40 protein-coding genes, 1 tRNA gene and 2 pseudogenes are annotated in these 49,939 nt (G+C 71.7%); 36 read left to right on the forward strand and 7 right to left on the reverse strand.

Annotated elements, in window-relative coordinates; translation table 11 throughout:
- Positions 1-799 precede the first annotated feature (799 nt).
- Positions 800-2,149, reverse strand: coding sequence for a hydrolytic protein (locus ACH4ZX_RS31845; protein WP_398280357.1), 1,350 nt, complete (start codon positions 2,147-2,149; stop codon positions 800-802).
- A gap of 232 nt (positions 2,150-2,381) precedes the next feature.
- On the opposite strand from ACH4ZX_RS31845, the gene ACH4ZX_RS31850 reads away from it, so the two are divergent.
- The 4 genes from ACH4ZX_RS31850 (at position 2,382) to ACH4ZX_RS31865 (ending at position 9,372) form a co-directional block, all read left to right on the forward strand.
- Positions 2,382-3,074: a LuxR C-terminal-related transcriptional regulator gene (locus ACH4ZX_RS31850; RefSeq protein WP_398280360.1), complete on the forward strand. Its 693-nt coding sequence runs from the start codon at positions 2,382-2,384 to the stop codon at positions 3,072-3,074.
- Positions 3,075-3,278: 204 nt separating this feature from the next.
- Positions 3,279-6,398, forward strand: a complete 3,120-nt coding sequence (locus ACH4ZX_RS31855) for a hypothetical protein (RefSeq protein ID WP_398280363.1) — start codon at positions 3,279-3,281, stop codon at positions 6,396-6,398.
- Positions 6,395-7,099: a DUF4255 domain-containing protein gene (locus tag ACH4ZX_RS31860; protein ID WP_398280366.1), complete on the forward strand. Its 705-nt coding sequence runs from the start codon at positions 6,395-6,397 to the stop codon at positions 7,097-7,099. The genes ACH4ZX_RS31855 and ACH4ZX_RS31860 overlap by 4 nt, the downstream gene beginning before the upstream one ends.
- Entirely contained in the window at positions 7,096-9,372 is a 2,277-nt protein-coding gene (locus ACH4ZX_RS31865) for an AAA family ATPase (protein WP_398280369.1), read from the forward strand. The genes ACH4ZX_RS31860 and ACH4ZX_RS31865 overlap by 4 nt, the downstream gene beginning before the upstream one ends.
- Positions 9,373-9,407: 35 nt before the next feature.
- Here the strand turns inward: ACH4ZX_RS31865 and ACH4ZX_RS31870 are convergent, their stop codons facing one another.
- The gene (locus ACH4ZX_RS31870) at positions 9,408-10,772 is read right to left on the reverse strand and encodes a DUF4157 domain-containing protein (RefSeq protein WP_398280372.1); all 1,365 of its coding nucleotides are present in this window, start codon (positions 10,770-10,772) and stop codon (positions 9,408-9,410) included.
- A gap of 245 nt (positions 10,773-11,017) precedes the next feature.
- On the opposite strand from ACH4ZX_RS31870, the gene ACH4ZX_RS31875 reads away from it, so the two are divergent.
- The 16 genes and pseudogenes from ACH4ZX_RS31875 to ACH4ZX_RS31950 all read left to right on the forward strand — a co-directional run bounded on the left by ACH4ZX_RS31875 (position 11,018) and on the right by ACH4ZX_RS31950 (position 26,875).
- A complete protein-coding gene (locus tag ACH4ZX_RS31875; RefSeq protein ID WP_398280375.1) occupies positions 11,018-12,574 on the forward strand; it encodes a phage tail sheath family protein in 1,557 nt (518 codons plus the stop codon).
- A gap of 35 nt (positions 12,575-12,609) precedes the next feature.
- Positions 12,610-13,050 carry a phage tail protein gene (locus ACH4ZX_RS31880; RefSeq protein WP_360755528.1) on the forward strand — a complete coding sequence of 147 codons (441 nt, stop codon included), beginning with the start codon at positions 12,610-12,612 and terminating at the stop codon, positions 13,048-13,050.
- On the forward strand, positions 13,047-13,541 hold the full coding sequence (locus ACH4ZX_RS31885) for a hypothetical protein (RefSeq protein WP_398280377.1): 495 nt from the start codon (positions 13,047-13,049) through the stop codon (positions 13,539-13,541). Before ACH4ZX_RS31880 ends, ACH4ZX_RS31885 begins: the two co-directional genes overlap by 4 nt.
- Complete coding sequence (locus ACH4ZX_RS31890) at positions 13,538-13,696, forward strand: DUF6760 family protein (RefSeq protein ID WP_324786165.1); 159 nt, start codon at positions 13,538-13,540, stop codon at positions 13,694-13,696. Before ACH4ZX_RS31885 ends, ACH4ZX_RS31890 begins: the two co-directional genes overlap by 4 nt.
- A gap of 2,230 nt (positions 13,697-15,926) precedes the next feature.
- Complete coding sequence (locus ACH4ZX_RS31895) at positions 15,927-16,784, forward strand: hypothetical protein (RefSeq protein WP_398280379.1); 858 nt, start codon at positions 15,927-15,929, stop codon at positions 16,782-16,784.
- A 101-nt stretch (positions 16,785-16,885) separates the two neighbouring features.
- Positions 16,886-17,311, forward strand: coding sequence for a phage tail protein (locus ACH4ZX_RS31900; protein ID WP_398280382.1), 426 nt, complete (start codon positions 16,886-16,888; stop codon positions 17,309-17,311).
- Positions 17,312-17,373: 62 nt separating this feature from the next.
- The gene (locus ACH4ZX_RS31905; RefSeq protein WP_398280385.1) at positions 17,374-18,093 is read left to right on the forward strand and encodes a LysM peptidoglycan-binding domain-containing protein; all 720 of its coding nucleotides are present in this window, start codon (positions 17,374-17,376) and stop codon (positions 18,091-18,093) included.
- The gene (locus tag ACH4ZX_RS31910; protein WP_398280388.1) at positions 18,090-19,916 is read left to right on the forward strand and encodes a VgrG-related protein; all 1,827 of its coding nucleotides are present in this window, start codon (positions 18,090-18,092) and stop codon (positions 19,914-19,916) included. The genes ACH4ZX_RS31905 and ACH4ZX_RS31910 overlap by 4 nt, the downstream gene beginning before the upstream one ends.
- A 59-nt stretch (positions 19,917-19,975) precedes the next feature.
- The gene (locus tag ACH4ZX_RS31915) at positions 19,976-20,293 is read left to right on the forward strand and encodes a PAAR domain-containing protein (RefSeq protein WP_351894632.1); all 318 of its coding nucleotides are present in this window, start codon (positions 19,976-19,978) and stop codon (positions 20,291-20,293) included.
- Positions 20,293-20,715 (forward strand): GPW/gp25 family protein, encoded by a 423-nt coding sequence (locus ACH4ZX_RS31920; protein ID WP_398280391.1) that lies wholly within the window; start codon positions 20,293-20,295, stop codon positions 20,713-20,715. Before ACH4ZX_RS31915 ends, ACH4ZX_RS31920 begins: the two co-directional genes overlap by 1 nt.
- Positions 20,715-22,676: a putative baseplate assembly protein gene (locus tag ACH4ZX_RS31925; protein ID WP_398280393.1), complete on the forward strand. Its 1,962-nt coding sequence runs from the start codon at positions 20,715-20,717 to the stop codon at positions 22,674-22,676. Before ACH4ZX_RS31920 ends, ACH4ZX_RS31925 begins: the two co-directional genes overlap by 1 nt.
- Positions 22,673-23,254 (forward strand): phage tail protein, encoded by a 582-nt coding sequence (locus ACH4ZX_RS31930; protein WP_398280396.1) that lies wholly within the window; start codon positions 22,673-22,675, stop codon positions 23,252-23,254. The genes ACH4ZX_RS31925 and ACH4ZX_RS31930 overlap by 4 nt, the downstream gene beginning before the upstream one ends.
- A 4-nt stretch (positions 23,255-23,258) precedes the next feature.
- Positions 23,259-23,969: pseudogene (locus ACH4ZX_RS31935) on the forward strand (zinc ribbon domain-containing protein); the annotation flags it as partial.
- Positions 23,970-24,074: 105 nt separating this feature from the next.
- The gene (locus ACH4ZX_RS31940) at positions 24,075-24,596 is read left to right on the forward strand and encodes an NADase-type glycan-binding domain-containing protein (RefSeq protein ID WP_398280522.1); all 522 of its coding nucleotides are present in this window, start codon (positions 24,075-24,077) and stop codon (positions 24,594-24,596) included.
- Between the two features lie 114 nt (positions 24,597-24,710).
- Positions 24,711-25,070 (forward strand): hypothetical protein, encoded by a 360-nt coding sequence (locus tag ACH4ZX_RS31945; RefSeq protein WP_398280399.1) that lies wholly within the window; start codon positions 24,711-24,713, stop codon positions 25,068-25,070.
- Between the two features lie 128 nt (positions 25,071-25,198).
- Positions 25,199-26,875 (forward strand): SWIM zinc finger domain-containing protein, encoded by a 1,677-nt coding sequence (locus tag ACH4ZX_RS31950; RefSeq protein WP_398280402.1) that lies wholly within the window; start codon positions 25,199-25,201, stop codon positions 26,873-26,875.
- Positions 26,876-27,220: 345 nt separating this feature from the next.
- On the opposite strand, the gene ACH4ZX_RS31955 is transcribed toward ACH4ZX_RS31950, so the two are convergent.
- The 3 genes from ACH4ZX_RS31955 to ACH4ZX_RS31965 form a co-directional block, all read right to left on the reverse strand.
- Entirely contained in the window at positions 27,221-27,982 is a 762-nt protein-coding gene (locus ACH4ZX_RS31955) for a DUF3592 domain-containing protein (protein ID WP_398280405.1), read from the reverse strand.
- 131 nt (positions 27,983-28,113) lie between these two features.
- Complete coding sequence (locus tag ACH4ZX_RS31960; RefSeq protein WP_398280408.1) at positions 28,114-28,302, reverse strand: DUF397 domain-containing protein; 189 nt, start codon at positions 28,300-28,302, stop codon at positions 28,114-28,116.
- A complete protein-coding gene (locus ACH4ZX_RS31965) occupies positions 28,299-29,177 on the reverse strand; it encodes a helix-turn-helix domain-containing protein (protein WP_398280411.1) in 879 nt (292 codons plus the stop codon). The genes ACH4ZX_RS31960 and ACH4ZX_RS31965 overlap by 4 nt, the downstream gene beginning before the upstream one ends.
- Before the next feature lie 442 nt (positions 29,178-29,619).
- Between ACH4ZX_RS31965 and ACH4ZX_RS31970 the strand changes: the two genes are divergently transcribed.
- Both ACH4ZX_RS31970 and ACH4ZX_RS31975 read left to right on the forward strand, forming a co-directional pair.
- Complete coding sequence (locus ACH4ZX_RS31970) at positions 29,620-29,811, forward strand: AlpA family transcriptional regulator (protein WP_101400676.1); 192 nt, start codon at positions 29,620-29,622, stop codon at positions 29,809-29,811.
- Positions 29,808-31,249, forward strand: a pseudogene (locus ACH4ZX_RS31975) (tyrosine-type recombinase/integrase). The gene ACH4ZX_RS31970 and the pseudogene ACH4ZX_RS31975 overlap by 4 nt, the downstream one beginning before the upstream one ends.
- Positions 31,250-31,293: 44 nt before the next feature.
- On the opposite strand, the gene ACH4ZX_RS31980 reads toward ACH4ZX_RS31975, so the two are convergent.
- Positions 31,294-31,698 carry a pentapeptide repeat-containing protein gene (locus tag ACH4ZX_RS31980; RefSeq protein ID WP_398280414.1) on the reverse strand — a complete coding sequence of 135 codons (405 nt, stop codon included), beginning with the start codon at positions 31,696-31,698 and terminating at the stop codon, positions 31,294-31,296.
- 890 nt (positions 31,699-32,588) lie between these two features.
- A tRNA-Arg gene (locus ACH4ZX_RS31985) sits at positions 32,589-32,660 on the reverse strand.
- Positions 32,661-32,777: 117 nt separating this feature from the next.
- Here ACH4ZX_RS31985 and ACH4ZX_RS31990 point away from each other — a divergent pair.
- The 14 genes from ACH4ZX_RS31990 (at position 32,778) to ACH4ZX_RS32055 (ending at position 49,380) form a co-directional block, all read left to right on the forward strand.
- A complete protein-coding gene (locus ACH4ZX_RS31990) occupies positions 32,778-33,302 on the forward strand; it encodes a response regulator (protein ID WP_398280524.1) in 525 nt (174 codons plus the stop codon).
- A 146-nt stretch (positions 33,303-33,448) separates the two neighbouring features.
- A complete protein-coding gene (nrtL, locus tag ACH4ZX_RS31995) occupies positions 33,449-34,423 on the forward strand; it encodes an ArgS-related anticodon-binding protein NrtL (RefSeq protein WP_398280417.1) in 975 nt (324 codons plus the stop codon).
- A gap of 18 nt (positions 34,424-34,441) precedes the next feature.
- Positions 34,442-35,833, forward strand: a complete 1,392-nt coding sequence (gene lysA, locus ACH4ZX_RS32000) for a diaminopimelate decarboxylase (protein WP_398280420.1) — start codon at positions 34,442-34,444, stop codon at positions 35,831-35,833.
- 242 nt (positions 35,834-36,075) lie between these two features.
- Complete coding sequence (locus tag ACH4ZX_RS32005; RefSeq protein ID WP_398280423.1) at positions 36,076-37,368, forward strand: homoserine dehydrogenase; 1,293 nt, start codon at positions 36,076-36,078, stop codon at positions 37,366-37,368.
- Between the two features lie 6 nt (positions 37,369-37,374).
- Positions 37,375-38,433 carry a threonine synthase gene (gene thrC, locus ACH4ZX_RS32010; protein ID WP_398280426.1) on the forward strand — a complete coding sequence of 353 codons (1,059 nt, stop codon included), beginning with the start codon at positions 37,375-37,377 and terminating at the stop codon, positions 38,431-38,433.
- Between the two features lie 287 nt (positions 38,434-38,720).
- Positions 38,721-39,638, forward strand: a complete 918-nt coding sequence (thrB, locus tag ACH4ZX_RS32015) for a homoserine kinase (RefSeq protein WP_398280429.1) — start codon at positions 38,721-38,723, stop codon at positions 39,636-39,638.
- Between the two features lie 408 nt (positions 39,639-40,046).
- Positions 40,047-42,071 carry a transcription termination factor Rho gene (rho, locus tag ACH4ZX_RS32020; protein WP_398280432.1) on the forward strand — a complete coding sequence of 675 codons (2,025 nt, stop codon included), beginning with the start codon at positions 40,047-40,049 and terminating at the stop codon, positions 42,069-42,071.
- Positions 42,072-42,236: 165 nt separating this feature from the next.
- Positions 42,237-44,054: a trypsin-like serine protease gene (locus tag ACH4ZX_RS32025; protein WP_398280527.1), complete on the forward strand. Its 1,818-nt coding sequence runs from the start codon at positions 42,237-42,239 to the stop codon at positions 44,052-44,054.
- Positions 44,055-44,292: 238 nt separating this feature from the next.
- Positions 44,293-45,432, forward strand: coding sequence for an LCP family protein (locus ACH4ZX_RS32030; RefSeq protein ID WP_398280435.1), 1,140 nt, complete (start codon positions 44,293-44,295; stop codon positions 45,430-45,432).
- 177 nt (positions 45,433-45,609) lie between these two features.
- Positions 45,610-45,834, forward strand: coding sequence for a 50S ribosomal protein L31 (rpmE, locus tag ACH4ZX_RS32035; protein ID WP_014675000.1), 225 nt, complete (start codon positions 45,610-45,612; stop codon positions 45,832-45,834).
- Positions 45,835-45,940: 106 nt separating this feature from the next.
- Entirely contained in the window at positions 45,941-47,008 is a 1,068-nt protein-coding gene (gene prfA / locus ACH4ZX_RS32040; RefSeq protein WP_324786200.1) for a peptide chain release factor 1, read from the forward strand.
- 140 nt (positions 47,009-47,148) lie between these two features.
- On the forward strand, positions 47,149-47,994 hold the full coding sequence (gene prmC, locus ACH4ZX_RS32045) for a peptide chain release factor N(5)-glutamine methyltransferase (protein ID WP_324786201.1): 846 nt from the start codon (positions 47,149-47,151) through the stop codon (positions 47,992-47,994).
- 61 nt (positions 47,995-48,055) lie between these two features.
- A complete protein-coding gene (locus tag ACH4ZX_RS32050) occupies positions 48,056-48,703 on the forward strand; it encodes an L-threonylcarbamoyladenylate synthase (RefSeq protein WP_360753480.1) in 648 nt (215 codons plus the stop codon).
- The gene (locus ACH4ZX_RS32055) at positions 48,700-49,380 is read left to right on the forward strand and encodes a protein-tyrosine-phosphatase (protein ID WP_398280440.1); all 681 of its coding nucleotides are present in this window, start codon (positions 48,700-48,702) and stop codon (positions 49,378-49,380) included. The genes ACH4ZX_RS32050 and ACH4ZX_RS32055 overlap by 4 nt, the downstream gene beginning before the upstream one ends.
- Positions 49,381-49,939 lie beyond the last annotated feature (559 nt).

Here is a 49,939-nt window from a genome sequence, read left to right on the forward strand (position 1 = left end):
TTGGTCGACAACCCATCTACCAGGAGCTTCACCTCTTCCGGAACATCACCCCCACGCCAACTGGTCAGCCGCTCAGCCAAGTTGGAAACGGCTCAATTGCTCCTGTTCGGAGAACTGCGGACAGGTCGAGCGGAGTCGAGGCGGAGGCCGCGGCGGGGGAGGCGCTGATCGGCCGGTTTCGGACGTTGCCGCGGCCGGACGTAATCGTTGAGGGAATCGGGCCGCTTCGACGGCGACACGGAATCCACGAGGAGAGCGGGACTTCCATGAACGAAGTGCACGTACGCATCGGCATCCATCGAGACTCGTATCACACCGACACCAGTTGCCCTGCGCTGAACGGGAAACCGGAGACGTTCGGGGGAATCGAGCAGATGTCCCGAGAGGACGCGGAAGCGCGGGGGCTTACGCATTGCCGGCGGTGCAAGGCGTAGCAGCCGCGGAGGGGCGGAGGGTGTCACCGCTCGGGACGGGGCCGCGTCGGCGCCGGCCACGTCAGGGCCGTGGCCACCCGTTGCCGTGGGCTCTCGATCGGTGCGGGTGACACCCGCACCCCGGCGATGCGGCCGTCACCGGCGGTCGCTGCGCGGGCTCGGGGCGGTGGCGTGTCGTACGGCCGGCGGGAGTGGGGGCGTGGTGCCGGAGCGTGTGATTGCCGGTGGAGGGACGGGAAAGGCCGTCATCGGTGCGGGTGCCGGTTTTCAGACCTGGGTTATCGATTTCCAGACGGAACCACTTGGCGCTCTTTACAGATGTACTCGGCATTGATCAAGAATGATCGGGAAGTCTGAGGGCGGATTCACTGCTTGGTGCTGCTGAGCACACCGCTCACGTTCAGCACCTCGTGACATCCCTGTGCCCGGCGACCGGTGGCCGGAGTGCCCGGCTTGGCGCAGGTCACCTCGATGGTCACGGTGTCGTTCGCGGGGATCTTGATGGGGGTGACCCAGTGGTAGTCCTGATTGCGGAAGGTCTCCAGGGCGATTGTGGTGATCTTGCGGTCGCCGAAGGTGATCGTCAATACCCCTTCGTCACCCTGGAAGTTGGCGACAACGATGTCCGTTACGCCGAATACGCTCTCTTCCGGAACCTTGTAGGTACCGGTCCTGGTCTCCCCGCCGGCCGTCTTCAGATCGATGGTCGCCGAACTCTGCTGACCGCCGCCGACCGTGGTGCCGTCGCCGGTCGCGGTGCCGTCGCCGCCCGATCCGGACCCCGGACCCTGGCCCGATCCCTGGGCGCCGGGCGATGCGGTCGCACCGCCGCCGGAACCGACGCCGGGCTGCTGCCCGTTGCCGCCCTGCTCCCCGGCGGGCGTGGGGCGCGGCTGCACCGCCTCGTTGGCCGCCTCCTTCGCGGCGCTGCGCACCGCCGGACGGACCAGCGCGAACCAGGCGAGCAGCAGCGCGAGCAGCGCCGCCAGCAGGGCGAGCAGCCACTTGGGGAAGATGGGTATCTGGACGAACTCCGCGTCCAGCGGCGGCCGGTGGACCGTCTCGTCCGGCCGGTCCCCCTCCCGGTCCCCGGTCTCGGCGGTGTCCACCGTGAACGGCCACACCGCCGGGGCGCCGAACCACACCGGCTTGCCCGTACGGACCCGCAGCCCGACCTCGGCCGACTCGCCGGGCTCCAGCTTCGGCTCGGCCGGGCTGAAGGCGAACGCCAGCTCCTCGCCCGCCTGGCCGGGCGTGAAGCCCACCTGGACCGGGGTGTTGCCCCCGTTGCGCACCGCCAGCCGGTAGCGGCCGCGCAGCCAGCCGCGCCGGCGGCGCGGGAGCAGCTCGGTGCGCAGCTCGTGGAACTCCGCCACGTGCACCGTGGTCTCGGGGACCCGTACCGCCTCGGGGTGCTCCGTCGGCAGGACCCGTACCGCGAGGGGCATCTCGCCGGCCCGGATCTCCGGGGAGCGCGGCGGTTCCAGCCGGATCGTCACCGTCTCGGAAGTGCCGGGGTAGAGGGAGACCCGTGCGGGTTCCACGGTGGTCCAGGAGGCGCAGTCCCCGACGACCTCCAGGCTGTAGGCCTCGACGATGTCGCTGTCGTTGCGGACAGTCAGACTGGTCGTGGCGGTGCCGCCCGGGACCACCGTCACGACCGGGATGTCGAGTCCGGGCGCACCGGGACCGGAAGAGGCTGCAGAAGGCGTCACGGCACCACCGTAGGAACACCGGCGGGTGTACGCCGAGGGGCGCGAGGGCAACGTCCGGGCAGTCGTGGTGCCTGCACAGCCACCGTCAACTAATCCTCAGTACCGACCTGTTGAAGTCGTGCGAGGGGCTCCCGTGCGCCGCCTTCCGGCGCTTGGCGGGCCCAGCGATCCTGTCCCACGAACTCCGGACAGGTACCCCCCCGAACCTTGCACAGAGGAGAACAGCCGCGCCATGTCCGCCCCCACGTCATACGAGTCCGCAACCACCGGCTTAGCGCACTGGGCCTCTCGCACCGGCCGGCCGGAGCGGGTGACCGTGGCCCTCTACGCCGCCGATCCCGTCCTGCGCGTCGGCGTCGTGCAGCAGTTGCGCCAGCGCCCCGAGGTCGACCTGCTCACCGAAGCCGCCGCCGAGGAGGCCCAGGTGTCGCTGGTGGTCGTGGACAACGTCGACGACGACGTGGCCGAGCTGCTGAACCGGCTGCGGCTCAACTCCTCCACCCGCGTGGGCCTCGTGGTGAGCACCCTCGGCTCCGACGCCCTGCAACGCGTCATCGAGTGCGGCGTCGCGGCGGTACTGCGACGCGGCGAGGCCGACCAGGACCGGCTGGCCCACCTGGTGCTGGCGACCGCCAACGGCGAGGGCGTGCTCCCCGGCGACCTGCTGGGCAAGCTGCTCAGCCACGTCGGCGCCGCTCAGCGCTCGCCGCTCGATCCGCGGGGCCTGTCCCTGTCCACGCTGACCACACGGGAGGCGGACATGCTGCGCCTGGTGTCGGAGGGCCTGGACACCGCGGAGATAGCCCGCAAGACCGCGTACTCCGAACGGACCGTCAAGAACGTCCTGCACGAGATCATCACCCGCCTCCAACTCCGCAACCGGGCGCACGCGGTGGGCTACGCGCTGCGGAACGGGCTCATCTGAGACGTCGGGGACGAGAGCCAGGTGCGCCTGCGCTGCCCGAAAACACACCGCTCGTTTCCCCCGGCACGGCCCCGCCGCCCTGCCGCGTCGCGCGCGGCCGTCGCAGGGTGGCGGGGGCACATCCACGTGCCGCAGCAGACCGCGAGGGGGATCTCGATGGGAACCGGTGGCCCCGGCGGGCGGTACCGCCCGGGGAGACTCGGCATGGCGTTGCTGCTGCTCGTCCCGCTGCTGGCGGTGGCGGGGGCATCCGGGCAGGGCAGCGCCGAGTCCGCACCGCGGGCCGCGGCGGCAGGCAGCGCGGAAACCCGGATCGCCTACGCCGGCACCCGGCACCGCAGCCTCGGCCGGGTGACCGGCAGCACCACCAGCACCCCGCTGTTCGGCGCGGGCCCGGCCCACCAGGACGTCCAGCCGTCCGCCCTCGGCGACCAGACGGTCTTCGCGAGCCTCCGCGACGAACGGACCCCGCAGATCTATCTGCGGTCCGCCGACGGTTCCGTACGGCGTCTGACCGGCGGCATGGACGCCGCGCACCCCCGCCTGACCCCGGACGGCAAGTCCGTGGTCTTCGACGCGGCCGAGCCGGGCGGCCCGGGCGGCGGGACCCAGCGCGACCTGTGGCTGGTGCGCACCGACGGCACCGGCCTGACGCGGCTCACCGACACCCCCGCGAACGAGGAGTGCCCGACGGTCTCCCCGGACGGGCGGCGGCTGGCGTACGCGAGCGACACCGATGCCCTGGCCGGTGAGCAGATCTACGTACGGCCGCTGGCCGGCGGCACCGTCATCCGGGTCACCGACCCCGCGAACGGCACGGCCGCCGACCCGGTGTGGAACCCGGTGAACGACGCCACCCACAAGGACCTGATCGCGTACACGGCCGCCGCGCCCGGGCAGTCCGGCCCCAGGCTGCGGGTGACCGACGGGACCACCGACGGGCCGCTGCTGGCGGGTGAGCAGGCGGGCTGGCGTACGCACGGGGCAGCCTGGTTGCCCGACGGGGACGGTGTGCTGTTCCTCAGCCCCGACCGCACGTGTTCCTGCGAGGGCGACTGGGACCATGTGTTCCGGGTGCCCGCGCATTCCGCCGACACCCCCTCGGTGGTGCTCAGCGAGGACCGGGAGGTCTCCTCGGTCACCTGGCTCGGTCCGCTCGACGGCGGCAGCGCGGTGGTCGAGCGCGTCTCGGCGTCCGGCCCGCACGTGGTGACGCTGCAGGACGCCCGGTCGGACGGCTCCGACCCGCGCGATCTGGGGCTGACGATCCTCGAGGAGGACCCGGCGGCCGACACCCACACCGATCCCGCCCAGGACCCGCTGTTCCAGCCCGCGTCCGGGTACGACCCGTGGACCGAGCGGCAGAGCTACACGCCCGACGGCCGCCGGATCGTGGTGACCCGCTTCGAGGACGGCCCGGAAGGCCGTATCGAGCGGATCTGGACGGCGGACGCCGACGGCTCCGGCGCGGCGCCGCTGCCGCTCGCCGGACGTGGAGCGACGGACTGGGACACCGACCCGGCGTTCTCCCCGGACGGCAAGTACCTCGCCTTCACCCGGACCTCGCCGGGTGGCGTCGGCGGGCCCAGCCGCATCCTCGTCGCGGACGTGGCCACCGGCGCGATCACCGGGGAGATCACCCCACCGGCCGGGGAGCAGACGGGCCGCGACGCCCAGCCCACCTGGTCCTCCGACGGCAGGACACTGGCCTTCACCCGCAGCGAGGTGATCAACGGCACCGGCGGCAACAAGCACATCTGGACCGTGCCGGTGGCCCACCTCGACCAGCAGCGCGACCTGAGCGCCGCGATCTGCCCCGGCGCCTGCGAGGTCATCGACGACAGCCCGGCGTTCTCGCCCGACGGGACCGCCGTCGCCTTCAACCGCAAGAGCGGCGGCGGCCGGATCGACGAGCGCGACGGCATCCTCCTGACCTCCCTCACGGGCGACGACTGCCAGGTGCTGACCCCGGCCGCCGCCCGCGGCCTGCCCGGCGCCTGCGGCCGGCAACTGCCGGACACCTCGGCGACCGGCCCGTTCCAGCCGCGTGACGCCGCCTGGACGGCCGACGGCAAGAGCCTGGTGATCAGCTCGCGGGCCGCCGTAGCCGTCAACAGCCCGGAAAAACTGAGCCTGTTGGACGTCGAATCCGGCGAGCTCACTCCGCTCACCGGCAACCTGCCGGGCCGGCAGAAGGAGCCCAGCGTCCAGCAGTCCGTGGACCTCGCCGTGCACGCGCCCGGCAGCACCCCCCAGGTCACGGTCGGCAAGTCCGTCACGGTCGGTGTGGACCTGGTGAACAAGGGCCCCGCCGCCTCCCCGGGCACCACCCTGACCATCGTCCCGCCGGCCGGCGTGCAGGTCGCCGGGGTGACCTGGCCCGGCGGCACCTGCGACGCCGCCGCCTACCAGTGCGACGTCGGCGTGGTGCGGCCCGGAAGCACCGTCACGGTGAACGTCACCCTCACCGGCCTCACCGCCGGCGACCAGCCCGTCGACTGGTCGGTCACCGGCACGGTCCTGGACCCCGAGCCCAGCGACAACGCCGGCCGAACCGTGATCCCGGTGCGCGAGGCGACACCCCCGCCGACCCCGACCCCTACCCCGACGATCCCGATCCCGGTCCCGACCCCGACGGTTCCGCCCCCGACGGTGCCCGCCGAGCCGCCCGCGCCCGACGCCGGACCCGGGGTGAAGGTCACCGCGCAGCCGAATCCGGGCTACGTCGGCGGGCGCGTCGTGGTCACCTACACGGTCCGCAACGGCCGCAACGCGCTGGCCACCGGGCTGCGGCTGCGCATCGGCCTGCCCGCGGGCATCCCCGACAACGGCCCGCCGGAGGGCTGCGACCGGTCCTGGGTGTGCGCACTGCCGGACCTGAAGCCGGGCGCGAGCACCGTCGTCCGGGTCGTCCTGAGCCCCGACAAGGCGCTCACCGGCCGCGTCACCGGCGTGCTCACCACCACCGGCACGGACGCCGACAAGAGCGACAACACCGCCCGGCAGCGACTGCGCATCCTCCAGCCGCGCATCGTCGCGGTGCCGGAGGTCGGCAAGCCCGGCTTCGTCACCTCCGTGCGCGGCAAGGACTTCCCGCCGGGAGCGCCGGTGCGGTTCACCTGGAAGCCGGGGATCACCGCGGCGGCGGCGCCGACGGTCCCCGGTCCCGACGGCACGTTCATCGGCCAGCTGCTCATCCTCGCCAAGGACCAGACCGGGCCGCGCGTCATCACCGCCAAGGGCCCCGGCTTCTCGCCCGTGAAGACCGACTTCCTGGTGGTCAGCGGAAGCATCCAGCCGCCCGACGAGGTGACCCGCCGATGATCCACGAGGTGGACGAGGGGCTGCGCCGGCTGCTCGGCGAGTCCGGGCTGGAGGCGTCGGGCGTCGAGGTGGTCTTCGACGCCCCCACCCGGGACTGGGCGGCCCGCCGCAGCGCCCCCACCGTCTGCGTCTTCCTCTACGACATCCGGGAGGACGCCACCCGGCGCGGCAGCGGCACCGGAGAGGTGTACGACGATGACGGCCACCTGGTGGCACGGCGCTCCCCGCCGCGCTGGTTCGAGCTGACGTACCTGGTCACCGCGTGGGCGAACCGCCCGCAGGACGAACACCGGCTGCTCTCGCAGGTGCTGGCGACCCTGGTGGCCACCGGCACGCTGCCCGCCCGGCTGCTCACCGGCACACTCGCCGAACTCGGCCTGACGGTGGCCCTGGACACCGTCGGGGCCGGGGCTGACGCGCCGTCCGCCGCCGACGTGTGGTCGGCGCTCGGCGGGGAGATGAAGGCATCCCTCCAGGTACGGGCACGGGCGCCGCTCGCCGGGGTGACCAGCGCGACCGCACCGCCGGTCACCGAAGGCCTCGTCGTACGCTCCGCCGCCCGGAGCGAGGGCGGGGAGGCGACGCCGGGCCGCCGACTGCGCTACCGGGAGGCGACCGACCCGGGCCCGGACGGCTTCGCCGGCCCGCGCGGGCGGGGCCCCGCCCCCGCCCGCCGCCGCCGGGGGGACCGCCAGTCATGACGCACACCGTCGAACCCGTGATCACTGGCGCCGTATCCGCATCCACCGATGTGGAACATGTGGAACACCTCTGGTCGCGGCTGAGGCTGGTAGAGGAACGGGTACGCCACGCCGTCGCCGTCCGTCGAGCCGCCGACCCCGACCCCGACGACCCGTACCGCGGCCAGTACCTCACCCCCGACGCGGCCGCCCGCATCCTGGACGAGCCGGGCGGCCTCGCCGTACCCGGGCACGAGCCGTGGCAGCCGCCCGCCGGCTGCCTACTCGACGGCCTCGCCCGGCGGTTCGGGCTGTCCCCGCTGGACCTGGACCTGCTCCTGGTCGCGCTGGCGCCCGACCTCGACGCGCGCTTCGAGCGGCTCTACGGCTACCTCAACGACGACCTGACACGCCGTAGGCCCACGGTCGGGCTGGCCCTGGAACTGTGCGGGCTCGCCGGGGCGGCGCCCGCCCGGTTCCGGCTCGCCCCCGGGGCGCCGCTGACCGAGGGGGGCCTGGTGGTCGTCACCGAGCCCGAACTTCCGCCACTGTCAAGGGTGTTGGTGGTGCCCGACCGGGTCACCGGGCACCTCCTGGGCAGTGCCCGGCCCGACGCCCGGCTCGCGGGGGTGCTCGGCGAGGCCCGCGAGGACCCGACCGCCGAGGCGGCGGAAGTCCACCGCACGGCGGCCGCGGTCGGCACCGGCGTCGGCCTCGTCCATCTGCGCAGCCGGGGCGGCGACGCGGCGGGGCTGGCCACCGCCGCCCTGCGCGCGGCCGGGCTGCGTCCGCTCGTCCTGGACGCGGTGGCGCTCGCCCGGCGCCCCGGCGACGTACCGGAACTCGCCCGGGTCGCCGCCCGCGAAGCCCGCCTCACCGGCGCCGGAGTCGTCCTCGGCCCCCTGGAGGCGCTGCCCGCGGAACCCGCCGAACGGGCCCGCACACTCGGGGCGCTGTGCGCGGCGCTGCGGGGGATTCCCCTGCTCACGCACGGCACCGTCGGCTGGGCCCCGGAGTGGGCGGCCGACACCCCCGTCGTCCTGAACGTGCCGGCGCCGTCCCCCGAGCGGCAGGCCGCACGCTGGCGGTACGCCCTTGAACGGGCGGCCGGCAGCGACACCTTCGGTGACACCTCCAGCGACAGCTCCGGTGACAGCCACGGTGACGGCTCTCGTGACAGCCACGGTGACGGCTCCGGTGACGGCTCCGGTGACAGCCACGCTGACGGCTCCGGTGACAGCCACGGTCACGGCTCCCGTGACAGTCGCGGTCACGGCTCCCGCGACGGTCTCGCGACCGGTGACGTCGAGGCGCTCGCCGAGGCGGTCGCCGCGCACCGCCTGGACTCGGGGCAGCTGCACCGGGCCGCCGACGTGGCGGTGCGCACGGCTGCCCTCGCGGGCCGCCCGGTCCGCCCCGACGACCTGCGCAGCGCCGTACGCGCCCAGAACGGCGCGGGGCTCGACCGGCTCGCCCGCCGGGTGGAGCCGGGCGTCGGCTGGGACGACCTGGTGCTGCCGCCGTCCACCCACCGTCGGCTGCGCGAACTCGCGCTCCGCGCCCGCCACCGCGAGCAGGTGCTCGGGCAGTGGGGGATGCGTCCCGGCGGCGGCCGGGGACGCGGCGTGATCGCGCTGTTCGCCGGCGAGTCGGGCACCGGCAAGACCATGTCCGCCGAGGTCGTCGCCGCCGAACTGGGCATGGATCTGTACGTGGTGGACCTGTCCACGGTCGTCGACAAGTACATAGGGGAGACCGAGAAGAACCTGGAGCGCATCTTCACCGAGGCCTCGGCGGTCAACGCGGTGCTGCTCTTCGACGAGGCCGACGCGATCTTCGGGAAGCGCTCGGAGGTGAAGGACGCGCACGACCGGCACGCCAACATCGAGTCGGCCTACCTGCTCCAGCGCATGGAGTCGTTCGACGGCATCGCGGTGCTGACCACCAACCTGCGGGCCAACCTGGACGAGGCGTTCACCCGGCGGCTGGACGTGGTGGCCGACTTCCCGGTGCCCGACTCCGGCCGGCGCCTCGACCTGTGGGAGCGCTGCCTGGGCGACCGCCTGCCCCGGGCCGGCGACCTGGACCTCGCGTTCTGCGCCGACCGCTTCGAACTCGCCGGCGGATCCATCCGGGCCTGCGCGGTGACCGCGGCCTACCTCGCGGCCGAGTCCGGCAGCCCGCTCACCATGCGGCAGCTGGTGACGGCGGTCGCCCAGGAGTACCGCAAGCTCGGACGGCTGGTCCTGGAGAGCGAGTTCGGCCCCTACCTGGCGGTGGCCACCGGCGCCTGATCACGGCCTCTCGGAGCGTCGGCCTGATCACGGCCTCACGGAACGTTGGGGTTGGCCGGCTGCTCCTGGCCCGCCGGCACGCGCGGCCCCCTTCCGCGCTTGACGATGACCACCGTCTTCATGGTGACACCGGGATAATTCGGGCCGTAGTAGGCGCCCGTCCAGTAATCGTGGAACGAGTTCACCGTGCCGATCGTGTAGGTCATGGGATCCGGGGTCGTCTGCCCGCTGCCCGCGAAAGCCTCCATGGTCACCGTGTCCGTTCCGTCCAGTCCCACGACCGCGGCCGCGTGGTACTGCGACATGACCAGGTCTCCCGGATCCATCGCGATCATCAGGTAGGACTGTCCGACCTCCGGACTGGCGTGGCGATCCGTCGCCCCGTCGAAAGCCCCCGCCCGCTCACGGTTCAGCTCGTCCGACGTACCGAAGGGCTTGAGCCCGGCACCCGTGCGCACGCTGCTGTTCAGGGAACCGTCCTTCAGCTCTCCCGCGGCGTTGTGCATGATCTCTTCCGCTGTGTGGAGGCAGTCGTCCAGGATCTGCCGGGCGAGCTGGTGCTCCTGGTAGTTCCCGGTGCCGAAGAGGTCCTGCGGCGGTGTGCTGGTCGCGCGCAACGCCGGGGAGACGGCGTCCTGCGGGGTTCCGACCCGTACCCAGACCGAGGTGGCGCCGGCGCTCGCGACCGCGAACAGGCCGCCCGCCGAAACCTTCATGGCCACCTGGTTCTGGGTGGCCTGCTCCGTCCAGCGCTGCACCGTCCGCCGCTGGACCCGCTCGGCCGACGGTGCGGACCGCTCCGCATCCCGGGTCGTCGGGGCGGCGCCGCTCATGACGCGGCGCGCGTTGCTCTCCGCCTCCCGCTCGAAGCGGTCGGAAGGGTCGGAGATCCTCAGCCCCGCACCGTTGTCCGTGCCGGCCACGGGCCCCTGGCGCTGCTGGACGACGTGCGTGAGTTCATGGGCGAGGGTGTGCCGGTCACCTCCTCCGTCGCCGATCACGACATGGCTGCCGGAGGTGTAGGCGCGGGCCCCGATGGTGCGGGCCGAGCGGGCGGCGGCGGCACCGGTGTGCAGGCGTACGTCGGAGAAGTCGGTCCCGAACCGCGACTCCATCTCCTGGCGCACCGGCGCGGCAAGCGGTTGGCCGGCCGAGCGCAGGACCTCGTCCACCCCGCCGGCGTCCGGCTGCTCCGGGGCGGGCGTGGTGCGTGCGCGGCGGGCGATCATGCCGGTGGCCGCGGTGTTGCCCGCGCCGCGCTGTGCCGCGCGGAGCGCGGCGGCGGTGAGCGGGGGCGGCACGGCGGCGTCGGCCGAGGGCGTCTCCCGCCGGGCGGAGGCCGGGCCACGCGCCGGCTGCCGGGGCTCGGCCTGCTCGCTCTGCGCCCTGGACGTCCGCATCCGCTGCCTCCTCGTCGGCGCACCCCTGCTGCGGCCCCCAGTGGACCGTGCGGGGCGGCGGACTTTCCAGGTCCGCGCGGGCACCGGGAGGGCAAGGACGGGTGACGCCCGGACGGCCCGCCGGGGTGCGGAAGGCAGCGGTCCTGCCCCCGTCCAGGTCCGCGGGTCCCTGTCGGCCCGGCCGACCCCCGCGCAGACTCGGCCTGGACACAGGTGACCGACCCGCAGGACGCGAAGGAGCGAGCATGCCGACGTACCTCACCCCGGGCGTGTACGTGGAGGAGGTGCAGTCCGGTGCCCGACCGATCGAAGGGGTCGGCACCGCCGTCGCCGCGTTCGTCGGGTTCGCCGAGAGCGGCCCGTTCCACACGCCGACGCTGGTCAGCAGCTGGGACCAGTACACCCAACTCTTCGGCGGCTTCACCGAGGGCGCCTACCTGCCCCTCTCCGTCTACGGCTACTTCACCAACGGCGGCGGCGCCGCGTACATCGTGCGGATCGGCGGCCGGGCCGACGACACCTCCGCCCCGGCGGCGGACGGCGGACGGCGCGCGGACCGGGCGGCCGAGCCGGTGGCCCTCGGCGGCTTCCTGGTCGCCGCCCGGCCGGGCGTCACCGGGGTGACGGTCGAGGTCGCCGACCCGGACGGCGAGAACCCGCCGGAGGACCGCTTCAAGCTCCTGGTCCGCCAGGGCGACCAGGTGGTGGAGATGTACGAGGCCTCCACCCGCAAGAACGTCAAGGGCTACCTGGTCACCCAGGCCCGCGCCTCCAAGCTGATCCAGGTCACCGAGCAGCAGGGCGCCGCGCAGAGCAGGCCCGCCGCCCAGACCCTGGCGGTGCCCGACGCTCCGGCCGCGCCCGCCGCGAACGGCTCCGGCGAGGTCGCCCGCCTCGACGCGGCCGAGTACGTCGGCGACGCCGCCGCCCGCACCGGGTTCGGCGGCCTGGAGACCATCGACGAGATCACCATGGTCGCGGTGCCCGACCTGATGAGCGCCTACCAGCGCGGCGACATCGACGCCGAGGGCGTGCGCACCGTGCAGCTCGCGGTGATCTCGCACTGCGAGCAGATGGGCGACCGCGTCGCCGTCCTGGACACCCCGCCCGGCCTGGGCGCCCAGCAGGTGCGCGCCTGGCGCAACGACGAGGCGGGCTACGACTCCCGGTACGCCACCCTCTACTACCCCTGGGTGCGCGTCTTCGACCCGGCCGCCGGACGCAACACCACCGTCCCGCCGAGCGGTCACATCGCCGGCGTCTGGGCGCGCAGCGACGCCGAGCGCGGTGTGCACAAGGCGCCCGCCAACGAGGTGATCCGCGGCGCTGTGGACCTCGAAGTCCGGCTCAGCAAGGGCGAACAGGACCTGCTGAACCCGATCGGCGTCAACTGCGTACGGGCCTTCCCCGGCCGCGGCATCCGCGTCTGGGGCGCCCGCACCCTCTCCTCCGACCCGGCCTGGCGCTACCTCAACGTGCGCCGCCTCTTCAACTACCTCGAAGAGTCGATCCTGTTGGGCACCCAGTGGGTGGTCTTCGAACCGAACGACGACCGGCTGTGGTCCAGCATCCGGCGCAACGTCACCGCGTTCCTCACCGAGGAGTGGCGCCGGGGCGCGCTGTTCGGCCGTACGGCCGAGGAGGCGTTCTACGTGAAGTGCGACCGCGACAACAACCCGCAGGAGTCCATCGACCAGGGCCGCGTCGTCTGCGAGATCGGCGTCTCACCGGTCAAGCCCGCGGAGTTCGTGGTGTTCCGCCTGGCCCAGTTCTCCGACAGCACCAGCCTCATCGACGAGTGACCCGCGGGTTCGGCAAGGGAAGGTGACAGACAGTCATGGCAGAGGGCGATGCTCTTTCCACCCACGTCTTCGGCGTGCAACTGGGCGGCTACCGGGTCGAGTCGATCCAGGAGATCAGCGGACTGACCGTCGAGGAGGACGTCGTAGAGGTCAAGCAGGTCAGCGACCGGGGCATGCAGATCATCCGCAAGCAGCCCGGCGCCCGGCAGGCCGGCGAGGTGACGATCACCCGGGGACTCGACAAGAGCAGCGAGTTCACCAAGTGGATCAAGGAGACCCTGAACAAGGGCGCCGTGTCCTCCGCACGGCAGAACCTCACCATCGAGATCATGGACTCCGAGCTCAACACGGTCCGGCGCATCCAGCTCATGCAGGGCTGGGTGTCCCGGTGGGAGGGCCCGTCGCTGAAGGCGGGGGAGTCGTCTCCGGCCACCGAGTCCGTGACGATCGTGTTCGAGGAGATCACCGTCGAATGAGGCGTCGTACGGTCACGGCGGGCAACCTGGACGAGATCCTCGCGATGACGGCGCCCGCCCAGGCCGCGGAGCAGGCGGCGGAGGTCCCCGCCGCCGCCCCGCCGCCACGGGAGGACCACGGGCTGCGCACCGAGTTCGAGTTCGAACTGCCGCGCGGCTACGTGGACGAGGCGGGCACGGTGCACCGGCACGGCGCGATGCGCCTGGCCACCGCCCGTGACGAGCTGCGTCCGCAGATCGACCTGCGGGTCAAGGAGAACCCGGCGTACCTGAGCGTGGTGCTGCTGGGCCAGGTGATCACCCGGCTCGGCACGATCACCGACGTCCACGCCGGGATCGTGGAGCGGATGTACGCCACCGACGTCGCCTTCCTCCAGGACTTCTACCGCCGGATCAACAGCGAGGGCCACACCCGTGCCGCGGTGACCTGCCCGCACTGCGAGGGCGGCTTCGAGGTCGACCTCTCGGGTGGGCGCCTGGGGGAATCGTGACGTACGCCCTTCCCCGGCTCCGGGAGGAGGTCGCGTACATCGCCTATCACTTCCACTGGCCGCGTGAGGAGATCCTCGACCTGACCCACGACGAGCGGCGGCAGTGGGTGGCCGAGATCGCCCGTATCAACACCCGCGTGAACGAAGGCGGTTGAGGACATGGCATGGCGGGACTGGTTACGCCGCCGGGCCGCAGGACACGGCCAGTCCGGCGCGCGTGCGGGTCGCCGGAGCGTGCCGGGTGACGCGGGTGCCTCCGGGCCGGGCGGTTCGGGGGCGTCGGTGGCCGACGGTCTGGGTTCGTCCTTGCTGGGCGGTCCGGGGTCCTCGGTGCCCGGTGGCCTGGGTTCCTCCGCGCCGGGTGATCCGGGTCCCTCCGGGCCCGCCGACGCGGGTCCTTCCGTGCCCGCCGACTGGGACGGGGGATGGCGCCGTACTGCCGCGCCGGAACTCACCGTGTCCCGCGCCCCGCTCGGTGTCAGCGACGGCCTCGCCTTCCGCGCGGGCCTGGCCGCCTGGCAGAACCCGTCCTTCGACAGCGGCCTCGGTCACGCGCTGCTCCCGGCCGCTCCGACCGGCCTGGTGCGCGGTGTCACCCGCCCGGCGGCTCCCCGGCCCACCCACACCGCCGGGGGACCGCTGCTGCTCAGGGCACTGCGGCCGGAGGGGGCGGACGACTCGGGGGACGGGGTCCCTGAATCCGGGACCCTGGACGGGCGGACGGCCGCCCCGACGCCGCCGGTTGCCCGCCGGACGGACTCGGCGGAACGGAAGGCCGGCTCGGCGGAGCTCGGCTCGGCGGAGGTCGGCTCGCGTTCGTCCTCCGTCGTACGGCCCTCCGGTGGCGGTTCCGATGACAACAGCGCTCCGGGTGAGGGGCGTTCGCGCGACAACGCTCCCCGGACCCGTGGTCTCACGCCCTCGGACTCCCCGGCCGTGCTCTCCCCGTCGGTTCCCGTAGCCCGGCGGGCCGCGCAGCCGGGCGCCGGCCCGGTCGTGTTCCCCGCCGACACCGGCAGTCGGCCGGCCGCCTCCACGACTCCACTCCTCCGACGTGTGGCGGTGGTTCCGCCCGCGGTCGCCGACGGGACCGCCGACAGGGCCGCGAGCCGGGCCACCTCGGAGACACCGCCCGGCGCGTCCGGGCCGGACTCCGGTCGTGTCTCCCGGGCGCCGGCCGCTTCCGGGGGCCGTACGCCCGCGGCCCCGGCCGTGCAACGCGCCACCGACGGAGCGACGGCAACCCGGCCCGCCCGCTCCGGCGGCGAGGCGTCCCGTCCCGCCGTCCAGCGTGCCGCGACGGAGGTGACCGGGCCCGAGCCCGCGCGGCAGGCCGGGCGGTCGGATGCGTCCCGTGCCACCGGCCCGACCGAGGGCCGACCGGCAGTCCGGATCGGCCCGTCGGGGCCCCGACTGACCGTCGCCCGGCGCCCGTCCGGACCTGTGCGCCGTGTCGCCGCGGTGCGCCCCTCCGCCGCCGCGGCGCCCGACACCGCCACCACCACTCCTGCTGCCTCCGGTACGGCGGCACCGCCTCGTACCAGCACGGGCTCCACCGCCCTCGTACAGCGCACCGCCACACCCGCGGGCAGCCGCCCGCCCCTGGGCGCCCCACTGAACGAACTGCCCGCCACGGCAATGCCGTTGCCGCAGGACGCCACCTTGACCAGTGCCGCAACCGGTGCCGCAGCCGCGTCAGGCCCGACGTTGCCCGTAGTCCAGCGCCAGGCCGACACCCCGGGGCCGGACGACGACGGTACGAGCGGCGCGAAGGGAACGACACCCGCGCCCCCGGCCGACGCCCCCCGTCGGCCCTCCGCTCCCGGCGACACCGGCGCACGTGCCCGCGGCGGCCTGGGCGCGCCCCTGTCCGCGCTTCCGCCGAGCGCCGAGCTGCCAGCTGCGACCCCGTCCGGTGCCCGCGCCTCCCGTACGGGGTCCGGCCCGGACGTCCAACGTGCTCCGGTACGGCAGGACCAGAACCCCGCGACCGCTCCGCTGGTCCCGCCCGCCGGTTCCGCGCCCCGTCGCGCGCCGGGCGCGGAAGCCCCGCTGCTGGGGGCGGCCGATGTCCAGCGCCGCCTCACGGACGACTCCGCCACGGTGCATACCACCGAGGCAGCTCCCGCGGAGCACGCGCACGGGGCCGCCACGCCGCTGGTGACATCGCCCCCGGGCGCCGCAGCCGACCGCCCGGCACCGGCGGGCGCGCCGGCCACAGCCTCCGCTGGCCCGGGCTCCGGCGGGCAACGGTCCCAGGGCCCCCGCGCCCCGGCCCCAGTGGTCGTGGCCAGGGCCGTGGCCTCGGGCACCAGCGGTGCCCGGCCTGCCGACCCGGCAGGCCCGTACCCGCTCACCGTGACCCGCTCCGCAGCACACTCAGCCATGGCAGAGCCCCGCGCCTTGGCGCTGCTCGCCGCCCGCCCGCTCAACCTGAGCACCCGGACCCCGGAAGGAGCGGCATCGCCCGTGGCCGCCCGTTCCGGCGGCCGTCCCGTGGTGGCGGCGCGCTGGCCTGCCGCACCGGGTGCCTCCCCGGGCGACACCTCGCCGAGCACCTCACCGGCCGCCGGGGACTCCGGGCATCCGGCGCCCCGCCCGTCCGCCCCCGCCCCCGCGCCGACGCGGCCGCACGTCCAGCGGACCACGACCGCGCACGTCGGACCACAGTTGGTCCCCCAGTTCCCACAGGACCCACAGGGCCCGCAGGACAAGGACACGGGCGCACGAACGACCGCCACCCCCGCAGCTCCCGTTCAGCGCGCCCCGGTGGTCCGTCCCGCGCCGCTCAGCCCGGCGACCGCCGTCGTACCGGCGAAGTCCCTGCCGGTGACCGGCCCGCAGGCGCCGCCGCTCCCGGACCGCCCGTCGGCCGCCCCGGCAACGGCGGCGGCCGTCCCCGTGGTCCGGCCACGTACCGTCGCGCCGGGCCCCGGGCCGACCACTGGGCCGGCGGCCTCCGTTCAGCGCGACACCACCGGCACGGGCGGTGCCGACCTGCTCAAGGGCGTTCCGGGCGTACAGGTCAAGGAGGTACCGGCACGCGGCCGGTCGCAGCCGTCGGCCGGGTCCGCCACGGCTTCGGCCGCCCGCCGCCCCGGAACCCCTCAGGACGACCCCGGCCCCGACCTCGACCTCGACGACCTGGCGCGCCGCCTGCTCGACCCCGTGTCGCGGCTGCTGCGCACCGAACTGCGGCGCGGCCGCGAACGCACCGGCCGCCCCTACGACGGACGCCGCTGAGGGCACGCGACAGGCGACGACCCCCTGACCGACAAGTGACCGACTGACCGAACTGACCGCCTGACCGACTGAACGACGACCGACGGACGAGTGACGGACGCATGACCGACAGCATCTTCGCGACGAGCGTGTTCTTCCGGCTCGCGATCGGCGGCAACGACCTGGGCGCCTTCCACACCTGCTCCGGCATGGGCGCCGAGGTCGAGATGGAGACCTACGCCGAAGGCGGCAACAACGGCTTCACCTGGCAGCTCCCCGGCCGCGTGACCTGGACCAACATCACGCTCACCCGGCCCGTCACCGCCGACACGGCGAAGATCGCCCGCTGGCTCGACGAGACGCTGAAGCGGGTGGAGCCCAAGGACGGCGAGATCGCGGCGCTGAGACCGGACCTGACCCGGATCATCAGCTGGCAGGTGCTCGGGATCGTCCCGGTGCGCTGGCAGGGCCCGTCCTTCGACCCCGCCGACTCCCGCGCGGCGGTGGAGACCCTGGAGATCGCCCACCAGGGTCTGCGCCCGTCCTGAACCGCCCCCACTCACCCACCCGTTCACCAGCACGTGTCCGTCACCCGGAAGGAGGTCCCGCCGTGTCCCCAGCCCGCTCCAGCCGAACCAGGGCCCAGCTGACCCTGAAGGAGCCCCCGGCCTCCGTCGGCGCGAAACCCGGCGGGACGATCGCGCGGCTGAACCTGCAGTTCAACCCCTCCACCCTGCAACTGCGCAAGACCACCGAGTGGCGGCGGTCCCCCTCGCGGATGGCGGGGCAGTCGGCGCTGCCCGAGTTCGTCGGGAGCGGCCCGCGCCAACTGAGCCTCGAGGTGTTCCTGGACGCCACCGCCACCCACGACAACTCCGTGGAGCTGGCGGTGGAGAAGCTGATGAAGGCGTGCGTGCCGACCCCGGCGAGCCTGGGCCGCAAGAAGCCGGCCAGCCCATGGGTCCGGTTCGAGTGGGGCACGGCGCGGACGACGTCGTTCGACGGTGTGCTTTCCAGCCTGTCGGTGACGTACACGCTGTTCGACGTGGACGGAAAGCCGCTGCGGGCCACCTGCGCGCTGTCCATCGAGGAGGCGAGCGTCGACGCGCCGGGCCAGAACCCGACGTCCGGCGCGCGCACCGGGCGCAGCACGCACACCCTCGTGGCGGGCGACAGCCTGGCGCTGCTCGCCTGGCGGGAGTACGGCGACGCGACGGCCTGGCGGGTCATCGCGGAGGCGAACGACATCGACGACCCGATGGCTCTCGTGCCCGGCACCGAACTGGTGGTGCCGGGGCTGCGCGACACCGGCGCTGAGGAGGACCAGTGACCACACCCGAGGCGCGCGGCGGCCGGTCGTTCGCGGCGGACCCCGTCGTGGAGGCGCCCGGCGAACTCCCGCAGATCTGGGCCGCCCAGCTGGTGAACTGCGTGGTGGACGAGAACGTCGGCCTGCCGGACGCCGCGGTGCTCACCTTCCGCGACCCCGACCACGAGTTCCTCCAAGCGACCGGCATCACCATCGGCACCCCGCTCAAGGTGTCGGTGGTGACCGTGTCCGGGCAGGTGCGCGAGCGGCTGTTCAACGGCGAGGTGACCGCCCTGGAACTGGACCGGGACCGCACCGGCTCCTTCACGGTCGTCCGCGCCTACTCCAAGGCGCACCGCCTCCAGCGGGGCCGCAAGGTGGTGGCGTACCGCGACATGACGGCGGCGGAGATCGTCCGCAAGGTGGCCGCCGGGGCCGGGCTGGCCTGCGGCAGGGTCGAAGCCGCGCCGGTCACCTACCGGCAGCTGTCGCAGGCGAACGTGTCCGACTGGGACTTCCTGCATTTCCTGGCGGGGGAGAACGGCGCTCAGGTGCGCGTCGACGACCAGGGGCTGCTGCAGTTCACCAGGCCGCAGAAGGCGTCCGGCGCGCCCGCGCCGTCGACCCCGGCCACCCGGAACCCCATGGTGCTGGAGTACGGGCGCAACCTGCTGGCGCTGCGGGCCTCGCTGTCGGCCGCGGACGGCGCGTCCCAGGTGGAGGTGCGCGGCTGGGACGTCACCACCAAGCGGCCGCTGGTGGCCCGGAAGGCGTCGGTGACCAGCGGCACGGTGGTGCCGGGGCTGAGTCCGACGGCGGGCGCCTCCCGGTTCGGCAGGTCGACGAAACTGACCGTCACGGACACCCCGTACCGCACCCAGGCCGAGACGAAGGCGGTCGCGGACGCCGCCGCCGCTCACGTCAGCGCCGGATTCGCCGAACTGGAGGCGGAGGCCGAGGGCAACCCCAGGCTACGGGCGGGCAGGCCCGTGGCGCTCGGCAACGTCGGGCAGGACTTCTCCGGCCGGTACACGGCGACCGCGGTGCGGCACGTCATCGAACCGCACGGCGGCTACCGGACCACGGTGTGGGTCAGCGCCAGCCCGGACCGCTCCCTGACCGGCCTGGTGACCGGGGCGAACGCGCCGAGCCGCGGCCCGCGCATCCCCGGTCTGGCGATCGGCGTGGTGACGGACGTACGGGAACCGGGCGGCGCCCAGAACGGCGCCGTACGACTGAAGTTCCCTTGGCTGGACGACACTTACGTCACCGACTGGGTGCGCACCGTGCAGTGGGGCGGCAAGGGCGGCGGAGGCGTGGTCAGCCCCGAGGTCAACGACGAGGTCCTGGTCGGCTTCGAACAGGGCTTGCTGGACAGCCCGTACGTCATCGGCGGCCTCTACAACGGCGTGGACAAGCCCTCCCCGCACGACGTCCCGCTCATCGACAGGACGACCGGGAAGGTCAACCGCCGTTCCGTGGTGTCGCGTTCGGGACACCGGGTGGAACTGCTGGACGCCGCCGCACCGGGCCCGTCCGGACTGAGACTCGTGACCGGCGACGAGCGCCTGGAAGTACGCCTCGACGACCGGCGCGACCGGATCGAGCTGACGGTGAACGCCGGGCGGGGCAGCCCCCTCACCTCCGTCGTGCTCGACAGCACCGGCATCACCCTGGACGCGCGGCAGGGCAACGTGACCGTCAAGGGCCGGCAGGTGGACCTGGAGGCCACGGCCGCGGTCCGGATCGACGGCGCCTCGGTGAAGGTCACGGGCAGGACGGACGTCACCATCGACGGCGGCCTGCTGGGCGTCCTCAAGGCCAAGCTGCTCCGGATCAACTGAGGCGAGTCCCAATCCGTAACCGATGAACGATGAAAGACGAAAGACGAAAGGAGCACCGCATGCCGGCCGCAGCCCGTTCCGGTGACCCCACCAACCACGGCGGCGTGATCGCCACGCCGCCGCCCGGCGCGGCCGCGGCGGTCGCGAGCGTGCTCATCGGCGGCCGTCCCGCCGCAGTCGTGGGCAGCCTGCACACCTGCGCGCTGCCACCGCACCTGGCCCTGGGACCGGGCAATGTGATCATGCCCGACCCGGCCGCCCTCGCCACGGGCCAGGTCCTCATCGGCGGGCTCCCGGCCGCCCGGATGCGCGACAAGACCACGTGCGGCGCGATGATCTCGGCCGGCGACCCGACCGTGCTGATCGGGGGCGTGTGATGAGCGAACGGTTCATCGGCCGCGGCTGGGGCTTCCCGATGCGGGTCGGGCCGACCGGTGGGATCGGCATGGTCGAGCGGGAGCGGGAGATCGAGGAGGCGATCCGCCTGGTCCTGGGCACCGCGCCCGGCGAACGCCCGATGCGCCCCGAGTTCGGCTGCGGCATCCACGACTACGTCTTCGCGCCCGGCGACGGCGCCACCGCCGGACGTATCGCACTACAGGTGCGCGAGGCCCTGGAGCGGTGGGAGCCGCGCATCGCGGTGGACGACGTGGTGGTCGCCTACGACGCCGTCGAGGACGGCACCCTCTACATCGACGTGCACTACACCCTGCGATCCACCAACGACCGGCGCAACCTGGTCTTTCCCTTCTACACGATCCCCTCCGAGGAGGGGGCCGAGGAACGGGGCGCCGGCTGATGGCACTGCCCTCCCCCAACCTGGACGACCGGCGGTTCCAGCAACTCGTCGACGAGGCGAAGCGGTACGTGCAGCAGCGCGCCCCGGAGTGGACCGACCACAACGTCTCCGACCCGGGCGTCACCCTCATCGAGACGTTCGCCTACCTCGTGGACCAGCTGCTGTACCGGCTGAACCGGGTCCCGGACAAGAACTACACCGCGTTCCTCGACCTGCTCGGCATCCGCCTGTTCCCGCCGGCCGCGGCCGTGGCCGAGGTCGACTTCTGGCTGTCGGCGCCGCAGCCCGACACGGTGACGCTTCCCGCGGGCACCGAGGTGACCACGGCCGGCGGCGAGAGCGACGAGGCCGTGGTGTTCACGACCACCGACGAACTGCGCATCATCCCATCCGAGTTGACACGCCTGGTGACCGCGCCCCGCACCGGCGACCAGACCGACCGGACCGGGGAACTGGCCGAGGGCCGCCACATACCCGTCTTCCAGGCGGCACCCCAGCCCGGCGACGCACTGCTGTTCGGCCTCCCGGCCGCGGTGCCGCGCTGCGTCGTCGCCGTGCGCCTGGACAGCCGCGTCGAAGGCATCGGCGTGGACCCCCGCCAGCCCCCGCTGGTGTGGGAAGCGTGGGACGGCGGCGGCTGGCAGGCATGCGAGACCGGCGAGGACACCACCGGCGGCCTGAACCGGCCCGGCGAGGTCGTCGTGTACGTACCGCCCGGACACACGGCGTCGGTGATCGGCGGGACCCGGGCCGGCTGGCTGCGCTGCCGGGTCACCGAGGCGGAGCCGGGCCAGCCGTTCTACTCGGAGTCCCCGACGGTGCGCGAGGCGTCGGTGTTCACCGTGGGCGGCACCATGTCCGTCGAACAGGCCGAGACCGAGACCGACGTCCCGCTCGGCACCTCCGAGGGGGTCCCGGGCCAGACGTTCCGCCTCGGCCGCCCGCCCGTCCTCCTCGACGGCGAACCCCCGGTGCTGGAGGTGTCCTCGCCCGAAGGCTGGCAGCGCTGGGACGTCGTGGACCACTTCGGCCGCTCCGGCCCCGCCGACCGCCACGTCCAAGTCAACGCCACCACCGGCGAGTTCACCTTCCCACCCGCGCTGCGCGAACCGGACGGCACCCTGCGCCAGTGCGGCGCCGTACCGCCCAAGGGCGCCCGGATACGGGTGGCCCGCTACCGCACCGGAGGAGGCCCCGCCGGCAACGTCGCGCGCGGCGCGATCTCCGTACTGCGCAGCTCCGTCCCGTACGTGGCGCGGGTCGTCAACCGGGAGGCGGCACGCGGCGGCGTCGCCGGCGAGACCGTCTCCAACGCCAAGCTGCGCGCGCCGGACGCCCTGCGCATACAGGAACGCGCGGTCACCGCCGAGGACTACGAGATCATCAGCCGCCAGGCCGCCCCCTCGGTACGCCGGGTCCGCTGCCTGCCCGCCGCCGACGGTCCGGGCGCGGTGCGGGTCCTGGTGGTGCCGGACGCGGTCGCCGACGAGGGCGACGACCGCCTCCGCTTCGAGCAGCTCATCCCCTCCGACCAGGTGCTCCGGGCGATCACCAGGAGCCTCGACGAACGACGCCTGATCGGCACCCGCCTCGTCGTCGAACCGCCGGTCTACCAGGGCGTCACCGTGGTCGCCAGGCTCGCGGCGGCCCCGGCCGACACCGACCGCGTCCGCGACGCGGCACTCGCCGCGCTGTTCCGCCACCTCAACCCCCTGGTCGGCGGCCCCGACGGCACCGGCTGGCCCTTCGGACGACCCGTCCAGTACGGCGACGTCTTCGGCGTCCTCCAACGCGCCACCGGCAACACACTCGTCGAGGAGATCAAGCTCTTCCCCGCCGACCCGATCACCGGGCGACGCGGCGCACCGACGGACCGCATCGACGTGGCGCCGGGCGCGCTGGTCTTCTCGCACCAGCACCAGGTGGTCGTCACGGCCGTGGAACCGGAGGCACGCGGATGAGCCGCGCCGCGATCCCCGGCCTCCCGAGCCGGTACCCGATCGGTGAGCAACTCCCCGCCCTCTACGCCGACGACGACTTCGCGCAACGCTTCACCGCCGGCCTCGACACCGTCCTCGCCCCGGTCTTCGCCACCCTCGACAACCTGCCCGCCTACCTCGATCCCCGGGTGACCCCACCCGACTTCCTCACCTGGCTCGCCGCCTGGGTCGGCGCGGCGCACGACCCCCGCTGGCCGCTGCCACGCCGCCGCGAGGCAGTGCTCCGCGCCGTGGAACTCCACCGCTGGCGCGGCACCAGACGCGGCCTGACCGAAGCCCTCCGACTCACCCTCGGCGTCCACGCCCAGGTCACCGACGACGGCACCGCCGTATGGTCCAACACCCCCGGCACCGACCTCCCCCCGGAGCCCCCCGCCGAGATCCTGGTCCGCGTATGGCCGGACGCCGAGGCGCACCCGGACCCGGACCCGGCCCGCATCCGCGAGGTCGTCACCACCATGTGCCCGATACACACCACCTGCCGCCTGGAATTCCTCCCCGGCCCACCCACCGACGACCCCACCGACGAAGGAAGGTGACGCCATGCGCGCCTGCCCCGCGTGCGGTGCGTCCAACGCCCCCACAGACGACTTCTGCGGCAACTGCGGCACCTACCTGGGCTGGTCGACCAGCACACCGACCCAGGCTACGTCGCCTTCGGACACGACGGCACCGGACCCGTCCCCGGACCCGCCGCCACCGAGCACGCCCGAGGAGCCGTCCACCCCGGGCACGTCCTCGTCACCGTCGGCTCCAGAGCCGCCGCCCTTCGCGCCCGGCCGCGGCTCGTCCCTGCGCACACGGCTGACGGGCCGCGGCCCCGGTGAGGCGCGGAGGGCGACCACGGACCCTGCCGCGATCCCACGCTCTGGTGACAGCGCCAGCGGCAGCAATACCGGGGCCCCTGTGCCCGCCTCCGCCCAGGACGCAACGACGACCCCCGCCCCCCGCACCGCCCCCGACGATGCCGATGCCGAACCCCCCGCTCCCGCTCCCGCCCCCCACCCGCCTGCCGCTGACGACAGCCCCTCCCACACCACCGACGCCCCCCGCACAGACGAAGCCACCCCCACCCCCGAGCCGCCGACCCCCGCCCCCATCCAGCCCATCCAGGCCGTGCGCCCCGCGAAGCCGGTCGCTCCCCGCCCCGTCGTACGCCCCGTGGAAGTGCCCGACGAGGTGGCAGGCGTGCCCTGTCCCTCCTGCGGTACACCCAATCCACCGGACCGCCGCTTCTGCCGGCGTTGTGCGGCCCCGCTGAACCCCGCCGCGAAGCCCGAACCGCTGCCATGGTGGCGGACCGTGTGGCCGTTCCGCCGCAAGACAAGGGCGAGTTCGGGCCGGGCTGTCCGCTTCCTGGTGATCACGGCAGTGGTCGTGGCGCTGTGCGCCGGCGGTCTTCTCCTGCTCCCCGCCGGACGCGCGCTGTTCCAGGACACCCGAGACAAACTGGGCAAGGCCCAGCCCATCACCCCGGTGGACATCGAGGCGAGCGCCGAGTCCCCCCGGCACCCGGCGAAGAACACCACGGACGGGCTGAGCAACAGCTACTGGGGCGCACCCGCGCCGGGCGCCTCGGTGACATACACCTTCCGCAAGCCGTTCCGCCTGGTAGACCTGATCATCACCAACGGCCCGTCCGCCGAGCCGGAGAGATACACCCGCGAGGCGCGCGCTCTCCAGATGGACCTGGAGGTGACGACGCAGGACGGCGAGAAGCAGCACAAGCAACTCACCCTCAGCGACAAACCCGGCCCCCAGACCATCCCCAGCGGCATCAGCGACGTGAAGATGGTACGCCTGACCCTGCGCTCACCCGTGGGCCTGACCTCTGGCCGTCACCTGGCCCTGGCAGAGGTCGAATTCTTCCAACGAAGCTGACCCCTTCCGGTGAGTGCCCGTCCACTGCCTCCCGACGGGGTCACGCCCACACAGAAGGCGAGCTAACGTCTAAGTAAGATTCAATCTACGTAATATCGGAACTGTGTTTACGCCGTGGCCGAGCGGGCGGATTTCACCGGGGCGCTCGCCCAGTCCGCGTTGCCCGACGAGCGATGGCCGGAGACAGAAGCGGTCGGCGGCTGGTGGAACCGGCAGAACAACCCCGAGATCGACCTGGTGGGCACCGACCGTGAACCCGTGGCGGGCGCGGTGCACTTCGTCGGCTCCATCAAATGGCTGGAGTCCCAGCCGTTCGGCCGACGTGAGTACGACACTCTGGCCCGGGACGTCCTCGCGGTGCCCGGTGCCGGGCCGGACACGCCGCTGATCGCGGTGTCCCGCAGCGGAGTGGTCGGCAGCTTGCCGCTCACGGCCCACTGGGGACCTGAAGATCTCGTCCGCGCCTGGCAGTAGCTGGGGTCTCCCGGATGGGCGGTGGATCGGCGGGCGAGGTGCCGAACGTGCCGAACTTGTCGGTCTGCACCTCCTGACAGCCCTAGGCTGGCGGACTGTCAAGTGATCACCCGGAGCAGGCGGAAACCATGGGCAGTCTCACCGAGGCCAACCTCAAGGCGCTGGCCGGTGCTCGTTCCTACGAGCGCGCGCTCGGATACCTGGACGCGGTGTCCGGGGTCGAGGTCGGTGACGGCTGGGTCACCGCGAGCGTCCACGGCACGGAGCGGTACGAGGCCCAGCTGACCCTGGACGGGCCCGGCGGCCTGGCCGGCGAATGCGACTGCCCCTACGGTCTGGAGGGCAACTTCTGCAAGCACCTCGTCGCCCTCGGCCTGACGGTGCTCGCCCAGCGGGAGAGCCTGCCACGGCAGCGGAGGGCGGCCCGGGAGCGTGCCCGGGATCTCGACGGGTGGCTCTCCGCCCTGTCCAAGGACGAGTTGCTCGCTGTGCTGCGGGAACAGATCGACGAGGACCAGCAGGTGCGGCGCCGCCTGGAACTGCGTGCCGCGAGCGCCCGCGGGGACCATGCCACGGTCCGGGCCCGTATCCGCGACCTGCTCGACATCGGCCCGTTCGCGCGGTACGGGTACGTCGAGTACGCCGACGCCCGCGCCTATGCCGACCAGGCCGGGCAGGCGGTGTCGGCGATCAGGGCGCTGACCGGTTCCGGCCGGGCAGCCGACGCGATCACCCTGGCGCGGGAGGCCATGCGGCTGCTGGCCGAGGCAGTTGAGAGCGTCGACGACTCGGACGGCTGGCTCGGGCAGATCGGTGCAGACCTCGCCGGCGCCCACCTCGACGCGTGCCGCGCGGCACGCCCCGACCCCGTGGAACTCGCGCGCTGGCTGGTCGGCCATGCGCTCGCCGACCTCGACGACGGACTGACCGACATCGATCCGCTCGATTACGAGGACGTCCTCGGCGGCGAGGGGATGGCGGTCCTGCGGAAGTCGGCGGTCGAGGCGTGGCGCGGCAACCGTCGCGGCTTGGCGGAGAAGTACCTGATGGAGCGCCTTGCCAAGGCGGGAGGCGACGTCGACACGGTGATCGCCGTGCACGCGGCCGACCTCTCACCGAACGGCCACACGCACCTGGTCATCGCCCGCGAGCTGGACACCGCTCAGCGCTCCGAGGAGGCCCTGGGCTGGGCGGAACGTGGAATCCGGGAAACCCGGGACCTCGCCGCCGTCGACACCGCCCTTGTCGACTACCTCTGCGACCGCTATGCGCGGGCGGACCGGCTGTCGGAGGCCCTCGCCGTTCGCCGCGACCACTTCGGTGCCCGCCGCACCCTGCTTGCGTACCGGCAGCTGAGGGCCGCCGCGCAGGCAGGCGACTGCTGGCGGACCGAGCGCGAGGGAGCGCTGGACCTGCTGCGCGCCGACGCGGAGCGGCGGCAAGAGAGCCCGTACGGCGGCCCGGTCCTGGTTGATGCCCTGCTCGACGACGAGGACATCGACGCCGCCTGGCAGGCAGCCACCCGAACCGGAGCCGATGACAGGCAGTGGCTCGCCCTCGCCGACCAGGCACGGGCCGAGCGTCCCGCCGACGCGCTCGGCGTCTACCTGCGCCTGGCCGAGCCGCTCACCAAGCAGACCGGAAACCCGGTCTACGAACAACTCGTCAGGCTGCTGCTGAGCATCCGGGACTGCCACCGTCGCCTGGGCACGCCGGACGAGTTCACCGCGTACGTCACGGCCCTGCGCACCGCCCAGAAGCGCAAGCGGAACCTGATGCGCCTCATGAACGAACACAGTCTGTGAGGCCGGACGGCATTTCCGGGTGCCCTGGACCTGAACATTGGTGGTGACCGAGTGAAGGCGGGTCGGCATCTGTGTGGTTGCCGCGTAGCGGCCGGTGCGGACTCTCTCGATTATTCCTCTCTCGGTCCAGCGGGCGAGCAGGCGACAGGCGGTGACGAGGGTGACGTCGCCGAGGAGTCCAGCGATCTCTCCTGATCGCCACAGTCGTTCGGGCTCTGCCTGCAGGATCGTCAGGACACGCGCCACGCGGGCGCCGGTCAAGCGGCTGCCCAGGCAGGCCCGGACGGCCGAGGTGCCCGGTCCACCTGCGGCTGGACGGTGTGATCACGATGCGCGTCGGGCCCTTCACGTCCTTGGGTTGTGGGTACCCGGCGTCTTGCCTGATTCCGTTTGCCGCTTGGTACGGAGCACCTCCCTGATGGTGCCCACCAGAAAGCCCGCTGCGAGCAGCCCTATCACGATCGAACCCTGCCGAATTCCGTCGGCCTCACGTCCGTCGAGGTACGCAAGCTGGCGGACCTCAGTGGGGCGCGCCGGGTTGTATGCGACGGGTATCTTCGCCCCCGGCTCCGCATCGTTTGCTGAGTTGGGCACGACATCGACATCCGCGCGTACGGCCCCGGACGGTGTGCCGAAGCGTACGGTCACGGAGAGCGCCCGGCCTTCCTCCGACCGGTCGGTGATCTCGACCACGGTTGCGTCGGTCCTGCGGCCCTGGTCCCGGAGGTTCGCCAGCAGTCGGTATTCCTGACCAGCTTGCCAGCCCATGTATCCGGCAATGGTGGCGAACATCAGAAAACCCGCGGCAACCAATCGGACTCTGGCCCAACGGGGGGCCACCAGCCGCGATTCCGGACCGAGCCGCAGCAGCCCAGCCACGAGGCGGCCCGGCGAAGGAACGGCCCAGCCCTGGCGGCGTACCAGCCTGTAGAGACCGTCCACCGCAGCCAGTGCCACCGCCCAGCCGAGAACATAGAGCCACACGGGCCCAAGCGGTCCGAACGCCACCCACACCACGACGGCCACGACGACCGCCAGTGCCCTCCACCCAAGAGGAGAGCCGTGCTCATCCGGGTCGCTGCTCAACAAGGACTTGCGCTCGTCCACCTGCGCCTCCACTCCTCGTTACGAAGTGAGACTCACCGGCAGCCGCGCTGGTTGCAGTGGTACCTGGCCGGCCCAGGCCAGCGCCCCGCGCCGGAAGGGTCCGGCGCGGGGCGCTGCTGATTGCGTGCGGGTCAGCCCTGAGCGGCGTAGGTGACGAAGTCGCTCCACGCGGTGGGGGAGAGGGTGAGCTCGGGGCTCTGCTGATCCTTGGAGTCCCGGACGTGGATGGCCTGGCTGCCCTTCGCCACCTCGACGCAGTCGTCGCCGTCGGAACCGCTGTAGCTGCTCTTGAACCAAGCCCGTTCGTCGATGCTGCTCATAGCGCTCCTCGAAGTCGCTTCAGCAGGCCCCTGGAGTCCTCGGAGTTGAGAGCCTGTGAGCGCAGTTTCGCATACCGCTGGAGCATGATGCTGACCTCCTTCGGATACGAGACGAGCATGCCGCCACGCTGGCCCTCCGCGTAGCCGAACCACTTGTTGTCCTGCGCTTCGAGGAGTCTCAACGGACCGTCGAACCCAGCATGATCGGGCTGATATCTCGGCATGATCTGCAACTCGACGTTGAACTGCATCGACCGCTCCAGCAGATGGTCGAGCAACTCCCGCATCACGTCGGGGCCACCCGTACCGCGCTCGATGAGCGCCTGTTCGATGATGAAGCTGAACGCGATCGGCGGCCTGCGCTCGAACAGGTGCTGACGCTCCAACCGGGCGGCAACCTGCTCTGCCACCCGCTCCTCGTCCTTCACGGGCGGCACGCTCTCTGTCACCGCTCGCGCATACCGTTCGGTCTGGAGCAGCCCGGGAATCACCCGGCACTCGTAGGTCCACAAGGTCACTGCTTGCGTCTCCAAGCGTGCCCACTGCCGGAACCAACTCGCCAGCCCCGCCTGCCGCGACAGATGTGGCGCGGCCCTCCGCAGCGCCCCCGTGTTGCCCAGAGCCTTTTCCGCGCGCTCCACGAAGTCGCGGTCCGGCATCCGCCGCCCCTGCTCGATCGAGGCGACCGTGTGCTTGGAGAAGTCGACCAGGTCCGCGAACTCCTCGCGGCTCAGGCCCGCGTGTTCCCGTAAGGCATGGAGGAACGCGCCGAAGGTGCGCAGACTGTCCGACGTGCCCGGCTCGGTGCAGACTCCCGCTCCCGCTCCCCGTGTCGTCGTTTCCGCAACTCCGTCGTCCGTGTTGTCGTAGGCCACCGTCGGCCACCTCCCGCGCACCAGCCTCGCCATACCGCTTCTGACTCGGCTCCATCGTCACCCCGCGTGATGAGTACCGTCCACTCAGAGTGTGCGTACGCTGACTCAACGTACGTAGGTCAGCGTTGGTGAACGACCCCGAGGCGCCCTCTTCCTGGGCGAACGGCATCACGGGTGAGCCAGGCGGCCCGTCAAGCAACCGTTACCGTACGTGTGTTCACTCAGTGGTTCGGCTCCACCCCGCGAAATAGCCCGGCGCCTGCCCCACCGGGCCGGCCATCTATTTCTGTGGAACTTTCCGCGATTTCTGTGGCAGCCCCCACCGTGCGGCATCGCCGCAGGTCAGCCCGTCAATCCAGGGTTTCTGTGGTTTTCGTGGTTTCTGTGGCGGCTCTCGGCTGGTCCCACCACCTTCCCTTGCTCTCTCGCCCAAGGAGGAGTCGTGGCCAAGCCCCGCGACGAGATGCTGACCATCCCCGAAGTGATCGAAGAGATTGGCGTACCGCGAGCGACCTTCTACCGCTGGCGCCAGTACAAGAAGGGCCCGAAGTCCATCAAGCTCCCCAACGGCGCCGTGCGCATCCGCCGGTCCGAACTGAGTCGGTGGCTCCAGACACTGGAGGAGAGCGCGTGACGCAGGACAGCGACAACGGGGCCGAGCAGAACAACGGCTGGGCCCCGGAAGGGTTTTCGCTCGACGTCCGCCTGTGGAAGGTGTCCAAGGCGCAGAGCAAGACCCGTCCTTACCAACTCCGTTGGAAAGTTGGAGGAAAGGTCAGTAGCGCCACCTTCGCCACGGTGGCTCTCGCAGAGAGCCGCAGATCTGAACTGTGGCAGGCAATACGCCGCGGCGAGGCATTCCGCATCGCCGACGGTCTGCCTGAATCCGAGGTACGGGTCGAGGCCGCTGCGGAGCAAGCTCGTGAGGAACTTCCCTGGTTCGCGTTCTGCCGCGAGTACATGGCGATGCGCTGGCCAACCGCTGCGGCCAAGACCCGTGAGAGCATCGCCGACGGGATCGCCGCGGTGACGCTGGCGCTGGTGGAGCAGGAACAGAAGATGCCGTCACCGGAAGAGCTGCGCCTCGTCTTCCGGTGGCCGGTCATTCCCAAGAACGCCGAACATGACCCGCCGGAGGAACTTGAAGACGCCTACGGGTGGATCTCCAAGAAATCGCTGCTCGTCTCCTCGCTGGAAGACCCGAAGATTCTCCGCGATGTTCAGTACCGGATCTCCTTGCAACTGGACGGCACCCCCGCGGCGGGGGAGACCTCCCGTCGTCGCCGACGCGCGCTCAACACGGCGGTTGAATACGCCATCGAGCGCAAGCTACTGACGGAGAACCCCCTCGCTGCCATCAAGAAGGTGAAGAGTTCCTCATCGGACCGTGTTGACCCCCGTGTTCTCGTGAACAAGACGCAGGCTGCGCAACTCCTTGCATCGGTCTCATACGTTGGGACATGGGACCGCAAGAAGGGTCGGCGCCTGGTGGGCTTCTATGCGGTCATGTACTTCGCGGGGCTCCGCCCGAGTGAGGCCGTGGGACTCAGGAAGGCTGATTGCTTCCTCCCAGAGAAGGGGTGGGGCGTTCTGACGCTCCACGACACGCACCCCGTGTCTGGCAAGCAGTGGACAGACAGCGGAGAGCGCCACGACAAGCGCGGCCTGAAGTCGAGAGAGGCCAAGGAAGACCGGCCGGTCCCGATCCCCCGCCGCTCGTGGCCATGCTCCGCGCCCACTTGAAGGAGTTCGGCACGGCCAAGGACGGGCGGCTCTTCACGAACGAGCGGGGAGGTCTTGTGGGCAGCAGCACCTATTGGCGCGTGTGGCGGGACGCTCGGGAGTACGCCCTCCCCCCGGACCTTCAGGCGTCGATCCTCGGGGGGCGGCCGTACGACCTGCGGCACACCTGTATCACGACTTGGTTGAATGCTGGCGTGCCCGTGGCTGAGGTCGCTCGTCGGGTCGGCAACTCTCCCGAGGTGATCCACCGCGTCTACGAGGGGTGCATCTACGGTCAAGAAGAGGTGATGAACAGGAAGATCGAGGCGGAGCTCGCCTGGCAAGATTGAGCGTCGACTTCAATACATGGAGTGAACGTCAGGCGCATTCGGCCTCAACTAGATGCTGAGGTTGGCGGTTGCGGCTGCGGCGTGGGCGGTGGGCAGGTATTTGCACGATTTTCCTCCGCCCACGCAACACAGTCGGCTAGTCTTGCGGCCGCCCAGGGATCATTCACCAAATGGTCAGGTAGACGGGTCTCGGCATCGATGAATGCTGAGGAGAGTTGCTGAGCTGTCAGACCACGGGTTTCCCGCAGGTCTGCCCCGGCAAGGTCTGTTTCGACAAACGTTGATTTTTCCAACAAGGCACCACGCAGGTCAACTCTATGCATGGCTGCTCCATCACATCGTGCGTCGATAAGCCATGCAAAGCACATGTCTGCGGTGTTGAGAATGCTACCCTTCATAACCACGCCTCGTAGATCAGCTTGGCGAAGGTCTGCTGCAGTGAGGAACATCCACTCCAGGCGTGGCGGGGATTCGAATTCGAAGTGTCGCAGGCTGAGCTTGGCCAGCTTCGCATGGCGAAGATCGAGGCGTCGGGGTTCAGGCCGTTTTGGGCGACGAGCCAAAACCCCGACCGCAGCCTGTATGTCTGCGGAGAGTTCGGGGCTCTCATCGAATGTGGCCTGGAGTCCGTTCCGCTGCTCGGGAAGCCTTGGAAGGGGGTCTGTCGCGCCCCTGTGGGTGTTGTGCCTTACGAACCCTGCCAGCACTCTGACGATCGCTTCGTGGTCCACCGCGGACTCGGACAGCACATGTTCGAGGCTGTAGACGGCTCCCAGGCGCACTTCCAGCTTGTCCGATGCGAGATTCTCGACTGCAGCCCGATACCTGTCAGTAACTTGTCCTCGGCGTGACAAATGATATGTGCGTGCTGTGTATGCAAGGCCAGCGAAGACCGTTGCGCCGGCTATGGCAGCTAGGACTGTTTGCCGGACGGCGTTAATCGCATCAGCTCGATCGGTTCCTGACAGGTGCTGCACCGTCTTGCCAGCCACAAACCACGAGATCGGACCCAGTATTAGTAGTAGGGCACCCGCTGTCCCGAGAACCGTGGCGACGGCTGCCGCCGCCCATCGGAGGCTTTCCCTCCATCGGGCTTCGACGGCCCGAACCACCTCTGACCTCGTCCGCACCTTCGGCCCCCCTAGCGGCAAAGAATCGTCGTGATCTTCTCGCAGGGATGCACATAGCCACAAGGCGGAGGGGCGCGGCTGTCTAGCGCAGGTCTATCGCGATCAGCGCGTACCAACGACAAAGAGCGGGACCCAGTGAGACTGGTTCCCGCTCTTCATACATGGCGTCTGCGCTGGTCAACCGCATCATTCTGCTGGTTGAGGCGAAGTGCCCCCGGCAGGATTCGAACCTGCGCACACGGCTCCGGAGGCCGTTGCTCTATCCCCTGAGCTACGGGGGCGTGTCGGCTGCGCGGTGTGCGCTGCGACGGGTAGAACACTACCAGCTCCGGAGGGGTGTTCATGAACGGGTTTCGTCGCGTCGCCGTGCGGTCGCGCATCCCCCGCACGGGGTGGAAGTGGGCAAAACCCGGACGCGGTGGCCGGTCCCGACCTACTCTCGATTTGTGCCAGGCGCCTCGGGCCGGGTGCTTGTTGTGGACGACAACAAGGTCATCCGGCAGCTGATCAGGGTCAACCTCGAGCTGGAAGGGCTTGAGGTCGTGACCGCGGCCGACGGTGCCGAGTGTCTGGAAGTCGTCCATGAGGTGCAGCCCGATGTCGTCACCCTTGACGTCGTCATGCCCCGGCTCGACGGTCTGCGTACCGCCGCCCAGCTGCGTGCCGATCCGCGGACCCGTGATCTGCCCGTCGCCATCGTCAGTGCCTGCACCTCCTACGAGATCGAGAGCGGCCTCGACGTCGGTATCGACGCCTTCCTTGCCAAGCCCTTCGACCCCGCCGAACTCGTTCGTGTCGTCGTCGAGTTGATCGAGAGTGGGCGGCAGGTGGGGGGAGCCACGGGAGACGGTGACTCCGACGATGCTCTGGGGCGGGCGCTCGGCCTCGGTGAGGCTGAGCGCGCCGGGCGCGCCGGCGGCTGACTGCTGAGCGGCGAGCCGTCAGCCGGCGGTCGGTCGATCACGGGTCGGCGGACTCGGAAGGGGCGGCTTCAGCACTGCGTGTCCACATGTCGGACCCCTCGATTCCCGGTCGCCCTCCCACCCGCCTCCTCGCCTACCCTGTTCCCGTGACCCCCGGCGAGCTCTCCCGTACCGTGCTGTGCGCGGTGCGTCGTGCTGTGGACGCGGGGGAGCTGAGCGTGGCCGTGCCTGCACGTGCCGTTGTCGGGGCGCCCGGGCCTGGTGGGCGGGGGGACTACGCCACCAACATCGCCCTGCAGCTCGCCCGGCCGGCCGGCCAGCCGCCACTTCGGGTCGCCGAGATCCTGCGGCCCTATCTCGCGGACACAGACGGTGTCGCCGATGTCGTTGTCACCGGGCCCGGGTTTCTCAATCTGTGCCTGCGGCGGAGCGCCTCCGCGGGGCTCGTCGAGGAGATTCTGCGGCTTGGGGAGGGGTACGGGCACTCCGACGCCCTCGGCGGGGACGTCGTCGAGCTGCGCATTCCTCGTGAGGTGCGGGCCGCCGTCGTCGCCGATGCGGTCGGGCGGATCGTCGGTTCGCAGGGGGGTCGCCTGAAGGTCGTCGAGGTCGGGGCCGGTGAGCCTGTCGATCTCCGGCCCGTTCCGGCGTCCGAGGATCCCGCTCCGCTCGGGGCCGACGCCGCGCGCTGGGCCCTGCTTCATCCCGCCGTCCATGACCGGCCCCGGATCACCGCCGATCTGCTCGTCCAGCGTGAGAGCAATCCCCTCTTTCGGGTGCGGTATGCCCACGCCCGCACCCGTGCCCTCACCCGCAACGCCGCCGACCTCGGCTTCCGCAGTCAGCCCGGCCCCCTCCCCGGTGTCGAAGTCCCCGCCGCCCTGGCCGACCACCCCCGCGTCCTCCTAGCCGCCGCGTCCCACCGCGCCCCCGATCGCCTCGCCCGGCATCTCGTCACCGTCGCCGACGCCGTGCTCGCGTTTCTGCCCGCCGTGCTGCCCCGCGGGGCGGAGAAACCCTCGGCCGCCCACCGGGCCCGGCTCGCGCTCGCCGAAGCCGCCGGGACGGTGCTGGCCGGCGGCCTGTCCCTGCTCGGCATCGACGCACCCGAACACCTCTGAGAAAGCCCACGAAGAGACATGAGCCGTTCCGCACACCCCGCCGGGCCCCGTCACGCCGACGTCCTCCCCGAGGGGCACTACTCCGCGCCGCCCGCCGATCTGAACACCCTCGACGCGAAGGTGTGGGCGCAGACCGTCGCCCGGGACGCGCAGGGGGTCGTCACCGTCGGCGGGATCGACGTCAAGACGCTCGCCGAGGAGTTCGGCACGCCCGCCTACGTGCTCGACGAGGCCGACTTCCGGGCGCGGGCCCGCGCCTGGCGTACCGCGTTCGGGCAGGAGGCCGATGTCTTCTATGCCGGCAAGGCGTTCCTCTCGCGCGCCGTGGTGCGCTGGCTGCACGAGGAGGGGCTGAATCTTGACGTGTGCTCCGGCGGGGAGCTGGCCACTGCCCTGTCCGCCGGGATGCCGGCCGACCGGATCGCCTTCCACGGGAACAACAAGTCGACGGCGGAGATCACCCGGGCCGTTGCGGCGGGCGTGGGGCGGATCGTGCTCGACTCGTTCCAGGAGATCGTGCGGGTGGCGCACATCGCGCGGGAGCTGGGCAAGCGGCAGCGCGTGCAGATCCGGATCACCGTCGGTGTCGAGGCGCACACGCACGAGTTCATCGCCACCGCCCACGAGGACCAGAAGTTCGGCATCCCGCTGGCCGGGGGGCAGGCGGCCGAGGCCGTGCGGCGGGCGCTGCAGCTCGACGGGCTCGAACTGATCGGCATCCACTCGCACATCGGGTCGCAGATCTTCGACATGTCGGGGTTCGAGGTGGCCGCGCACCGGGTGGTCGGGCTGCTGAAGGACATCCGGGACGAGCACGGTGTCGAGCTGCCGGAGATCGACCTCGGGGGCGGGCTCGGGATCGCGTACACCAGCGACGACGACCCGCGCGAGCCGCACGAGATCGCCAAGGCGCTGACGGAGATCGTCGGGCGGGAGTGCGAGGCGGCGAAGCTGCGTACGCCGCGGATCTCCGTCGAGCCCGGGCGCGCCATCGTCGGTCCGACCGCCTTCACGCTCTACGAGGTCGGCACCATCAAGCCGCTCGACGGGCTGCGGACGTACGTGTCCGTCGACGGCGGGATGTCGGACAACATCCGCACCGCGCTGTACGACGCCGAGTACAGCGTCGCCCTCGTCTCCCGCGCCTCCGACGCCGAGCCGATGCTCGCGCGTGTCGTCGGCAAGCACTGCGAGAGTGGGGACATCGTGGTCCGGGACGCGTTCCTGCCGGCCGATATCGCGCCCGGTGACCTGATCGCCGTACCGGCGACGGGGGCGTACTGCCGGTCGATGGCCAGCAACTACAACCACGTGCTGCGTCCGCCCGTGGTCGCCGTGAAGGACGGGGAGGCGCGGGTGATCGTGCGGCGCGAGACGGAAGAGGATCTGCTGCGTCTCGACGTCGGGTGAGTCCATAGACCCACAGACCCATAGACCCACAGACCCATAGACCCACAGACCCGCGGGCCCGCCGGCCCGCAGACCCGGTGGCGGAGGGCGGTAGCGGGCTCCGGGAAGATCTCCGGGAAGATCTTCGTCTTCCGCCCCCGTACAAATGAAATAGATGTCTCAGAATCCGGACCAAGGGCAGAAAATCCGGTCCGGTGAGTGAGACTGGTCGAACCGTAGACGGTATGAGGAAACGAGGTCGGATGATGCGTACGCGTCCGCTGAAGGTGGCGCTGCTGGGCTGTGGGGTCGTCGGCTCAGAGGTGGCGCGCATCATGACGACGCACGCCGAAGACCTCGCCGCCCGCATCGGCGCCCCGGTGGAACTGGCCGGCGTCGCGGTACGCCGGCCCGGCAAGGTCCGCGAAGGAATCGACCCCTCCCTCGTCACCACCGACGCCACCGCGCTGGTCAAACGCGGCGACCTCGACGTCGTAGTCGAGGTCATCGGCGGGATCGAGCCCGCCCGCACGCTGATCACCACCGCGTTCGAGCACGGCGCGTCCGTCGTCTCCGCCAACAAGGCGCTGCTGGCCCAGGACGGGGCCGCGCTGCACGCCGCCGCCGAGCAGCACGGCCGGGACCTGTACTACGAGGCCGCCGTCGCCGGCGCCATCCCGCTGATCCGCCCGCTGCGCGAGTCCCTGGCCGGTGACAAGGTCAACCGGGTGCTCGGCATCGTCAACGGCACGACCAACTTCATCCTCGACAAGATGGACTCCACCGGCGCCGGCTACCAGGAGGCCCTCGACGAGGCCACCGCTCTCGGGTACGCGGAGGCCGACCCGACCGCCGACGTGGAGGGCTACGACGCCGCCGCCAAGGCCGCGATCCTCGCCGGGATCGCCTTCCACTCCCGCGTGCGCCTCGACGACGTCTACCGCGAGGGCATGACCGAGGTCACCTCCGCCGACTTCCGCTCGGCCAGGGAGATGGGCTGCACCATCAAGCTGCTCGCCATCTGCGAGCGGGCCGAGGACGGCCAGTCGGTCACCGCGCGTGTGCATCCGGCCATGATCCCGCTCACGCACCCGCTCGCCTCCGTGCGCGGCGCCTACAACGCCGTCTTCGTGGAGTCCGACGCCTCCGGCCAGCTGATGTTCTACGGTCCCGGCGCGGGTGGCGCCCCGACCGCCTCCGCGGTCCTCGGTGACCTGGTGGCCGTGTGCCGCAACCGGCTCAGCGGTTCGACCGGGCCCGGCGAGTCGGCGTACGCCGCGCTGCCGGTGTCGGGCATGGGCGAGGTCGTCACGCGCTACCACATCAGCCTCGACGTGGCCGACAAACCGGGCGTTCTCGCCCAAGTGGCCACCGTGTTCGCCGAGCACGGTGTGTCGATCGATACGGTTCGGCAGCAGGGCAAGGACGGCGAGGCCTCTCTCGTCGTCGTCACCCACCGGGCCTCCGACGCCGCACTCAGCGGTACCGTCGAGGCGCTGCGCAAGCTCGACACCGTGCGGGGTGTCGCCAGCATCATGCGGGTTGAAGGAGAGTAACCAGCAATGACCCACCAGTGGCGCGGAATCATCGAGGAGTACCGGGACAGGCTTCCGGTGTCCGACACCACGCCGGTCGTGACGCTCCGTGAGGGCGGCACGCCCCTCGTGCCCGCGCAGGTGCTCTCCGAGCGCACGGGCTGCGAGGTCCACCTCAAGGTGGAGGGCGCCAACCCCACCGGGTCCTTCAAGGACCGCGGCATGACGATGGCCATCTCCAAGGCCAAGGAGGAAGGCGCCAAGGCCGTCATCTGCGCCTCCACCGGCAACACCTCGGCGAGCGCCGCCGCCTACGCCGTGCGCGCGCGGATGGTCTCGGCCGTCCTGGTGCCGCGCGGCAAGATCGCGCTCGGCAAGATGGGGCAGGCGCTGGTGCACGGCGCCAAGATCCTCCAGGTCGACGGCAACTTCGACGACTGCCTCACCCTCGCCCGCGCGCTGAGCGACAACTACCCCGTGGCGCTGGTCAATTCGGTCAACCCGGTGCGCATCGAGGGCCAGAAGACGGCCGCCTTCGAGATCGTCGACATGCTCGGCGACGCCCCGGACATCCACGTCCTGCCGGTCGGCAACGCGGGCAACATCACCGCGTACTGGAAGGGGTACAAGGAGTACGCCGCCGACGGCCTGGCCGCCAGGACCCCCCGCATGTGGGGCTACCAGGCGTCCGGTTCCGCGCCCATCGTGCGCGGCGAGGTCGTCAAGGACCCGTCGACCATCGCCACCGCCATCCGCATCGGCAACCCGGCGTCCTGGCAGTACGCGCTGGCGGCGCGGGACGAGTCGGGCGGCCTCATCGACGAGGTGACGGACCGTGAGATCCTGCGCGCCTACAGGCTGTTGGCCGCGCAGGAGGGTGTCTTCGTGGAGCCGGCGTCCGCCGCGTCGGTGGCCGGTCTGCTGAAGGCCGCCGAGCAGGGCAAGGTGGACCCGGGCCAGCGGATCGTCTGCACCGTCACCGGCAACGGTCTGAAGGACCCCGACTGGGCTGTCGCCGGCGCGCCGCAGCCGGTCACCGTCCCCGTCGACGCGGTGACGGCGGCCGAGCGCCTCGGCCTCGCATAGCCCCGAGCGCCCCGGCCGGCGGTTTCCAGGGCCCGGGCGCCTCGGTCTCGCGTAGGTTCTGAGCCAAACAGCACGCGGGTGCACAGGGGGCTTGCGACACGCATCGTGCGCCTCCTGTGCGCCCTATGTCGCCACAGAACCTTCCTTCGATAGGCTGTACCGAACCCGCCCGCTGCATATGCCCGCGCATATGGACGGCGCCGCGCCGTCCGTACGGCCCGAGGGTTCCCTTCCGTACGCATCGAATGTCTTCGACAGTCACGCAGCTCAAGGAGAGTCATCGAGCGATGGCCGGTCCCGCCTTCCGCGCCGCCGCCGTCCGGGTGCGCGTCCCCGCCACCAGCGCCAACCTCGGCCCGGGCTTCGACGCCTTCGGCCTCTCGCTGGGGCTCTACGACGACGTGGTCGTCCGGGTGGCCGACTCCGGGCTGCACATCGACATCGCGGGCGAGGGCAGCGAGACGCTGCCGCGCGACGAGAACCACCTCCTCGTACGCTCCCTGCGCACCGCCTTCGACCTGCTGGGCGGGCAGCCGCGCGGGCTGGAGATCGTCTGCGCCAACCGCATCCCGCACGGCCGCGGCCTGGGCTCCTCCTCGGCCGCCATCTGCGCCGGCATCGTCGCCGCGCGCGCCGTGACCATAGGCGGCGAGTCCAGGCTCGACGACGCGGCGCTGCTGGAGCTCGCCACCGAGATCGAGGGTCACCCGGACAACGTGGCGGCCTGTCTGCTCGGCGGCTTCACCCTCTCCTGGATGGAGGCCGGCGCCGCCCGTGCGATCAGGATGGAGCCCGCCGATTCCATCGTTCCGGTGGTTTTCGTGCCCGGAAAGCCGGTCCTGACCGAGACCGCGCGCGGCCTGCTCCCGCGCACCGTGCCGCACGTCGACGCCGCCGCCAACGCGGGCCGTGCCGCCCTGCTCGTCGAGGCCCTGACCAGGCGCCCCGAGCTGCTGCTGCCCGCCACCGAGGACCGGCTGCACCAGGAGTACCGCGCCCCCGCCATGCCGGAGAGCGCGACGCTGGTGGAGCGGCTGCGGGCCGACGGGGTCCCGGCGGTCATCTCCGGAGCGGGACCCACCGTGCTGGCGCTCGTCGACGCCGACAACGCCGACAAGGTGGCTCATCTGGCAGGCGAGGGCTGGGCCGCGAACAGGCTCGAGCTCGACGCCCGGGGCGCGTGCGTGCTGCCGCTCGCGCCCTGACACACGGTTGCCGGATTTCGAGAGGGGGAATGTTTGTTGGATCCGGTAGTGTTAACCTCAAGTCTGCACCCGACCCCACCATGGCGAGGTGCCTCGTGTCCCCGTCCGGGACAGACATTCTTCCGGGAGCCTCCCAAGCCGCACTGTGTTCCGTACGACGTACGTGGGCAGTACCTCGTACGCGGGCACTGAGCGACTTGCCGGGCACGCTCCGGAGCAGGTGCGACCAAGCCACGTGACACGGACACTCGGTGCCACGGCTTTGGGAAGCGCCATCACCAGATATTTCCTCCGCCGCTTTGGCGGACCACCGCCCCGGCACGGTCCACACAGCAAGGACCACTGCCGGACAGCACAACCGGTCGCCGAGCCAGACAGGCCGACGTCCGCTCCAGGGAAGGACCCTTCGTGAGCGACACCACCGATCTGATGGGCGCACGTGTCGAGGAGACCGCTGCCGCGCCCGCCACGGACGCCTCCGCGCCTGCCACCGGTGCCGGCTCCCGGCGGCGCCGCGGTACCGGCCTCGAGGGCATGGTGCTGGCCGAGCTGCAGCAGGTCGCCTCCGGCCTCGGAATCAGGGGCACCGCGCGCATGCGCAAGAGCCAGCTGATCGAGGTCATCAAGGAAGCGCAGGCCGGGGGAGGTGCTGCCGCCCCGGCGAAGACCGAGGCCGCCACCGAGACCAAGCCCAAGCGCCGCGCCACCTCCCGGACCCGTACGGGTGAGGAAGCCTCCGCCCCGGCCAAGGCGGAGAAGGCCGCCGAGGCCCCCGCCGAGAAGGCCGTGGCCCAGCAGCAGATCGAGATCCCCGGCCAGCCGGCCGGTGCCGAGCCCCCCGCGGAGCGCCGTCGCCGCCGCGCCACCGCCGAGGCCGGCGCCCCGGCGGGCGCCGAGACCGTCGCCGCCGAGGCGAAGAGCGAGCCGAAGGCCGAGACCCCGGCCCAGACGCAGCAGCAGGGCGATGCCAAGGGCGACGCCGGTGACGGCGCCGAGGGCCGCCGCCGCGACCGCCGTGAGCGCGGCCGGGACCGTGGCGAGCGTGGTGACCGCGAGCGCGGTGACCGTGGTGACCGTGGTGACCGTGGTGACCGCCGCAAGGGTGACGAGCAGCAGGGCGGGCAGCGCCAGCAGCAGAGCCAGCAGCAGGGCGGCGGCCGTCAGGACCGCGGCGGCGCGGGCCCGCAGGACGACGACGACTTCGAGGGCGGCCGTCGCGGGCGTCGCGGCCGCTACCGGGACCGCCGGGGCCGCCGCGGCCGTGACGAGATCGCCGAGCCGCAGCTGGCCGAGGACGACGTCCTGATCCCGGTCGCGGGCATCCTGGACATCCTCGACAACTACGCGTTCATCCGGACCTCCGGCTACCTGCCCGGCCCGAACGACGTGTACGTCTCCCTCGCCCAGGTCCGCAAGAACGGCCTGCGCAAGGGCGACCACGTCACCGGCGCGGTCCGCCAGCCCAAGGAAGGCGAGCGGCGCGAGAAGTTCAACGCGCTGGTCCGTCTCGACTCCGTCAACGGCATGGCGCCCGAACACGGCCGCGGTCGCCCGGAGTTCAACAAGCTGACCCCGCTCTACCCGCAGGACCGGCTCCGCCTGGAGACCGACCCGGGTGTGCTGACGACCCGGATCATCGACCTCGTGTCGCCGATCGGCAAGGGCCAGCGCGGTCTGATCGTGGCCCCGCCGAAGACCGGCAAGACCATGATCATGCAGGCGGTCGCCAACGCGATCACGCACAACAACCCCGAGTGCCACCTGATGGTCGTCCTCGTCGACGAGCGTCCGGAAGAGGTCACCGACATGCAGCGGTCGGTCAAGGGCGAGGTCATCTCCTCGACCTTCGACCGCCCGGCCGAGGACCACACCACGGTCGCCGAGCTCGCCATCGAGCGCGCCAAGCGCCTGGTGGAGCTGGGTCACGACGTGGTCGTGCTGCTCGACTCGATCACCCGTCTGGGCCGTGCGTACAACCTCGCGGCGCCCGCCTCCGGCCGCATCCTGTCCGGTGGTGTCGACTCCACCGCGCTGTACCCGCCGAAGCGCTTCTTCGGTGCGGCCCGCAACATCGAGGACGGCGGTTCGCTGACCATCCTCGCCACCGCCCTGGTGGACACCGGGTCCCGCATGGACGAGGTGATCTTCGAGGAGTTCAAGGGCACCGGCAACATGGAGCTCAAGCTCGACCGGAAGCTCGCCGACAAGCGCATCTTCCCGGCCGTCGACGTCGACGCCTCCGGCACCCGCAAGGAGGAGATCCTGCTCGGCAACGAGGAGCTCGCCGTCGTCTGGAAGCTGCGCCGGGTGCTGCACGCGCTCGACCAGCAGCAGGCGATCGAGCTGCTCCTCGACAAGATGAAGCAGACCAAGTCGAACATCGAGTTCCTGATGCAGATCCAGAAGACGACGCCCACGCCCAACGGCGACTGAGGCACAGGCTTCTCACCGGCCGTCTCCTGTCACACGAGTGACAGGAGACGGCCTTTTTGCGCTGAGAGAAGGGCGGCGCATCGGGCGTCCCACGATTTCTCATCTCTGTGGGGGGGGGACCTCCTTGTCCACCCCCTGTCCGGAAGCGGTCGCCACAGACGCCGGATACGTCTTGCCCTGCCGGTCGCCGCGGCGGGCGTCGCCGCCGCCGTCGCCGCGGCGCTGCTGACGTCACCGGCGAACGCGGCCACCGCGGTGCCGACGCCGACCGTCAAGCCCGTCGGCGGCTCCGTGTCGGTCGCCGAGCTGGAGAAGCGCGTCGCGGGCGCCCTCGCCGGCGACGACACCGCCGGCGCGTCGACGTCCAAGTCCTCGCTGAGCGCGAGCACCACCAGCGGCACCAGCAGCACCAGCAGCACCAGCACCTCCACCTCCACTGTCGACCCGAAGATCATCGGCGGCACCGAGACCACCATCACCTCGGCGCCGTGGATGGTCCAGCTCTGGTACTACGACGACCGGGGCACCACCGACACGAGCGACGACCTCGGCTTCTTCTGCGGCGGCGCCATGGTCGCGCCGACGAAGATCCTCACCGCCGCGCACTGCGTCAAGGGCTACGACTGGTACAACTACGGCGCCGTCCTCAGCGGCACCTCGCAGCTGCCGACCACCGACGCCTACGGCAACACCGACCTGCACGGCGGCACCGTCTCGCTGCCGCTGCCGCTGCCGCTGCGGCAGTGGAACCACCCGTCGTACAACGCGGCGACCATCGACAACGACATCGCCGTCCTCACCCTGGACACCCACGCGAAGGGCACGCCGATCCGGATGACGACGTCCGGCGACACGGCGTCGTACGCGGCCGGCACCAGCGCCAAGGTCTACGGCTGGGGCCGCACCAGCTCCACCAGCCAGGACATCTCCCCGACGCTGAAGGTGGCCACGCTGCCGATGCAGTCGGACACCACCTGCTCCGGCTACTACGGCTCCGACTTCGTCAAGGGCCACATGGTCTGCGCGGGCAAGCCCGCGACCGGCAGCGACACCGGCACCACCTCCGCCTGCAACGGCGACTCCGGCGGCCCGCTGGTTGTCAACAACCGCATCGTCGGCGTCGTCTCCTGGGGCGTGACGGACTGCGTCGCCGCGGGCGCCTACAGCGTCTTCTCGAAGGTCAGCACCTACGTCGGCGCCGCGTACGCGCGCGTGGACGACGCCAACCTCAGCTACACCGACTCCCGTGCCGACCTGTTGGTGCGCAACTCCTCCACCAAGACCGGCTACGAGAAGGACTCCAAGGGCACCTCGTTCGGCGCCCGCGAGTCCTGGGGCAACTGGTCCGGCGTCAACGTCGTGCTGCAGACCGACCTGAACCGGGACGGCATCGAGGACCTGGTGTACCGGGTCTCCGCCACCGGCGACGTCTACTGGACGCGCTACGTCCGGTCGAACCAGGCGTGGTCCACGAAGAAGATCGCCACCGGCTGGAACACCACCCGCACCCGCATCGTCACCCCCGGCGACGTCACCGGCGACTACCTGCCCGACGTGCTCTCGGTGGACTCCAGCGGCTACCTGTGGATCTACCCGGGCAAGGGCGACGGCACCTTCGGCTCCCGCGTGAAGGTCGGCTCCAGCTCGGGCTGGAACCAGTACGACGTCCTGGTCGGCCACGGAGACCTCACCGGCGACGGCAAGGCCGACCTGATCGCCCGCAACCGGAACGACTCCTCCGTGTACCTGTACAAGGGCACGGGCACCAGCTTCTCCAGCCGGATCAAGGTGCGCACCTGGAGCGGCTACAACAAGCTGGACGCCGTCGGTGACGTCACCGGCGACGGCAAGGCCGACCTCCTGACCCGCACGTCCGGCGGCACGCTCTACCTGAACCCGGGCACCGGCAAGGCGACCAGTGAGATCTTCGCCACACGGATCTCGGTCGGCACCGGATACCAGCAGTACGACATCTGGGGCTGAGTCCCGAGGTGAACGGGGCCCGTCCCCGTTGACCCCGTCGGCTCTCCGTCGACTCGCGTTGACGCCATCACCCACCGTGCCCGGCCTCCCCCGAGGCCGGGCACAGTGCGTCGCGCAACCTTTTCCCGGGTTTCCCCGTCTGCCCGAGTGGGGTGACGATGGTGCGGTACGTGTTGTTTCGACCAGGCCTGTCCCAGGCAGCAAGGGGTAACCGACCGGAGGAGACGCGAGGAGAACATTGACCGCCGAGAGCACGCCGGAGTCCGGCACAACGGGTGAGAGCGCCACGAACGGCCCACGCCGCCGCGCCAGCCGCCGCGCCAGGGGCCGCAAGCCACGCAGCGAGCACCGCAGAGCACTGATCCTGATGGCCTGGACCGCTGTCGGCATCGCCGTGCTCGGCGGCACCGGGGCCGGCTACGTCTATTTCAGACTCAACGGCAACATCAGAAGCGTCGACATCGACCGGGCCCTGGGCACCGCCCGGCCCCCGAAGGCCGACAACGGCTCGGAGAACATCCTCGTCCTCGGCTCGGACACCCGCTCCGGCCGGAACCGGAAGCTCGGCGGCGGCGCGGACGACGGCAGCGCCCGCTCCGACACCGCGATGGTCGTGCACGTCCACAAGGGCCACCGGAAGGCCGACGTGGTCTCCATCCCGCGCGACACCCTCATCGACCGCCCCGAGTGCACCGACACCAAGGGCGTCACGCACGACGCCGCCTCCGGTGTGATGTTCAACTCCGCGTACTCCACCGGGGGCGCCGCCTGCGCGGTGAAGACCGTGGAATCCCTCACCGGCATCCGTATGGACCACTACCTCGAGGTCGACTTCGCCGGCTTCGAGAAGCTGATCGACGAACTCGGCGGCGTCCAGGTCACCACCACCAAGGACATAGCGGACCCCGACAGCCACCTCAGGCTGAAGGCCGGCACCCACACCCTCGACGGCGCGCAGGCCCTCGGCCTGGTCCGCACCCGGCACGGCGTCGGCGACGGCTCCGACCTCGGCCGCATCCAGCTCCAGCAGGCCTTCGTCAAGGCGCTCGTCGACCGGGTCGGGGACCTCGGCGTCTTCACCAGCCCGAAGAAGCTGTACGACCTCGCCGACACCGCCACCAGCGCGCTCACCGCGGACTCCCACCTCGGCTCGGTCGAGAGGCTGATGTCCTTCGCGGACGGCATGAAGGGCATCAGCTCCCGGAACATGCGGATGGTCACCCTGCCGGTGCGCTACGACCCCGCGAACCCCAACCGCGTGATCGTCGAGGAGGCCAAGGCCCAGCAGGTCTGGGACGCCCTGAAGAACGACGGGACGATCCCCGCGGGCGCCACCACGGGCACGGCCACCGGCGAGGCAGGCGGCGTCGTCGGCTGACGGCGCCCCCGGCGGAACGACCACCGACCGGCCGCGAATCGCACGCGGAATAGAACGCCCCGCCCCCCGGTTTTGGGGGATGGCGCCAGTCCTGGCAGACTGGTACGTCGGCTCCGGTTCACGCCTGTCGCATCCCGCGGCGGCGACCCGGCGCCCTCCCGAAACCTAGGAGACACCTTGAAGCGCGACATCCACCCCGCGTACGTCGAGACGCAGGTCAGCTGCACCTGCGGCGCGTCGTTCACCACCCGCAGCACCATCGAGTCCGGCACCATCCGGGCCGAGGTCTGCTCCGAGTGCCACCCGTTCTACACGGGCAAGCAGAAGATCCTCGACACCGGTGGCCGTGTGGCCCGCTTCGAGGCCCGCTTCGGCAAGGCTGCCGCCGGCTCCAAGAAGTAGCGAGCCCCATTCCGCCGGTCCACGGCCGCGCCCCTGCCCAGGGGCGGCCTGGACCGGCGTTTTTGGTCGCCCGCCTTCCCCTTCCGAGCAGTATCAGGAGCCCAAGATGTTCGAGGCCGTCGAGGAACTCATCGGTGAGCACGCCGACCTGGAGAAGAAGCTCGCCGACCCGTCGGTCCACGCCGACCAGGCCAACGCGCGCAAGCTGAACAAGCGCTACGCCGAGCTCACCCCGATCGTCGCCGCGTACCGCTCCTGGAAGCAGACCGGCGACGACATGGAGACCGCGCGCGAGTTCGCCGCGGACGACCCCGACTTCGCGGCCGAGGTCAAGGAGCTGGAGAAGCAGCGCGAGGAGCTGACCGAGAAGCTGCGTCTGCTGCTCGTCCCGCGCGACCCCAGCGACGACAAGGACGTCATCCTCGAGATCAAGGCCGGCGCCGGCGGCGACGAGTCCGCCCTGTTCGCCGGCGACCTGCTGCGCATGTACCTGCGCTACGCCGAGCGGGTCGGCTGGAAGACCGAGATCATCGACGCCACCGAGTCCGAGCTGGGCGGCTACAAGGACGTCCAGGTCGCCGTGAAGACCCGCGGCCAGAGCGAGCCCGGCCAGGGCGTGTGGGCCCGCCTGAAGTACGAGGGCGGGGTGCACCGCGTGCAGCGGGTCCCGGCGACCGAGTCCCAGGGCCGTATCCACACCTCCGCGGCCGGTGTCCTGGTCACCCCGGAGGCCGAGGAGGTGGACGTGGAGATCAACCCCAACGACCTCCGCATCGACGTCTACCGCTCCTCCGGCCCGGGCGGCCAGTCCGTCAACACCACCGACTCCGCCGTGCGCATCACGCACATTCCCACCGGAGTCGTCGCCTCCTGCCAGAACGAGAAGAGCCAGCTGCAGAACAAGGAGCAGGCGATGCGTATCCTGCGCTCCAGGCTGCTCGCAGCGGCGCAGGAGGAGGCGGAGAAGGAGGCCGCCGACGCCCGCCGCAGCCAGGTCCGCACCGTCGACCGCTCCGAGAAGATCCGCACCTACAACTTCCCGGAGAACCGCATCTCGGACCACCGCGTCGGCTTCAAGGCGTACAACCTGGACCAGGTCCTGGACGGCGACCTCGACGCGGTGATCCAGGCCTGCGTCGACGCGGACTCGGCGGCGAAGCTCGCGGCCGCGTAGCGGCGCACGGGCGCCGGACGCGGGAGACGGCACGAGACGCACGACACGAGACGCACGACACGAGACGCACGACACGAGACGCACGACACGAGACGCACGAGACGCACGACGCACGGACGAGTACGACACGGAGGACTTGCGTGAACCTGCTGCTCGCGGAGGTGGCACAGGCCACCCAGCGGCTGGCCGACGCCGGCGTGCCCTCGCCGCGCAACGACGCGGAGGAGCTCGCCGCGTTCGTGCACGGCGTGAAGCGGGGCGAGCTGCACTCCGTGAAGGACTCGGACTTCGACGCCCGCTACTGGGAGGTCATCGCCCGGCGTGAACAGCGCGAGCCGCTGCAGCACATCACCGGGCGGGCCTACTTCCGCTACCTCGAACTCCACGTCGGACCGGGCGTGTTCGTGCCGCGGCCGGAGACCGAGTCGGTGGTCGGCTGGGCGATAGACGCCGTCCGCGCGATGGACGTCGTGGAACCCTGCATCGTCGACCTGTGCACGGGCTCCGGTGCCATCGCGCTCGCCCTCGCCCAGGAGGTCCCGCGCTCCCGCGTGCACGCCGTGGAGCTGTCCGAGGACGCCCTGCGGTGGACCCGCAAGAACATGGAAGGCTCCCGCGTCGACCTGCGCCAGGGCGACGCGCTGACCGCCTTCCACGACCTCGACGGCCAGGTCGACCTGGTCATCTCCAACCCGCCCTACATCCCGCTGACCGAATGGGAGTACGTCGCTCCCGAGGCGCGCGACTACGACCCCGAACTCGCCCTGTTCTCCGGGGAGGACGGCCTGGACCTGATCCGCGGCCTGGAGCGCACCGCGCACCGGCTGCTGCGCCCCGGCGGCGTCGTCGTCGTGGAGCACGCGGACACCCAGGGCGGCCAGGTGCCGTGGATCTTCACCGAGGAACGTGGCTGGGCCGACGCGGCCGACCACCCCGACCTCAACAACCGCCCGCGGTTCGCCACCGCGCGTAAGGCGCTGCCGTGAGCACGCCCGACACTTCGATCCCGCAGTACGTGTACTTCGTGTACGAGGAGGCCCGCTAGATATGGCACGGCGATACGACACCAACGACGCGACCGACCGCACGACGGGTCTGCGTGAGGCCGCGTCCGCCGTCCGCCGTGGCGAGCTCGTGGTGCTGCCCACGGACACGGTGTACGGCATCGGCGCCGACGCGTTCTCCTCGGAGGCGGTGGCGGACCTGCTGGCGGCCAAGGGCCGGGGCCGCAACATGCCCACGCCGGTGCTGATCGGCTCCCCGAACACCCTCCACGGTCTCGTCACCGACTTCTCCGAGCTGGCCTGGGAACTGGTCGACGCCTTCTGGCCGGGCGCCCTCACGCTCGTCGCCAAGCACCAGCCGTCGCTGCAGTGGGACCTCGGCGACACCCGGGGCACCGTCGCCGTGCGCATGCCGCTGCACCCGGTCGCCATCGAACTGCTCACCGAGGTCGGCCCGATGGCGGTGTCCTCGGCGAACCTGACCGGTCACCCGGCGCCGGAGAACTGCGACGCGGCCCAGGAGATGCTCGGCGACTCGGTGTCCGTGTACCTGGACGGCGGCCCCACCCCGGGCAACGTCCCGTCCTCGATCGTCGACGTCAGCGGCCGGGTGCCGGTGCTGCTGCGTGCGGGCGCCCTGTCGGCCGACGAGCTGCGGAAGGTCGTACCCGACCTCGAGGTGGCGAATTGACGTCCCCCGACGCGGGGCGTGGCATAGGCAACGGGGAAAGCGCGGCGGAGATCACCACGACGTTCGTGGGGCTTCCGCGCGACAGCTTCCGGATCCTCCACGTCAGCACCGGCAACGTGTGCCGCTCGCCCATCACCGAGCGGCTGACCCGGCATTACGTGAGCCAGCGGCTCGGCATCCTGGGCCGCGCGCTGATCGTGGAGAGCGCCGGCACCTGGGGCCACGAGGGCGCGCCCATGGAGGCCAACGCGGAGCAGGTCCTCGCCGACTTCGGCGCGGACCCCTCCGGCTTCGTCGGCCGGGAACTCCTCGACGAGCACGTGATCATGGCCGATCTGGTGCTGACCGCGACCCGCGACCACCGCGCCCAGGTCATCTCCATGGGCCACTCGGCGGGCCTGCGCACCTTCACGCTGAAGGAGTTCACCCGCCTGGTGAAGGCGATAGACCCGGCCACCCTGCCCCCGCTGGAGGACGGCGTGGTGGCGCGCGCGCGTGCCCTGGTCCGCGCGGCCGCCGCGCTACGCGGGTGGCTCCTGGCCCCGACGGCCGAGGCGGACGAGGTCTACGACCCCTACGGCGCCCCGCTGCCCTTCTTCCGCTCCGTCGGCGACGAGATACACCAGGCCCTGGACCCGGTGGTGACGGCCCTCACGGGAGTACCGGCCCGCATGTGACCCGCCCAGCCACACACGCCGCCACCCGACCCCACCGGCACCGAGCGCTACGCGAGGCCCCCAGAAGACGGCACCCCGGCCTGGCGGCCTGCGGCCTGGCGGCCTGCGGCCTGGCGGCCTGCGGCCTGGCGGCCTGCGGCCTGGCGGCCTTCCGGCCTGGCGGCCTGCGGCCTGGCGGCCTTCCGGCCTGGCGGCCTGCGGCCTGCGGCCTGCGGCCTGGCGGCCTGCGGCCTGCGGCCTGCGGCCTGCGGCCTGCGGCCTGGCGGCCTGGCGGCCTGCGGCCTGCGGCCTGCGGCCTTCCGGCCTGGCGGCCTGGCGGCCTGGCGGCCTGCGGCCTGCGGCCTGCGGCCTTCCGGCCTGGCGGCCTGGCGGCCTGCGGCCTGCGGCCTGCGGCCTTCCGGCCTGGCGGCCTTCCGGCCTGGCGGCCTGCGGCCTGGCGGCCTGCGGCCTGGCGGCCTGCGGCCTGGCGGCCTGCGGCCTGGCGGCCTGCGGCCTGGCGGCCTGCGGCCTGCGGCCTGGCGGCCTGCGGCCTGGCGGCCTTCCGGCCTGGCGGCCTGCG

The sequence above is a fragment of the Streptomyces sp. NPDC020490 genome, from assembly GCF_044335305.1.
Lineage (GTDB): Bacteria > Actinomycetota > Actinomycetes > Streptomycetales > Streptomycetaceae > Streptomyces.

Bases quoted from the DNA above. Each gene is read 5' to 3' on its own strand.
- ACH4ZX_RS31850 (WP_398280360.1), top strand. From the start codon at position 2,382: ATGTCCGCCCCCACGTCATACGAGTCCGCAACCACCGGCTTAGCGCAC.
- ACH4ZX_RS31855 (WP_398280363.1), top strand. From the start codon at position 3,279: ATGGCGTTGCTGCTGCTCGTCCCGCTGCTGGCGGTGGCGGGGGCATCC.
- ACH4ZX_RS31860 (WP_398280366.1), top strand. From the start codon at position 6,395: ATGATCCACGAGGTGGACGAGGGGCTGCGCCGGCTGCTCGGCGAGTCC.
- ACH4ZX_RS31865 (WP_398280369.1), top strand. From the start codon at position 7,096: ATGACGCACACCGTCGAACCCGTGATCACTGGCGCCGTATCCGCATCC.
- ACH4ZX_RS31870 (WP_398280372.1), bottom strand. From the start codon at position 10,772: ATGCGGACGTCCAGGGCGCAGAGCGAGCAGGCCGAGCCCCGGCAGCCG.
- ACH4ZX_RS31875 (WP_398280375.1), top strand. From the start codon at position 11,018: ATGCCGACGTACCTCACCCCGGGCGTGTACGTGGAGGAGGTGCAGTCC.
- ACH4ZX_RS31880 (WP_360755528.1), top strand. From the start codon at position 12,610: ATGGCAGAGGGCGATGCTCTTTCCACCCACGTCTTCGGCGTGCAACTG.
- ACH4ZX_RS31885 (WP_398280377.1), top strand. From the start codon at position 13,047: ATGAGGCGTCGTACGGTCACGGCGGGCAACCTGGACGAGATCCTCGCG.
- ACH4ZX_RS31895 (WP_398280379.1), top strand. From the start codon at position 15,927: ATGGCAGAGCCCCGCGCCTTGGCGCTGCTCGCCGCCCGCCCGCTCAAC.
- ACH4ZX_RS31900 (WP_398280382.1), top strand. From the start codon at position 16,886: ATGACCGACAGCATCTTCGCGACGAGCGTGTTCTTCCGGCTCGCGATC.
- ACH4ZX_RS31915 (WP_351894632.1), top strand. From the start codon at position 19,976: ATGCCGGCCGCAGCCCGTTCCGGTGACCCCACCAACCACGGCGGCGTG.
- ACH4ZX_RS31920 (WP_398280391.1), top strand. From the start codon at position 20,293: ATGAGCGAACGGTTCATCGGCCGCGGCTGGGGCTTCCCGATGCGGGTC.
- ACH4ZX_RS31925 (WP_398280393.1), top strand. From the start codon at position 20,715: ATGGCACTGCCCTCCCCCAACCTGGACGACCGGCGGTTCCAGCAACTC.
- ACH4ZX_RS31930 (WP_398280396.1), top strand. From the start codon at position 22,673: ATGAGCCGCGCCGCGATCCCCGGCCTCCCGAGCCGGTACCCGATCGGT.
- ACH4ZX_RS31950 (WP_398280402.1), top strand. From the start codon at position 25,199: ATGGGCAGTCTCACCGAGGCCAACCTCAAGGCGCTGGCCGGTGCTCGT.
- ACH4ZX_RS31960 (WP_398280408.1), bottom strand. From the start codon at position 28,302: ATGAGCAGCATCGACGAACGGGCTTGGTTCAAGAGCAGCTACAGCGGT.
- ACH4ZX_RS31980 (WP_398280414.1), bottom strand. From the start codon at position 31,698: ATGTTCCTCACTGCAGCAGACCTTCGCCAAGCTGATCTACGAGGCGTG.
- lysA (WP_398280420.1), top strand. From the start codon at position 34,442: ATGAGCCGTTCCGCACACCCCGCCGGGCCCCGTCACGCCGACGTCCTC.
- ACH4ZX_RS32005 (WP_398280423.1), top strand. From the start codon at position 36,076: ATGATGCGTACGCGTCCGCTGAAGGTGGCGCTGCTGGGCTGTGGGGTC.
- thrC (WP_398280426.1), top strand. From the start codon at position 37,375: ATGACCCACCAGTGGCGCGGAATCATCGAGGAGTACCGGGACAGGCTT.
- thrB (WP_398280429.1), top strand. From the start codon at position 38,721: ATGGCCGGTCCCGCCTTCCGCGCCGCCGCCGTCCGGGTGCGCGTCCCC.
- prfA (WP_324786200.1), top strand. From the start codon at position 45,941: ATGTTCGAGGCCGTCGAGGAACTCATCGGTGAGCACGCCGACCTGGAG.
- ACH4ZX_RS32050 (WP_360753480.1), top strand. From the start codon at position 48,056: ATGGCACGGCGATACGACACCAACGACGCGACCGACCGCACGACGGGT.